A 47,612-nucleotide genomic window follows, 5' to 3' on the forward strand; every position below is an offset into this window, starting at 1 on the left:
CCCCGGTGGCTCGCCACGGCGGGCCGCGCCCGGTCATAGGGTAAGTCCAGTTGGTCGGGCAACCCCGATAGCCGGTCCTTCCAATAGCCCACTTGGCTGGCGATCACGCTCTGCGGATCGTCTTCGTCGCCCAAGATCTGGTGCTGCCACAACGGATCATTCGCCATAGACGCATCCTCGCTGAGACCCCTGAGATCCTTGCCGAAGCGCCGGCCAGCATCCATCGGAGGAACTGCCATGTAACAGAAAATGGATTCTTTCCGTTTACGGAAGCATGAGCGTACATCACTTCGGGTGTATCTCCCAGCAATCGAAGCCGCCGCATCCTCTAGATGGGCCTCACGAGAGATAGCGACGCCTGGGCTTGCTTTCTTTTTTTGTCTTACCCTGGTGTCCGAGCAGGCTGGGATATTGAACTGGTCTCGAGTTCCTGGATGCGCTTGGTGTTCGCCGATTGGGTGGTGTTGAGCCGCTCGGCCGCATTGGCAAAGCCTCCCAGTTGCACCACCCAATCGAGGGCTGCGATTTGCTTGACAGTCAGCACCATGACCGGGGCCTTGCGTTGCGTATCTGCCGCGTGGTCAACGCTTAGTCGACCGAGGCGCCAGACCGTTTCACGGCCTTGCCCCATTTTTCGATTTCGTTGTCGACAAAAACACTGCCGTCTTGCGGTGCGTAGACAAGCGGCTGGGCTCCGCGGTCGGCTAAAGCCTTGGCCATGGCCGGTGACCGCAAAATCGCGTTGATCTTCTGATTGAGATAGGCAACCACGTCATCGGGTGTTTTTGCCGGCGCGAAAATCATCGCCCAGCCTACCGCCTCGAAACCGGGCAGGCCTGATTCGGCCACGGTGGGCACGTCCGGCAATTGCGGCACGCGCTCACGCGTGGTCACCGCCAGCGGCACGGCCGCCTTCGATGCCACATGGGGCAGGGCGGCCGTGACCGAGTCCACCATCAGGGGCACATGGTTTCCCAGGAAGTCTGCCTGTGCCGGGCCGCTGCCCTTGTAGGGGATGTGGCGCAGCTCCACCTGCGCATCGGCCTTGAACATCTCGGCTGACAGGTGCTGCGTGCCGCCGATGCCGGCGCTGGCGTAGGCCAGTTCATTGGGCTTGGCCTTGGCCTGCTTGATCAACTGGGGCAGTGAGCTGATACCGCTTTGCGGCGTGGCCAGGAAGATCAGCGGCACGGTAAAGATGCCGCCCACAGGTTTGAAATCGTTCTTCAGTGAATAGCCCGGGTTGCTGTAGAGCGTCTGGTTGACCGCCGCGGCGCTGCCGCCCACTACCAGGGTGTAGCCGTCGGGGGTGGCGCGGCTGACGAACTGCATGCCAATATTGCTGCCGGCGCCGGCCTTGTTCTCGACCACGACGGGTTGGCCTATTTCCTTGGCCAACTGTTCGGCCACCATGCGCGCAAAAATATCGGTCGCCTGGCCAGGCGGGAAGGGCACGACCAGATTGACGGGCCGTTCGGGATAAGCGGCGTGGGCAACCCCCGCGGCACTGAGAAAGAGACTGGCTACCAGGCCGGTCAGGCCCTTGAGTCGCTGCGACATAAAACACCTTTCTTCGAAACTTTTGATGAAATGCTCTGGTATGCATCAGAACGATGCCGCAACGCTGGGTATGGCCGGGCCTGGTCCAGGGTCTGCCGCCCGCTCGTGGGCAAGTTCGGCAGACCAGCAGATATAGGTAATGCGGCAGCGGGGTCACCTTGCCAGCATTGAGGGATTGTAGCCAGTGCGGAGGGGCAGATGCTCTGCCAGGCAGGATATTGGACAGGCCCTTGCTGAGTTGATGAAATGCAGAGAGGGTCCTACGAGAGAGATCGGTACATAAGTCCGTGCAAACCGACGTCGCCTCTTTGCCGCCGGGTCATGGGTTCCGTCTGGCGAGGCGGCTTACAACAATAAGATGACGCCGCGCGCCAGAAGTGCTCCGCCAGTACCTAGCAAAACGAGATAGAGAGCGCGCAGAAAACGCGGCCGATCCAGTTTGTGCGCGATCTTGTTGCCGATGAAGACACCCAGCACCATTGCGGGCAGCAGGACCAGCGAAAGCCCGACCACCTGCCAGTCGGAATACTTTCCCGCCACGGCAAAGAGCGCGACCCGGATGACCGCACTGATGGCGATGAGGCAGGTCTGGCTTGCCCGTATCACAGTCGGATCGTCGATCCTGCGCGTTAGATAGATGGCATACAGCCATGCGCCCGCGCCAAACATTGCGCTTAACGCGCCGCCCGAAAAACCGTACCACCACGCCCATCCGGCACGTAGCGGTCGCCGCCGGGGCCGCGTCAGCATGCCGCGCAAGGCATAGAGGACGACAAATGCGCCAAGCAGCACCATCAGCGCCGTCAAGGGCACGACGATGAGCAGGTAGGCCCCCGCAATCAGGCCTAGCATCAGTGCCGGCAGCAGGCGCAAGACTTCCGATTTCTCCACCTTTGAGCCTAGTTTCAAACCGTTGCCGGTCGAGGCGGCGAGATCGAGGAGGGCTTGGGCGGGAATCAACGTGGGCAGCGGCACCACTTGCGCCACGATGGGAGCCGAGATGAGCGTCGTCCCGAATCCGACCATGGCGAAGACCGTGTACGCGGCGATGAATGTTGGCGCTGCGACGAGGATCGTTTCGAGATCAGGCATCCGGTGGCTAAGGTAATCGGGGCAAGCGCGAAGTGTACTGCTTCGTCTTGAGCTGCCGTGGCGATGAAATCAGTGGCAACCGGATCAGCAGATCGTCACAACGATGCGGCATGCGCGGCGATAAATTCCCTGAACCATAGTTGGGCAGGATGAGCGTCGCCGCGTCTATGCCAGATCAGGTCGAATATGACTTCGGGTAATGCGATAGGCGGCGGGAATAGCACCAGCTTGCGACCGACTGGCGAGTGCAATGCAACCCGCTTCATCACCGTGGCCGTCATGCTTGTTCGAGCTACGACGGCCGGCACGGCGAACATATGCGGCAGCGTCAGCGCGAGCTTGCGCTTCTTGCCTTGTTGCGCGAGGGCCTGATCCACGAGCCCGTACATCTCTCCTTCCGGAGACACGAGAACGTGGGGCAACGCCAGGAAGGTCTTCATGCTCATCCCGCGCCTGGCCGCTTGGTGGTCGCTGGCGATGATCGTGACGAACTCGTCCCGAAGCACGGGGCGTGTCAGTATCCGGCCATCGGCATGCGTGGGTGGCACGCCGATGGCCGCATCGATCGTGCCAGCATCTAGCAGATCGACCGCATGATCCCGGTTGTTGAATGCATGCACGTTCACCGACACGCCCGGCGCCTTCTTTCCAAGCGCCTGCAGCAGCGAAGGCAGCAGCACGAAGGCCGGGTAGTCAGAAAGCCCCAGCTTGAATGTCAACGACGCCTTACCCGGCACGAATTCGGGTTTCTTTACCAGCGTGGTTTCGATCTGCCGCAACGCTTGCGAAATCGGCTCGGCCAGGTCCCGTGCGCGCGGCGTGGGCAGCAGGCCGTCGGCGCTGCGCAGAAACAGCGGGTCGCCGAAGAGTTTGCGCAACCGCGACAGGGCCGCGCTCATGGCCGGCTGGCTGACCCCGACCTGAGTGGCGGCGCGGGTCACGTTGCGCTCGTTCATCAGGGCGTCGAAGGCCACGAGCAGATTCAAGTCGATACCGTGAAAATCCATAGAACGAATAAATCTATATATGGGTTATTTGTTGGACGGATTGTAATGCCGCGAGCAGAATCTGTGCCATCACCAATCACCCATCCACGGTCAAGACTATGAGTACATCCGACACAGGCCTCTCCGATCGGCTTCGCGCAGAGCGCTTGGCGGTGGAAACGTTCTATCGCGCCTTCAGTGACCGGAACCCCGATTTAGTAGACGAAGTCCTCGCGCCTACGTGGGATGACATTCCGCTGGCGCCTGGGCAAGGCCCTGGGCCGGAAGGCGTCAAGTCCATCATCCGCAGCGTCGTGCAGGCATTCCCGGACGTTCGCGTCACCGTCCACGACATGGTCCAGGAGCCCGGCAAGATTGGCGTTCGCGCCGAGATCAGTGGCACCCATCGGGGAGAACTCTTCGGCATCGCTCCCACGGGCAAGAAGGTGAGCTTCCGCCTGCACGAGTTCCACATGCTCGACGGCAAGCGTGTGACCACGACGTGGCACATGGAGGATTGGTTTGGTCTGTTCCTCCAACTCGGGCAGTTCCCGCCGCCAGCCAAAAAAGAATGAGGTCCTTGTGTTGAAACCGATTTTTCCAGTGCTGCTTGCTGTGGCGCTTGTGGCCGATCCTGTCGGCGCCTTGGCGCAGGAGAATGCAGCAGCGACTGCACTGTTTTAGCGGATTTTGTTGGCAGCCATAGTTTTTCGCCATCGTCAACAACCCATTCGCGTTCACAAACACCCAGGAATCGCATCCATGAAAACTGTTCTTATCAATGCTTTCGGCAGCCCCGATGTTGTCACGATCGGCGAAGCCAGCCTGCGTAATCCACAACCCCACGATGCCGTCGTTCGCGTCGAAGTGGCCGGTATCAACCCGCTGGACCTGAAGATCATCGCTGGCTATATGCAGCACGTCTTCCCGGTCGAGTTTCCCTATGCACCGGGCACGGACTTCAGCGGCGTGGTCGAGGCGACCGGCGCGCAGGTGACAGGCCTGAAGCCGGGCGATCGCGTGGTGGGACGTGCCGCGCCCAACACGGGTGGTGCGTTCGGAACGAGTCTGGTGATAACCGCCGCGGATTTGTGCCTGATTCCGGCGGAGATGAGCTTCGAGCAGGCGGCAGCCATGCCGACCGCGTTCGGTACTGCCCGGCAAGGCCTCTTCGATGTTGGCCATCTGCAACGCGGAGAACGGGCTCTGATTCATGCGGCGGCGGGTGGTGTCGGCAGCATGGCCGTCCAGCAGGCCCATCATGCGGGCGCCTATGTCGTCGCCACGGCGTCTGCCGGGAACATCGAACTGGTGAAGAGCCTGGGTGCGGACGAGGTCATCGACTACCGTACCCAGGACTTCGCCCAGATGCGCGACATTGATCTGGTGCTCGACACCATTGGCGGCGAGACGCTGGAAAAGTCGTGGTCGGTGCTTCGCGCTGGTGGGCGCATTGCTAGTTTGGTGGAGTTCGGCATTCAGCCCAAGGACGGGCACAAGGGCGAGTTCGTGTTCTTCGCGAGCGCGACCCCCTTCCTGCCGGAAGCGATCCGACAGTTCCAGGACGGCCAACTCCAGATCATCACCGACTCGATCTTCCCGCTGGACGAAGCGCGTTCGGCGTTGGAGAAACTAGCCACCGGACATGCACGCGGCAAAGTCCTTATCCGCTTGAGCAACTGATGCTCGGAGCCTCGGCGTGACACAAGACAAGCATCAACGTCAGTCCTCGGCATGGAAGGTCCTGGTGGCTTCGCGGGTCTCGCAAACATCATTGAGGTTTGTCATCGTTGATCTTTTTCCGGAAGGGGCACGATAAAATACATTAAACCAATTGGTTGATAATAGCGTCATGGCACTTTATACTAAACCACATGGTTGAAAAACGGCTCGATATGACGTTCACGGCGCTTGCCGATCCGACCCGGCGCGCAATGCTGGCGGATCTGATGCTGGGCGAAAAGTCGATTGGTGAACTTGCCGCGCCTCACAGAATGAGCTTCGCGGGCGCCGCCAAACACGTTGCCGTGCTCGCACGTGCGGGCCTGATTGAACGGCGCAAGGTAGGGCGGCAGCAATTGTGCAGATTCAACGCCAGCCAGCTGAAGGACGCCAGCGATTGGCTCAGGCAATGGGAACGATTCTGGACCGCTCGCCTCGACGCGCTGGAGGCCGTATTGAAGGAAGACCCCGAATAATCGCCACACGACATCTGATGTCAGGCGCCAACCCATATCGAGGTATCTGATGACGATAGGTCAGCGGTTCGGCTGGTTGAATGATCGGTTCGGCGTATCTTGGCAATTGAATCTTGTCGATGAAGGGAGAGCCTAAATGGCAGACATCATTACCCCTGACACTTTGCGTTTCGAGCGCTTGCTCGATGCTTCGGTGGAAAAAGTCTGGCGATATCTGATCGATCCCGAGCTACGTGCGCGGTGGTTCATGGCCGGGCCGTCCGAGCTGAAAGTGGGCGGCAGTTTCGGCCTGACGATGGATCACGACAATCTGTCTGACGAGGATGTGGCCACACCGGAAAAATACCGACCCTACCTCGGCAAGAGCTGGGCAGAACACATCACACGGTATGAACCGCCGCATCTCCTTGCCATTACCTGGGAGGGCGGCGATGGCGGTGAGGTCACTTTTGCATTGACCGCCGAAGGCAGCAAAACCCTACTGGTGTTGACTCACACAGGTTTGCGGGGCCGCGACGATGCTGTCAATTTCGGCGGTGGATGGCATTCGCATCTTGCTGTACTCGAGAGGCGTATCAGGGGGGAGGCCGTCACCAACTTTTGGGCACTCCATGCACAGGCCGAGGAGGTGGTCGAGAAAACGCTGAGGCAGACCCACACGTGATGAATGGTCTGTCGCTATCGCACTCGACCGGCTGCACGTGAGTGAGGGAGCCATTTCCGTAGGGTCACCTCTGCGGGATGACCGGAGCCCGCGAAATGACGAAACACCTTAACGCCAATGCAGGTTGGACAATACTCAGTCGATCCGCAACGATCCAGCCAGCAGATTCAGCATGGTATCGACCTTCGGCAGCAACTGCTTGGCTAGCGGCCACACCAGATTTAGCGGCAGGCCATCGGTGGTTAATTTCGGCAGGATTTCCACTAGCTCGCCGCGTTGCAGTTCATCCCGCACGAGCCACGTTGCCAGCTGCGCGACGCCGCAGCCAGCCGTGACTGCGCTGACCTGAGCTTCGCCGCTGCCGACGATGATGCGGCCTGCTTCCACCGTCCGGCGTTCGGCTGGCCCCGCATCCTGGGCGATGAGCCACGGGCTGGTGCTGCCATCAGCTTTGCCGTACAGAATGGCATCGTGGCGGAGCAGATCGGTGACGGACGCGGGCGTGCCGTAACGTACCAGGTAGCTGGGCGCGGCGCAGAAAATCAGCCGTTCGCTGCCCAGGTAACGATGTCCTAACGTGGCCGGCCAATGATCGGGGCCGCCGATGCGCACGGCCACGTCGATGCCTTCGTCGATCAGATCGACGAAGCGGTCCGTGAACGATACATGGGGACGTAAGTGGGGATGCTGCCCGACGTATTGCAGCAGTAGCGGCCAGACTTGCAGGCGTCCGAATGCGGCAGGCGCGTCCAGCCGCAGCCGACCCACCGGCTCGGACCGATGGGTGGCCAGCACGGCTTCGGCTTCCTCCAGCTCAGCCAATACTCTCACGCAGGTGCGATAGAACGCCGCTCCGGCGTCGGTAATCGACAGGGTGCGCGTCGTGCGCTCGAACAGCCGAGTGCCCAGGCGGGCTTCCAGGCGAGCCACGCTCTTGCTGACGGCGGAGTTCGTCAGGTGCAGCCGTTCGGCGGCGGCGGTGAAGCTGCCTGCATCTGCCGTGGCCACGAAGGCTTCGATACCTTTAAGACGTTCAGAAGGAATCATGGGTTCTCGCAATTATAGAATTTAATTCAATAGTAATAGGAATAAATGCCAAAAATAAGATTATTAATCTCTAATAAGCTGGAGGCCTTCCGTTGAATTGCGCTGGAGCTTCCTCTCATGACTTCTGTCGATGCGACGTTATCCGTCGTACCCCCTGTTGCTGCCCGTGGGCGCGGGTCAATAGCTATCCTGGCCGTGGCGGCGTTCGTCATCGTCACCACCGAGTACCTGATCGTCGGCTTGCTGCCAGGCCTGGCGCGAGACATGAACCTCTCGATTTCCGCCGCCGGGCAGCTGGTCACGCTGTTCGCTTTCACCGTGATGCTGTTTGGGCCGGTGCTGACCGTGCTGCTCTCGCATTTCGAGCGCAAGCGCTTGTTCGTCATCATTTTGCTGATCTTCACGGCGGCCAATGCCCTGGCGGCCGTGGCGCCGAACATTTGGGTGCTGGCCATTGCCCGGTTCATTCCGGCGCTGGTGCTGCCGGTATTCTGGGGTACCGCCAGCGAAACGGCCGGGCAACTGGTGGGGCCGCAGCGCGCCGGGCGTGCTGTGTCCCAGGTCTATCTGGGGATATCGGCCGCGCTGTTGTTCGGCATTCCGCTGGGGACGCTGGCCGCGGATGCTATTGGCTGGCGCGGCACATTCTGGATCTTGTCGGGCTTGTCGTTTTTGATGGCGGTGCTGACACTGGCGTTCATGCCCACCGTGGCCCGCCCACAGCGGCTGCGCATCGCCGAGCAGACCCGCATCCTCAAGGACCCGCGCTTTGTGGCCAATGTGGCGCTGTCGGTAGTCGTGTTCACGGCGATGTTCACGGCCTACACCTATCTGGCCGACATGCTGGAGCGTATCGCCGGTGTGGCGCCTGCGCAGGTGGGTTGGTGGCTGATGGGGTTTGGTGCCATCGGTCTGGTGGGCAATTGGCTAGGCGGGCGTTTGGTGGATCGCAGTCCGCTGGGAGCGACGGTAGCCTTCACCGTGTTGCTCGGCGTCGGTATGGCGGCCAGCGTACCGTTGGCAGGTTCCTACGGCTGGCTTGGTCTGTCACTGGCGTTGTGGGGCATCGCCTATACGGCCTTGTTTCCGATTTGCCAGGTACGGGTAATGAAGGCGGCGACTCACGCGCAGGCGCTGGCTGGCACCTTGAACGTGTCGGCTGCCAATGCAGGCACCGGCTTGGGGGCGATCATCGGCGGCCTGGCGATCTCGCAATGGGGCCTGGGAAGCATTGGCTATGTGGCTACTGGCATTGCGGTGGCGGCTGTGCTCATGGTGGCGTGGATCGCGCGGCTCAAGTCGCACTGAAGTCGGCGAACATTAGACTCACGATGCCGCTCAGACTGCGATTGGCGTTGAGCAACTCGTTCGGCATGGGGGCAATAACGCGGTGCTGGTCTTGCGGTGGGTGGCGTAAACGGGTAGTAGCTTGCCGAGGGGGGCTTGCGCTAGTATGAGCGTCGTCTACACCTAGTTTTTTAGCCTAAGGAGCCCCCATGGCCAGTTTGACGATCAACGGCAAGCCCCAAGACGTAGATGCCCCCGATGACATGCCCCTGCTGTGGGTCATTCGGGACCGCCTGGGGATGACAGGAACCAAATTCGGCTGCGGCATGGCCATGTGCGGTGCCTGTACGGTGCACCTGGATGGCCAGCCCATCCGTTCCTGTATTACGCCCATTTCGGCGGCGACTGGCAAGCAGATCATCACGATCGAGGCCGTGGGCGAAGATGAAGTGGGCCGCGCCGTACAGCAGGCATGGACCGAGATCGGTGTGCCGCAATGCGGATACTGCCAATCGGGCCAGATCATGTCCGCAACGGCCCTTATCAAAAGCAATCCCGCACCGACCGACGCGGATATCGACGCGGCCATGAGCGGCAATATCTGCCGCTGCGGCACCTATCCGCGCATACGCGCCGCCATCAAACAGGTTGCCGTCTCCCAGGGAGCCACCAAATGAGCGGATTTTCCCGGATGTTCCCACAAGTTCCCGCCGCCCAAGCGTCCGGGTTTGTTGGCGAGTTGCCTGTTTCGCCGGCCCGCCGCGATTGGCTGAAGGCCGCTGGCGCGCTGACCGGACTGGTCCTTTCCGTAGGTGCCGCCGGTATCGTGCGCGCGGCCGACACGGCCGGCAAGGCCGAGAAGAAATACGGTGCCGACGGCATGCCGCATGGCACGGTGGACGATCCGCACGTATTCGTGTCGATTGGCACCGATGGCATCGTGACCATCATCGCGCATCGCGCCGAAATGGGCACGGGCGTCCGCACTGGTCTGCCCATGGTGGTCGCCGATGAACTCGAGGCCGACTGGAGCAAGGTGCGCGTCATCCAGGCGCCGGGTGATGAGCCCCGCTATGGCAACCAGGACACTGACGGTTCGCGCAGCACCCGTCATTTTTTCCTGCCTATGCGCCGCGTGGGTGCCGCCGCGCGCAGCATGCTTGAGGCGGCCGCTGCCAAGCAATGGGGCGTGCCGGCCGACGAAGTCGTGACGCGTAATCATGAAGTCATGCACGAGAAAACCGGGCGCAAGCTGGGTTTTGGCGAACTGGCCGAGGCCGCCGCGGCGCTGCCGGTGCCGGCTGTCGACACGTTGCGGCTGAAGACGCCCGAGCAGTTCCGCTATATAGGCAAGCAGAGCACGCGCAACGTCGATATCCAGGATATCGTCACGGGCAAGACGCATTTCGGTATCGATACGCGCCTGGACGATATGCTGTATGCCTCGGTGGCACGGCCAGCGGTGCTGGGCGGCAAGGTCAAGCACTACAACGCCGATGCCGCCATGAAAGTACCGGGCGTCGTCAAGGTGGTTGAGATCCCGGCCGGGCCCACGCCGCCGGTGTTCGCGCCGCTGGGCGGTGTGGCCGTGATTGCCAAGGATACCTGGGCCGCGTTGAAGGGCCGTCAGGCGCTCGAGATCGAATGGGACGACGGCCCCAACGCCAGCTACGATTCCGACGTCTTCCACAAGACCATGAGTGAGGCCGCAAGCAAGCCTGCCAAGGCGGTGCGCAACGACGGCGATGCCATGAAGGCGCTGGCTGACGCGGCCCAGCGTATTCAGGCCGAATACTACTTGCCGCACCTGGCGCATGCTTCTATGGAGCCGCCGGCGGCTTGCGCCCGCGTGGCCGATGGCAAGTGCGAAGTCTGGGCCTGTGTGCAGTCGCCCTACGGCACGCGCGAGAACGTGGCCACGCAGCTGGGCATGGACATCGCGGCCGTTACCGTGCACCAGACCTTGCTGGGCGGTGCCTTCGGCCGCAAGTCGAAGTCGGACTTCGTCGTCGAGGCCGCCTTGCTGTCGCGCGCCATGGACGGCAAACCGGTAAAAGTGACCTGGTCACGAGAAGACGACATTACCAACGATTATTTCCATACCGTGTCGGTCGAGCGGCTGGAGGCCGGCGTCGATGCACAGGGCAAGGCCGTGGCGTGGCTGCATCGCACCGCGGCGCCTACCATCGGTTCTACCTTTGTTGCCAATGCGCAGGGCCAGCAGCCTTTCGAACTGGGCATGTCGGCGGTGAACATTCCGTTCGCCATTGCCAATTTCCGCGTCGAGTCGGTGCCGGTGCCGGCGCATACGCGCATAGGTTGGTTTCGTTCCGTGTCGAACATTCCGCATGTCTTCGCGGTGCAAAGCTTCGTGGCCGAAATGGCCCACACGCTCAAGCGGGATCCGCGTGATTATCTGCTGGAACTGATCGGGCCGCCACGCAAGATCTCGCCCGCGGATATGTCCGATGACTGGAATTACGGCGAATCACCCGTGGTCTATCCGCTGGATACAGGGCGCATGCGGCATGTTATCGAGGTGGCGACCCGCGAGGCAGGCTGGGGACGCAAGCTCGAACCGGGCCGTGGGCTGGGGCTGGCGGTGAGCTATAGCTTCGTGACCTACATCGCCACGGTGGTGGAAGTCGAAGTCGGCAAGGACGGCGGCCTGGTGGTGCACCAAGTGCATGTGGCTGTGGATTGCGGACCGCAGGTGCATCCCGACCGCGTGCGGGCACAGACCGAGGGCGCCTGCATCATGGGCCTGAGTCTGGCCACGCGCAGCGAGATCTCGTTCTCCAAGGGGCGTACCAACCAGACCAACTTCCACCAGTATGAAGTCACGCGGATGTCCGAATCGCCGCGCGACATCAAGGTGCATGTGGTCGAGCACGGTTTCGATGTGCCGCTGGGCGGGGTGGGCGAACCTGCGGTTCCGCCTTTTGCGCCGGCATTGTGCAATGCAATTTTTGCCGCCACCGGCAAGCGCATCCGCAGTCTGCCTATCCGCGACCAGCTCAAGGCCTGATGGCCGCCACCAACTGGTGGAAAACTTTCCTGACGTTCGCTCTTTGGCGAACGTCAGGAAAGCGGCTTACTGCATGAACCAGCCGTGACTGACGACCAGCGACTGACCCGTCAGGGCGTTGTTCTTGGCGCCGGCAAAGAACAGCACGGCGTCGGCCACATCATCGATAGTCGTGAATTGACCGTCGACGGTGTCCTTGAGCATGACGTTTTTAATGACTTCATCTTCGGTGATGCCGAGCGCTTCTGCCTGCTCGGGAATCTGCTTGTCCACCAGCGGCGTACGCACGAAGCCCGGGCATACGACATTGGCGGTGACGTTATGCTCCGCGCCTTCTTTGGCCAATACTTTAGCCAGGCCAATTAGGCCATGCTTGGCCGTAACGTAGGGCGCCTTGAGCTTGGAGGCCTCTTTGGAATGCACTGATCCCATGTAGACCACGCGGCCATAGTTGGCCGCGTACATGTGCTTGAGGCAAGCGCGGGTGGTGAGAAAAGCGCCGTCAAGGTGGATGGAGAGGAGTTTCTTCCAATCGGCAAAGGGAAAGTCGACTAATGGTTTGACGATCTGGATGCCCGCATTACTGACGAGTATGTCGATCTTGCCATATTTGGCGATGACGTCATCAGTACCTTTCTCTACCTGTGCCTCGTCGGTCACGTTCATTGCCACTGCAAAGGCATCGGCACCCGTTGCCCGGATTTCCTCGGCGGTTGCGGTGGCGGTCTCCAGGTTGAGATCGGCAATGATCGGGATACCGCCTTCGGCGGCAAAGCGGATTGCGATTTCTTTGCCGATACCACTAGCGGCGCCGGTGATGAGGCCAACTTTTCCGTCAAAACGACTCATGATGCAGTTTCCTTTCAAGTATGGGAAATTTCGTCGGCCAGGTAGTCGTGCACCACCTCGCCGAGGCCGAGCGTCAAGTCGGCAATGTAATGGGTGGCGGAGACGATCTCGCGCACCGGCAGACGAGCGACGTCGCACATGGCGTGCTCGAACAACTGCAAGGCACCCGGTCCTTCCCAGGCCCCCTTGAGCGTGACGTCTTCCGTGTAATAGCGTACCAGTTCACAAATGCGCGGTGTGCAGTCGACATGCGGGATGATCTTGATCATGAAGGCAGGCTTGCCCATCGCCTTGGCAATGGGTGCCAAATCAAGCTCGCGATGCTTATAGCCCATGGTGGCGGTGACACAAAGCACCGAGCCGTAATGCAGAGTGCCCACCAGGGTTTCTTGCTCGTGCCGCAGCTTGGGGGTGGCCAGCTTCTTGGGAAAACCCCAGATCTCGCGGCCACCGGCGATCGGCGAGTTATCGTCCAGATACATGGCGTGCACGTAGCCGCCTTCCTGCACCTCGCCGGACGGTGTCGTGAAACGTACCGGAATCACCTGTCCTGTTTCCGTATAGTCGCCAAACCCAGTGGAATCCGGCATGCGGATGAACTCGTAAGACACGGTATCGCCCGCGACCTCTAAGGGTTCGGGGACCACCTCCCGAAGGCGTTCAGGGTCAGTTCGGTAATTGACGACAAAGAACTCGCGGTTATAAAACTTATAAGGCGGTTTCGGATATGCGGGATCGTTCAACGGCATGGCAAAAGCTTTGGCGCGCACGTCAGCAAGTTTCACGATAATTTTTCCTGTCGATGGACGAGTGGTCAGTTTTAAACAAGCATGAGCGGCATCAACGCGTCTTCGTAACCCGAGGCCCGGTGTTCTTCCAGGGCGGCCCGCGAGAACTCGTTGTCTTTGTTGTCGCCTCCGTCGCCCTTGGCGCGATACATCAGGTGGGCGATGTTGTAGACCTTATCGCCGGCTGCGATGCTACGCACTCAAAGGGGTGTTTGTCGTCACAGGGTGCTCCAAGCTAAGGGAACCCAAATGTAACTTTTTTATAGCAAACTAGTATCTCTTTTTTGTGACGGTGCTTTTAATAGGTGGATTTTGCAGTCTCGGCTTTGCCGTGACGATAACCCCTATCTCGTTTAATTTGGGATTTGGCGTTAGACGATAGCACTGACCGATCGGTATGTCGCTATTTTCTTGACAGTCGCTGTCAGCCTTGCATAATCGTTGCTGTCATTAGCTCTTGTTGATCCACCTATCATGACTTTTGCTCTGCGCTCGCTCGGTCGTTCGTCGCTTGAGGTATCGCCGCTGTGCTTTGGCGGCAATGTTTTCGGCTGGACAGTGGACGAACCCACTAGCTTTTCTCTACTGGATGCCTGGATCGACGCAGGTATGAATTTTGTCGACACCGCGGACGTGTACTCGCGCTGGGCCCCTGGCCACCAGGGCGGCGAATCTGAAACTGTGATCGGCAAATGGCTGCGTCAGTCCGGCAAGCGTGACCAACTCGTGCTCGCCACCAAGGTGGGCAAAGAGATGGGCGAAGGCAAGGTCGGCCTGCGTCCCGAATACATCCGCGAGGCCGTCGATGCATCGTTGCGTCGCCTGCAGACGGACTATATCGATCTCTACCAGTCGCACGATGACGATACGGACGTGCCACTCGAAGACGTGCTGGGTACCTTTGGCGATTTGATCCAGCAAGGCAAGGTACGCGCCATCGGTGCCAGTAACTACAGCGCACCGCGCTTGGCCGAGGCATTGCAGACCAGCCAGAAACATGGTCTGGTACGTTACGAAAGCCTGCAGCCGCTCTACAACCTGTACGACCGTGCGGTGTTCGAAAAGGAACTGCAGCCGCTGTGTGTCGAGCAACAGGTCGGCGTCATCAACTTCTATGCCCTGGCCGCGGGTTTCCTGACCGGAAAATATCGTACGCTGGCCGATGCCGACAAGAGCGCACGCGGCGCCAAGACCACCAGTGTGTACCTGAATGAGCGTGGCCTGCGCATTCTCGACGCGCTGGACACGGTGGCGCAGCATGTGGGTGCGCAGCCTAGCGAAGTGGCTATCGCCTGGGTGATGCGCCAGTCCGCTATCGCCGCGCCGATTGCCAGCGCCACCAGCCTAGCCCAACTGCAATCGCTTATCCGTGCGGCACAGCTGCAACTGGACGATACAGCCATGGCCACGCTCAACCAGGCCAGCGCTGAAAGCTGATCGGTAATAGCGGGCAATTCAGTTCAGTTCGCAAAGTCCGCTCTACGGGTATGCAGGCCGGGGACACCTCAGCAGCGAGTAGACTAGCCGCTTCTCTTTACGTTTCGAGTCCATATCCATGCTTGTCAAAGCCCTACGTGTCGGTCTAGGTCAATTGATTGTATTTGGCGACGCACTGACGCGTCCGCGCCCACAGCAGCGTTCAGCACAAGGCCAGGCTGCGGTAAACAAGGAAGCGGCTGCGCTCTCGCTCTATCAATTTCAGGCTTGCCCGTTTTGCGTCAAAACGCGACGCGCCATCCATCGCCTGAACGTGCCAGTGTCACTGCACGATGCCAAGCACGATCAGCAGGCACGCGAACAACTGCTGGCAGGAGGAGGCAAAATAAAGGTGCCTTGTCTGCGTATCGAGGAAGCGGGCGGTACGCGCTGGCTATACGAGTCCAACGATATCATTGCCTACCTTGAACAGCGCTTCGCTAGCGTGGCCTGACCGGGGATCGTCGACTTGACGCGGCTGATTCGGCGACTGGCAATGACGCTATGCACGGTGAGCGTACTGTCGGGATGTGACACCTCGCTTCCTCCGCCACCTGCTGGATCGAGGTTCACCGCCGAGACAATCGCGACGCGCGGAACACCCTCGGAACAACAGTTTAAAGGTACGCTGGCGGGTAAACCTATTCACTTACTCGTCAATGATTGCAAAGTCTATAAAGTGGACGCTGCCGAGGGCGAAAATGTGAGATGGACATTGGTATTAGAGGGGGGGTTTTATCCGCTACCAACCTCCTGCATTCGCCAATCGCTCGCTGCCGGGAAAGGCTTTGTGACGGCTGTTATTGGGCGCCAGGCGTTCGGCGCAGGTGGTTGTTGCACCGGCCGCCCTGAGTATCGTTCGACCGACGGGCTGACGTGGGAGCCGCACTGACCGCCAATCGCGCTATCCCACCAGACGAGGGTCCGATTCAGGATTCAGGGAGCGCAACAGACAGTGCGCCATGGCCCGGGATCTGATCAACAATCGTTGCTTTGCCGGTGGCGATGTGACGCATCGAAATGAGGCGATCGATGCATGGAACGGCGTGGCTAGATGCGAAGCCAGGATGACACCATGAACGACGAACAGGCAGAATGCTGGTATAGAGCAAGAAGACTTGGACCTGCCGCATTCGATCCAGAGTCTGGGCGAAGACCAACACCGGGCCATTGCCGCAACCCTGAGGTATATCAGTGATAATTTCGAGAGCGGCTTCGGCCCGCTCGATAAAGCCAAATATGCCTTGGACCTGTATGGGTCCCGTTATCTGGACTGACTTAAAAAGGCGGGGCAGATGCCATCCATGACAACACCGATAGCGACACTGGTGGTCAAGGTGGGTGGACCCACGGCCTAGGTGTAATGACGATTGCACGCCTTTTCGGTGTTCGTCGTGGCACATTTCCATGCTACGGTCGGTATGTGCACATCGTGCGAACGACATCACGGACATTGATGGGAAAAATCGTGGCAAAAGGACGAATGCGCGGATTGAGGGTTTTTCTCTGCATGTGTTTGCTGGGACTGGCAAGCCTGCCGGCCATGGCGCAGCAGACCCCATGCAACGCCGGGCATCCTGTCAAGCTGGCCGACCAAACCTGGGAAAGCGCGACATTTACGATGCATGTCGTCAAGGCCCTGCTCGAGACCGCCTACGGCTGCAAAACGGAAGTCGTACCCGGCACGCCGGCGGCCACCGAGTCCGCGCTCGCACAAAACGACCTGCAAATCATCGCCGAGATATGGTCTGGACGCTCGCCCATCATCGAAAAGGCAGCCAAGGCGGGTGATGTCAGGGTCGTGGGCGACACACTGCAGGGCGGGGCGCAGCAGGGTTGGTACGTGCCGGACTATGTGGTGCATGGCGACAGTACGCGTGGCATCGAGGCGGTTGCCCCGGAGCTGAAGTCCTGGCGCGACCTGCCGCGCTACAAACAGCTTTTTCGTGATCCGGAAGACCCATCCAAAGGTCGTTTTCTGAATTGCCCGTCGGGCTGGGTTTGTGAGCAAACCAACAGCCGCCTGCTAGAAATTCATGAGCTGAACGACGATTACACCAATTTTCGCGCCGGTACCGGCGCTGCGCTGGACTCGGCTATCAGCGCGGCTTATGACCGTGGGGTACCGATTCTCTTCTATTACTGGCAGCCAGCGGGCCTGATGGCGAAATACAAATTTGCCAAGGTGGAGCAGGATGCGTTCAACCAGGAGTGCTGGGACACGATCGTGAGCGGTCAGGGCACGCTGTGCTCGTCCGATTTTTTGACGGCCAAATTGGGGATAGGGGTATCAACGCCATTTGCGCAGGCAAATCCTGAGATCGTCGCCTTTCTGGAGCGGTTGAGTTTCCAGGCGCCTCTGCTCAACAAAATGGTGCTGGACATGACTGAGTCGCGTGCTGAAGGGCGAGATATCGCGACCCGCTTTCTGCGAGACAACCCCGATATCTGGCACGCCTGGCTACCCGCCGATGCAGCGGCCCGAGCCGACGCCGCGCTGGATCTGACGCAACCGACGGCCGCTGGGCGGGGCATTTTCCCTGACTGGTCCGTGGCGGAGTTCGTGAACCAGCGCTTGGTCGCGATCGTCAAGCACTACGGCGAGAGTTTGCGTAAAGTGAGTGAAGTCATCCTCACGAAGGTACTGTTGCCTGTGGAACGCCTGATGCAGGCCATTCCCGCTTGGCTCTTTCTTGCCTTTGTGGCCGTGCTTTCGTGGCATGGCACGCGTAAGACGTTGCCCACGATCCTATATGTCATCTGCTTGTATGCCATAGGCGCGGTGGGCCTGTGGGACAAACTGATGCAGACGTTCTCGCTGGTGCTCGTGTCGACCGTGTTTTCCATCATTGTCGGGATTCCGATAGGTATCCTGGCCGCAGGCAGCAAGGTGCTGCGCCGGGTGCTGACACCCGTACTCGATGTGATGCAGACGCTTCCCAGTTTTGTGTACCTGATACCCGTGCTGATGCTGTTCGGGCTGGGCAAGGTGCCGGCCTTGTTTGCGACCATTATCTATGCCATTCCACCCCTGATACGCCTGACAATACTGGGGCTGCATCAGGTTGACCGCAATGTGATGGAAGCGGCACAGTCGTTTGGCGTGACGCGCTGGCAGATGCTGCTCAGAGTGACATTGCCGCTAGCCCGTCCGAGCATTATGGCTGGCATTAACCAGACCACCATGATGGCACTGGCCATGGTCGTGGTCGCGTCCATGATCGGGGCGCGCGGGCTCGGCGAGGACGTGCTGGCGGGCATACAGACACTCGATGTCGGGCGTGGCCTGCAGGCCGGCGTGGCCATCGTGATATTGGCTATTATCATTGATCGCATTACCCAGGCATATGGGCGCCCGCGCCGGCGGCGCCAAGCCATGCGGCAACAGGAGGGCAAGTGACCAGCGACACATCCACCACCTCGTATGCCACGCAAGCCCGGCCGCCGGAGTTTGCCTCTGATGCGGTCAAGATCCAGATCAATAGCGTCTACAAGGTCTTCGGGCGCAACGAGGCGCGGGCGCTGGAGATGCTCAGGCAGGGGGCCGACAAAACCACCGTGCAGTCTGAAACCGGTGCCAATGTTGGTTTGGCCGGTGTGGATGCACAGATCCCTACTGGCCAGATCACCTGCATCATGGGCCTGTCGGGATCGGGAAAATCCACGCTGGTGCGGCATCTGAACCGGCTCATTGATCCTTCGGCCGGTGAGATATTGGTGGACGGTGAGAACATCCTTTCCCTGAGCATGCCCGCACTGCGTGAGTTGAGGCGCCACAAGATCAGCATGGTCTTTCAGAGCTTTGGGTTGCTGCCTCATATCAATGTGCTGGATAACGTCGCCTTTGGCCTCAGCGTCCGTGGCGAGTCTCGGACGCGGGCCCGTGATACGGCGCGGCAATGGTTGGCGCGCGTGGGCCTGGAGGAATACGAGAAAAATTACCCCGATGAACTTTCAGGCGGCATGCGCCAGCGGGTGGGCTTGGCGCGAGCGCTGGCAATCGATGCTGAGGTGCTGTTAATGGATGAGGCCTTCTCGGCGCTCGATCCCCTCATTCGCTATGACATGCAGGACCAATTGCTGGCGCTGCAGCAACGCCTGCGCAAGACGATTGTATTCATCACGCACGACATTGAAGAGGCCCTGCGCCTGGGCCAACACATCATCATTCTGCGGGACGGGAAAGTGGAGCAGATAGGCTCGCCTGAAGACATCCGCAACTGCCCCATCAACGAATACGTCGAACGCTTCGTGATCAGGCGAGCGGACTCAGCGGCAGACTGAGCCGCACCGACCATCAGTCCGGCAGGGCATAGGCCACCAGATAGTCTCCCATCTTCGTACCGAACGAGCCATGACCGCCGGCCATGACAACCACAAATTGCTTGCCGTCGACGGCGTAGGTCATCGGCGTGGCTTGGCCGCCCGCGGGCAGACGTCCTTCCCAAAGAAGCGTGCCATTGCTGACGTCGAAAGCGCGCAGGTAGTTATCCTGTGTGGCAGCGACGAACATCAGATTGCCGGCAGTGGAGATGGGACCGCCCAGGCCTGGCACGCCGATCTTTAACGGCGGCAACTGGAACAAGTGCGGCAGGCTGTCGCGAATGGTGCCGATACGTTTTTTCCACACGATCTGGTGGCTCTGCAGATCCACGCCAGCGACGTAACCCCAAGCGGGCGCCTTGCACGGTAGACCCAGCGGCGACAGGAACGGATTCAGCTCTACACCGTACGGCGTACCGTACATCGGCTGCACACCGCTTTCCGTGCCTGCTCCTTTTTCCTTATGAGGCCGGTTCGCGTCTTCAGGTATGAGTTTGGAGACGAAGGGCAGGCCGATCGGGTTCATCAGCGCCACCTGGCGATCCCGGTTTACCGACATGCCGCCCCACTCGAACACGCCCAGGTTGCCTGGAAACACCAACGTGCCGTTCTCGGAGGGCGGCGTGTAGATCCCGTCGTAGTTCAGGCGCTTGAATATCACACGGCACATGAGCTGGTCGAGCATGGTGGCGCCCCACATGTCCTTGTCGGTGAGCTTTTCTTGCGGCGCGAGGTTCAGGTCCGAGAACGGTTGCTTGGGTGCGTAATGCTCATCCCGGGTTTGCGGGCCGCGTGCCACGCTTTGCGGCACGGCTTTTTCCGTCACCGGTACGACGGGCTGGCCAGTGCGGCGATCAAGCACGAACACGTTGCCGGTTTTGGTGAGGACATAGATCGCCGGCACGGTCTGGCCGTTTGCCAGCGTGACGTCCATGAGCGAGGGTTGTGCCGGCACGTCCATGTCCCACAGGTCGTGGTGTGTCGTCTGAAAGTGCCAGATGAGGCGGCCGGTGGTGGCGTCGAGCGCCAGCATGGCGTTGGCATAACGCTCCTTCAGTGGGTCGCGGTCACCCCCCCAGATGTCAGGGGTGCCCACGCCGGTCGGAACGTAGACGACGTCGGACTGCGCATCGTAGGCCAGCGGTGCCCAGGCGTTGGGTGAATTGTGCACGAAGGTCGTCGATTCGCCCGGCATGGCGTTCGGGTCTTGCGCACCGGTGTCGAACACCCATTTCAGCGCCCCAGTGCGTACGTCGTAGCCACGAATCACGCCAGACGGTTCTTTGTCGGAGAGGTTGTCCGTCACCGAGCCGCCTATGATGATCGTCGTCGAGGTCACCACCGGCGGCGAGGTCGGGTTGTAGCCCCCGGGATAGGCGTGGGGCATGCTCTTTTGCAGATCGATTTCTCCGTCGTCGCCAAAGTCACTGCATTTCTGGCCGTCGTCGGCGTTCACCGCGATCAGGCGGCCGTCGTTGACGGGCAACAGCAACTTGCGGGGGCAGACGGTGGACGCGTTGCTATCGGCCTTGGCCAGGCTGCCCGGGAAACGGTCGGTGTTGCCCGCATCGTGGTAGGACACGCCGCGGCAGGTCAGATGCTGGAAGGTCTTGTCTGATTTCAGCTTCGGGTCGTAGCGCCATAGGCGCTTGCCGGTGGCAGCGTCGAGCGCGTCGAGAAACTGATGAGGTGTGCACAGGAATAGCTTGTCGCCGATCTTGATGGGCGTGACTTCGTTGGTGGTTTCGCCAGAGTCGTTCTCGGTGCGAAAGTCGCCCGTGCGATAGGTCCATGCCACTTGTAGAGCTTTGGCGTTCTTGTCGTTGATCTGCGCGAGCGGGGAATAGCGTACGCCGCCTTCAGTGCGCCCGTAGGACGGCCAGTCCTCATCGGCCACACCGGGCACGGGCTGTGCTTGGGCCGGCTGCGCGCGGCTCAGCGTGCCATTGATTTCCTGCGGGTCGTTGAATATGCCGTAGCCCAGCACCGCCAGCATGCCCGCCATGATCGCACCGATGGCGGCTTTGGCGGGTCGCGGCGCGGCGAAGCCGCGCGTAGCCGGGGGCAGCAACAGCCACAGGCCAAGCAGAAAAAGAAGGCCATAGCGCGGCGCCAGTGCCCAGAAATCGGCGCCGGCCTCCCACACCCCCCAGACCAGCGTGGCCGCCAGGATTAGCGCGTAAAGCCACAGTCCTGTCTCACGGTTGCGCCACAGAAATCCCGCGCTCGTCAGCAGCACGATGCCCAGCACGGCGTAATACCACGAGCCGCCCAGCGTTGCCAACCAGACGCCGCCCAGCAGCGAATAGAGCGCAATAAGCAGCAAGATCGCCCCGCCGATGGTTTGGAGCACGCTTCTGTGTTGACCGTTGGTGTTCATGGCAGTGATCCTTTTGAGGAGAGAGATCATCAACAAGCCCCAATGGGGATGACGGACAATTTGGCGTCTTAGCACGCACTGACTGGATGGAGCTACCTATTGCACGATTGCCCGCAGAGCAATCGATAGTATCGATCATGGTAATGGGAATTCATCATTTGTTGTGACAAAGTCCCGCATCTACTCTATCTCTCATCAAAATGAGGAGACTAGATATGAATCGACGCCAATCGCTGGCGGTCATCGCCGCACTCGCCGGTGCCTGGGCCGCTCCTTGCGCGTTCGCGCAGGGCTACCCCAGCAAGCCGATCCGTCTCATCTCGCCCTACGGACCGGGCGGCGGCAATGACACGATCGCACGGTTGCTTGCCACGGGGCTTGGGAAAACCTTAAAACAGACCGTTATCGTGGAGAACAAACCGGGTGCCAATACCATCATCGGCAACCAGTTTGTAGCGACGTCGCCGCCAGACGGCTACACGCTGATTCTCAACGGCAATGGCTTTGCCACCAATCCGAGTTTCTATGCCAAGATGCCCTATGACACGGTGAAGGACTTCGCGCCGATTGCCTTCGTGGCGTTCACCGAACTGGTGCTGGTAGCCAACCCGTCGGTGCAGGCGAAGAATGTGCCCGAACTGGTGGCGCTGGCCAAATCGAAGGATGGGCTGAAGTTCGGCAATACGGGGCAGGGCGGGCCGGAACACCTGGCCAGCGTGATGTTCGGTCAGATGGCTGGCGCTGAGGTAACCGCGATTCCCTACAAGGGTGCCGCGCCCGCCATTACTGATCTGATCGGTGGCCAGATACAAGTGATGATTACGGCACGGGCCGCGGTCCAGCCTTACATCCGCAGCGGGAAGCTCAAGCTCATCGCAATCGCCAACAACGCGCGCTCGTCTCAGTATCCCGACGTCCCGACGATCGCGGAGTCCGGCATGCCGGGCTTCGACACGTCGCTGTGGTACGGCATGATGGCGCCGGCCGGCACGCCACAGTCGATCGTTCTCCAGTTGAACCAGGCGATCAACAAGGTCCTGCGAGAGAAGCAGGTGCTGGATACCTTCGCGTCGCGCGGGCTGTTCTTGGGAGACGAGGCGAAGGTCGGTACACCGGAGTTGTTCGGCGCTTTCATCAAATCCGAGATCGCCAATACCGCGCGTATCGCGCGCGAGGCTGGCATCGAACCGGCGTAATCATGCAGATGTCGACTTCGCGGGACCTGCTCGAACAACTGAGGCAACAGGCGGGATTGCCCGCCGAGGCGGCGTCGGACGTGCACATCGATGGTGGGGACCCCGTGCTGAGCACGCCCATCAAGACTGCGGAAACCGGCGCAGCGGCCATCGCCGCAGCGGGTATGGCTGCCGCATGGCTGTGGTGGCAAAAGAGCGGGTCGATACAGGAAGTGCGCGTGGACGGCGCCGCGGCCGTGGCTGCTATGCAGAGCTACAAGTTCATGAAGGTGGATGGCCGGCCGCCCGGTGCGGTGATGGACGTGCTGACCAATGCCTACCAGCTCAGGGACGGCCGCTGGATCTATCTGCATTGCAACTTTCCGAATCTGGCCGAGAAGAACTGCCTTGCGCTCGGCGCGCGGATGGTGCCCGAGTCCATTCGCGAGCATGTGGCGCAGTGGGATGGGGAACGGCTCGAGGAGGCGTTATTCGCGACCGGCGGTTGCGGCGCGCTGGTCCGCAGCGAGAAGGAATGGCAAGCGCTGCCGCAAGGTATCGCAGCGGCTGCGGAGCCGGTGCTGGAGATCGTGCGGATCGCAGACGCGCCTGCACAGCCGCTGCCGAAAGGCGACAGACCCTTGTCCGGCGTGCGCGTTCTGGATCTTACCCGCGTCCTGGCTGGGCCGACTTGCGCGAAAAATCTGGCCGAACACGGGGCCGACGTGTTGCGCATTTCGCGTCCTGGCCTGGCCGATTCGGGTGTGCTGGATTTCGATACCGGGGTTGGCAAGCTGTCGGCCTATGTGGACATGCGCGATACCGCGCAGATGGCGCAGATGCGAGAACTGGTGCGTGGGTGTGACGTGTTTTCGCAAGCCTATCGTCCTGGCACGCTCGATGCACGAGGGTTGTCGCCGTTGGAACTGGCTAAACTGCGGCCCGGGATTGTTTGCGTCACGCTCAATGCTTGGGGGTTTCGTGGGCCGTGGAAGGATAGGCGCGGATACGACACCGTGGTGCAGGCGGCGAATGGGCTGGCCTGGAATGGGATGAATGCGCCGCCTGTGTTTACGCCGGTTGCACAGCAGGATTATGTGGCTGGGTATCTGATGGCATATGGCGCCATGGTTGCGCTCGCCCGGCGGGTGAGTGAAGGTGGGTCGTGGTTGGTACGGGTGTCGTTGGCCGGGTGCGGCGAGTGGATCCGCAGGCCAGGGCTGGTCGCACCAGAAGATTATGGACGGTGTCCGACGCAGGTGAGGGATGACGTGGTAGCGCCGTTGTTGCAGGCGTCCGCCTCGCCGGCTGGCGTTGTCTCGCATTTGGGGCCGGTCACGCGCATGTCGTTGACGCCGCCGCGTTGGGACAGGGGAATCGCCGCGACGGGATCTTCGCCGCGGGAGTGGCCGAGCCGGTAACGCCATGACGGCGTTGCGGGGCGGGCTCGGCCACCCGCCGCACCGGTGTTAAAGGCCTTGCACGGACACGCCGCGCTCGTGCAGCTCGGCCGGCAGGCACTATTCGCCGAACTTGATGCCCTGGGCGAGCGGAAGCTCACGCGTATAGTTGATCGTGTTGGTGGCGCGGCGCATGTAATTGCGCCATGCATCCGAACCTGATTCTCGACCGCCGCCGGTTTCCTTTTCACCGCCGAAAGCGCCACCGATTTCGGCGCCCGAGGTGCCGATGTTCACATTGGCGATACCGCAGTCGGAGCCCGACGCTGACAAGAAGGTTTCGGCTTCGCGCAGGTCATTGGTGAAGATGGCCGACGACAGACCCTGCGGCACGCCGTTGTGCAGCGCCAGCGCCGCGTTGAAATCGGTGTAGCGCATCACGTAGAGGATGGGCGCGAAAGTTTCGTGGCACACCACGTCGGTCTGGCCGGGCATTTCGGCGATGGCTGGGCGCACGTACCAGGCATCGGGGTATTCGTCGGCCAGCACGCGTTCGCCGCCGGTCACCTTGCCACCCTGTTCGCGCGCTGCTGTCAGCGCCGCCTGCATGGCGTCGAACGACGCGCGGTCGATCAGCGGGCCGACCAGCTTGGTAGCGTCCAGCGGATTGCCGATGGGCGCGCTGGCGTAGGCTTTGTGCAGGCGCTGTAGCAGGTCGTCGGCCACGCTTTCGTGCACGATCAGGCGGCGCGTGCTGGTGCAGCGCTGGCCTGCCGTGCCGATGGCGCCGAACACGATGCCGCGCGCGGCCATGTCCAGATCGGCCGTTGGGCCGACGATAATGGCATTGTTGCCGCCCAACTCCAGCAGCACGCGGCCGAAACGCTGGGCCACACGCGGGCCCACCTGACGGCCCATGCGGGTCGATCCGGTGGCCGACACCAGCGCCACTTTAGGCGAATCCACCAGCGCTTCGCCGATGTCGCGGCCGCCGATCAGCACTTCCACCAAGCCGGCGGGCACATCGCCGAAGCGTTGCGCGGCCTGGGCGAAGAGTGCCTTGCAGGCCAGCGCGGTCAGCGGCGTTTTCTCTGACGGTTTCCACACCACGGCATTGCCGCAGACCAGTGCCAGCGCCGTGTTCCAGGACCAGACGGCGACCGGAAAATTAAAGGCGCTGATCACGCCGACCACGCCCAACGGATGCCAGGTTTCCATCATGCGATGGCCGGGGCGTTCGGATGCGATGGTCAGGCCGTACAACTGGCGTGACAGGCCTACGGCGAAATCGCAGATGTCGATCATTTCCTGCACTTCGCCTTCGCCTTCCGCGATGATTTTGCCGGCTTCCAGGCTGACCAGGCGGCCCAGTTCGCGTTTGTGCTGGCGCAGGATCTCGCCGAACAGGCGCACCAGTTCGCCTCGGCGCGGCGCCGGGACGTCGCGCCACGCCAGGCTGGCCTGATGCGCACGCGTGATGGCGGCATGGGCCTGCGCGACGCTGTGTTCGTGGACCTGGGCGAGTTCGACGCCGTCGATCGGGCTGCGCGCGCTCAGCGTTCCACCACTCAGCGAATCCGCATTCAGGCCGAGCGCTCGCAAGATTTCTTGGGGGGTATCCATGCCAATTCCTTCGCTTTTAAGGGTTATGCCTAAGTGGCGATTCTGGAAATAAATTTACTATACGAAACTCTAGCGTGAAATGCGAAACTTTTTCTGCAGGGGAGTTCGTGACGGATCCGTTGTTAGTTGTTCAGGCAGTCACCAAGACCTATCAGCGCGATGGGCAGACCCCGCATCGCGCGCTGGACGCCGTCGATTGCCACCTTGGCCGGGGTGAGGTCATGGCCGTGGTCGGACCGTCGGGCTCTGGCAAGAGCACTTTGCTGCGCACCTTGAACGGATTGGAGAGCATTGACAGCGGCACGATCCGCGTGGATGGTGTGTCGCTCACGGATCCGGCCACCGACGTCAATCTGTGGCGCACGGAGGTGGGCATGGTGTTCCAACATTTCAACCTGTTCCAGCACCGTACTGCGTTGGACAATGTCGCGCTTCCCCAGCGCGTGGTGCGAGGGCGCAGCCGCGCCGAAGCCGAGCGCTACGCCCGCGAACTGCTGGGCCGCGTCGGTATGGCCGATTTTGGTGAGCGCTACCCGAGCCAGTTGTCCGGCGGCCAGCAACAGCGCGTCGCTATCGCCCGCGCGCTGGCCATGGATCCCAAGCTGATGCTGTTCGACGAGGCGACCTCGGCGCTCGATCCGGAAACGGTGGGCGGCATCCTGGAACTGATGCGCACTTTGGCGCGCGAGGGCATGACCATGGCGGTTGTCACCCATGAAATGGGCTTTGCTCGCGACGTGGCAGACCGCGCCCTCTTTATGGACGCCGGCCGCATCGTCGAAATGGGCACACCCGAGGAAGTTTTCTGCCATCCCCAGGAGGCGCGCACTCGCGCTTTCCTGGAGAAGATTCTGTAGTCGCAGTAGGAAAGAAGCAAGCGGGCCGCGTGGCGCGGTACGCGGAGTAATCAGGCCGATTTGGCCGGCCCGGGCACTACTGGTGCGATGTGCTTTGCCCGGAATGATATGGATCCATTCACCACAAGGGGTTAGACATGCTGAAAATCAAACAATGGCTAGGCGTGGCGGGTTTCGCCCTAGCCGCCGTAACGGTCGCTGCGCCGACCCAGGCCGACGTGCTGGCGGACATCCTCAAGCGCGGCGAGTTCCGAGTGGCGGTGCAGACCTCGGGGCCGCTGATGAGCTTCATGGACAAGACCGGCAAGCGCACCGGGCTGGCAGTGGAAGTGGCCAAGCGCATGGCCGACGACTTGGGCGTAGAGCTGGTGCTGCAGGACTATGAGTGGAAGGGCCTGATTCCCGCGCTGCTGTCAGGCAAGGCCGACATGGTTGCCGCCGACATGACGCCTACGCCGCAGCGCGCGGCGCAGGTGCTGTTCTCGATGCCCATGTTCTACGCCGACACCGTGGCGATCGTGCCCAAGGACTCACCCTATAAGTCTTATGGCGAACTCGACAAGGAGGGCGTGACTGTCGGCGTGTTGGGGGCCAGCACCTATGCAGAGGCGGGCAAGAAGATGTTGCCCAAGGCCACCATGAAAGAGTTTTCGGGTGGCAGTGCGCCGGTGGGGCAGGCCTTGTCCAGCGGACGGCTGGACGCCGGCATCATGTCGTTATCTACCGCCAACCAGTTTCTGGCCGACTTCGGCAACCTGCGGGTGCTGGACGGTGTCATGGTGCGTGAGCCCCTGGCTTTTGCTGTCGGTCCCGACGCCGTGCGCCTGAAGTTCTGGCTGGACAACTGGCAGACCCTGAAGACTGCCGATAATTCGCTGCCCGAACTGGTGAAGTATTGGTATTCCACCGACTGGAAGAAAAACCACTGATCTCATGGACTGGCTGATCGATTTCTATAACTGGCGCATCGTCAGCCAGTACGCGGGCGAGTTCGCCACCGGCCTGGGCAACACGCTCATCGCGGCCGGCGCGAGCCTCGTGTTGTCGGTGTTGGCGGGCATTCCGATCGCGCTTGCCCATATGTCGCCGCGGGGCGCTGTCTGGCGTCCCGTGGCGGCCTATGTGCAATTCATCCGCTCTACGCCGCTCCTAGTGCAAATCTACCTGGTCTACTATGCCGTGCCCTACCTGGTGCCAGGGGCCAAGGGCTGGAGCGAGATGCTGCTGGGCATCATCGCAATGACCCTGCACCACGCCGCCTACATGAGTGAGATCATCCGCGTGGGAATCGAATCCGTGCCGCAGGGTCAGGTCGAAGGTGCGAAGGCCTGCGGCATGAACTATCGCCAGCGCCTGCGCTATGTCGTGCTGCCGCAGGCCTTCGTTAATACGCTGCCGCCCCTGCTGGGCCAGACTGCCGTGCTGATCAAGGATACGTCGTTGTTGTCGTTGATCACAGTATTCGAACTGGTTGCCGCTGGCGTGCAGATGAACAGCGACCGTATCGTGCCCAGCGAGAGTTTCCTGACCATCGCGGCGGGCTATCTGTTGATCTACGGCTGCATGCTGCTGTTGTCCAGGGGCGTGAGCCTCTGGCTGGCGGGTCCTGCCTGGAACGCGAGGTGAGCATGCTGGACTCCTATCTTTCCACCGCGGGCGTCGTGCTGCCCTTCCTGCTGAAGGGCTTCTGGGAAACCCTGAAAGTTTCTTTCGTGGCGATCATCGCCGGCTCGCTGCTGGGTTTCGTCATCGGCGTGATCCGCAGCTACCGCATCCGCGGCGTGCACCAACTGCTGGGGTTGTACATCCACCTTCTGCGCGGTACGCCGTTCCTGGTGCAGCTTTATATTTTCTATTTCGTGCTGCCCAGTACCGGCATCGAGATGCTGCATTGGGATTCCGCCACGGCGGCGTTCGTGTCGCTCTCGGTCTACACGTCCTGCTACGTAGCGGAGATCGTCAGGGGGGCCATTGAAGCGGTGCCGCGCGGCCAAACCGAGGGTGCGATGACACTCGGCTTGAAACCCTTTCAGATTTTGCGGCTGGTCATCCTGCCGCAGGCCATGCGCTTGATCGTACAGCCCATGAGCGGCGTCTACGTCATGTTGATCAAGAGCACAGCCATCTTGTCGGTGGTAGGCATCACCGAGCTGACGCGGCAGGGCGAGGTGTTCATCATCACCTTCCCGTCTAAATCGCTCTTTATCTACGGCATGATCGCTGCCATTTATTTCATCTACTGCTATCCGCTGCTGCGCCTGGCCAACTGGCTCGAAAAGCGGTTGACCGGCGGCCTGCAGGGCGCAAGCCTGCACTGATACGGGGCATCATGGCATCCGAGTACGTTGATACCTATTACCGGCGTACGCTCGCCGACACCAGTACCTACTATCCACCGCTGACGGGTGCGAGCAGCACCGATGTCTGCGTGGTAGGGGGAGGGTTGGCTGGCCTGTCCACCGCGCTGGAACTGGCGCGGCGCGGGCGCGACGTTACCTTGCTGGAAGGGCGGCGCATCGCCTGGGGCGCGTCGGGTCGCAACGGCGGCTCGGTGTCACCGGCCTTTGCCGCGGGCGCGGACACCATTCGGCGGCACGTGGACGAAGACCACTACCGCCAGCTTTACCGGCTTTCCATGGAGGGCGTGGAAATCATCCGCGCCAATATCCGCGATCTGGCGATCGAGGACGCGCACCAGGTGGATGGCCGCTTACGCGTCGTGCGCTATGAAGCGACCGATGCGCTAAGGCAATGGTGCGACGGCCAGCAGCGCGACTTCGGTCGCGACGTCCGCTTCCTGACCCGCGGCGAGGTCCGCGAGCGGCTGCTGTCCGACGCCTATCACCAAGGGATCGAGGATCCCTCGTCGTTTCATTTTCATCCGTTGAACTACGCTCGCGCGCTGGCTCGAGAATGCATGCGACTAGGCGTGCGGATCCACGAGGATACCGCCGTCACGCATGTGGATCTGGACGACGCGGTCAAGCGCCTGAGGACCGGACAGGGCCAGGTCGACGCCCGCTCCGTGGTACTGGCCACCGGCGGCTATACGGACAGCATCGTACCCACGTTGCGCCGGGCCATGCAGCCGATCGTTACCTACATCATGCTGACGGAGCCGCTAGGTGATCGGGTCCTGGACGCTATCCGCAGCAACGCCGCCATTGGCGATGACCGTCGCGCTGGCAACTACTATCGGGTGCTTGATGGCGGCCGTATCGGCTGGGGCAGTAGAATCACCACCCGTGTGGATGACCCTCCGGATCTGGCGGAGTCGCTGCGTCGCGAATTGCTCTCCGTTTATCCCCAACTGGCGGGGGTGAAGGTGGAGACGGCGTGGTCGGGACGCATGGCTTACGCGCGGCACCTGATGCCCCAGATCGGCCAGTTGGCGCCGGACGTCTGGTACTGCACGGCGTTCGGCGGGCACGGCATGAATACCACCTCGATCGGTGGCCGGGTCGTCGCCGAAGGGATCACGGGCGAAACCCAGCGCTATAAGCTGTTCGCCCCCTTTGGACTTGCATGGGCCGGTGGCGGTTTTGGCAGGACGGCGGTTCAACTGACTTATTGGTCGTACCAGGCCCGCGACTGGTGGCGGGAGATACGGTCGCGGGCATGACAGGATGTATAGATGGAAGACGACAAACAGAGCGTGTTGGCACAACGGCTGAGAGCCTTGCGTCGAGCGCGGACTTGGACCCTGAAGCAGGCGGCGGCGGCCACCGGTGTGTCCACGTCCACATTGTCCAAGATCGAGAACGGTCTGCTATCGCCCACCTATGACAACCTGATCAAGATCGCTACGGGCTTGGATCTGGATGTGGCCGAATTGTTCACGGCGTCCGACGCCCATATGGGCACCGGACGCTGCAGCCTCAGCCTGGCGGGAGAGGGGCGTCCGTACGAAACGCCGTACTACGACCACCGTCTACTTTGCACCGCGCTGTCCCACAAGCGCATGATGCCGTTCCATACCCGAGTCAAGGCCCGCGCATTCGAAGAGTTCCACGATTGGAGCCGCCATCAGGGGGAGGAGTTCGTCTACGTCCTCGAAGGCGAAGTCCGGCTCTACACTGAGTTCTACGAGCCTGCCCGCCTGCGAGCCGGCGAGAGCTTCTACATCGACAGTCGCATGGGCCATCGGGTGATCAGCCTGAGCAAGAAAGACGCGCTCGTACTGTGGATATCCACGCACGCGGACATCGGCGAAGAGTAGTCTTTTAGATCATGCCGCTTGGTCGTGACGTCTGGACTTGAGCCGCTCGACCTATGACTGAAAACTTCAGGGACAAAGAGATCATCGAAATGGACATTAGTGAAATCATCGAAACGCTTGGCATGCGGCGTCACCCGGAAGGCGGCTGGTATGTTGAAACTTTTCGCGATGTTCGGGGCGAGACACGCGCTCATTCAACGGCAATCTATTATTTGCTTGAAGCCGGTGACAGCTCTCATTGGCACCGCGTTCGTGATGCGGCGGAAGTCTGGCACTTCTATGCCGGCGATCCATTGCTTCTCAGGCTTTTCGATGGCAATAAGCTCGAGGAGACTACGCTCGGTACCGATTTCGCGAATGGCGAGCGGCCGCAAGCCGTGGTGCCGGTTGATGTCTGGCAGGCTGCACGACCGCTTGGGCGTTTCACGTTGGTGGGTTGTACTGTCGCGCCCGGGTTCGAGTTTGGCAGCTTCGAGTTAGCGCCCGTCGATTGGGAGCCTCGGGTCCGTTAGTTTCGTGCCGGGCAGACGTTGGCGTGCGTCGAATTGCGTGAGGTGATAAGTGCCCGGCTCGCCATGAACTTCAACAGCACACCACACGAGTAGCGTCCCGCCCATTGCTCCAGAAAGTCCGTGAAATGATCCTTTGCGTTCTGATTGGCGTGATCTGAAATCACTCGCATAACAGCATAGGGAACACCAAACTCGTAGCACACCTGGGCCATGGCGGCGCCTTCCATCTCGACACAAAGCACCTCGGGTAAGCGCTCTTGTATCTCGCCACCGACAGCCGAGTCACTCACGAAAAGATCGCCTGTCGCAATGAGACCATGGTGCGCTCGAGGGCGTCGGATACCAACGGTTCGCGCCGACGGCGCTTGACCATTCTCAGTGGACAGCTCGTTCAAATACGCTTCCGAATGGTTGATGAGCGCCAGGCTGAGTGTCGGGTTGGGGTCGAATTGTGCACGACCCAGCATCGGCACCTGGTATCGATCAAACAAAGGGCGGGCGTCCAGATCATGCTGCATCAAGCTGCTTGCCACAACGATGTCTCCGATCTGAACCGAACGGTGAAGGCCACCAGCCAAGCCGACGAAAACAATCTCCGTCACATTAAATGTTTCTATCAGGATCGTCGTTGTCGCCGCCGCTGCAACTTTTCCGATACGACTCAATACAACCACACAGGGCTGGCCCGCAATCTCTCCGAGGTAGAAGTCGCGCATGGCTACTCTCTGTACCGATATCGACGAGCCCATGGCCAAAACGAGGCCGTCCAACTCTTTGGGCATGGCGGCCATGATTGCCAGTCTTTTCATGGATGCTTTTTGTTCCAGGCGATTATCCAAGGACGTCAAGTATTCACCATACGTTAAGGGACTATCGAGAAAATCGATGCCGATACCGCCACGCCATGTAACTGAAGCCGATTGCGTGCGATACCTTCAAAATGCGCACCATAGTTGCGTGCAATCGCCTCGCTTGCTGTGTTGCCTGTGGCAATCACTATCTCAACACGTTGCATACCCAGCACGTGGAATGCATGTGGGACCAGAGCCCGTACTGCGCGCAGTGCTACACCCTTCCGTTGGGCCGACTGTTTTACCCAATATCCTAAATTGCAGAAGAGATTCTGATGATGTATCGCGTTGAGCGCGACCCCCCCGAGGAATTCTCCTGTTTGCTGTGAAAACACGCCTAATTCGTATCCTGTCTCGGAGCGCGCACTTGCACGACATTGCTTGAACCACGCTAGCGCATCTTGCTTGGAGAAGGAGGGGGTACACCACGGCATCCACCGCCCCACGGTGTCAACGGATTCACGAGCCGCGTTTGCAAAGGCTGTTGCGTCGTTGTTCTGAAAACGACGGAGTATTAATCCTTCAAAGGTAATGGGCGACATGGCGGGCTGAGTAGTGTCGGGGTCAGCGCAGTTCGTCAACATTCAATGCTCTTGCGCCACACGCCTGCACCAGTTCGTAATCATGGCTGGCAAACAGCACGACACGATCCTGGGACCAGATCCGGAATTGTTCGGCCAGCACGGCGCGTGCTTGGGTATCCAGCCCATTGCTGGGACCATCCGCGATGATGACGGCCGGTTCGCCCAAGGCGGCCGCCGTCAGAAAGACCTTACGGCGCGTACCGGTCGACATTTGTTCAAAGCGCTTGTCCAGGTGAGGTTCCAGCCCTAGCCGATATGCCAGATCGAGCACGGTATCGTCTATGGCTGAATTTTTTTCCGAAGCGACCTGTTCGAGCAACCCTCGCCCCGTCTGCGCCGGAAATGCCAGGCAATTGTCGGGTACATAGGCCAGGCGGGATTTGGCTTGTACTGGCGAATGGATCATCGAATGCCCGTCTATCCAGACGTCTCCTTCATCCGGAGCGATGACACCCGCAATAATGCGCAGCATGCTGGATTTGCCAGTGCTATCTTCTTCGCATAGCGCCACACATCCAGGAGGAAACGCCTGGGTCAGCCCCTGAAATACGAGATGGTTGCCGTAGCGTTTGCTGAGGTTGTCAATGCGTAGCATGTCGGATGTGTGCGCAGGCGCCCTAGTTGGAGGACTCGTCACCCTCTCGGCGACCCTTTCGTGCTGCCAAGCCTACCGCGAGAGTACTCCTCGCGGTGGTTCTCTTTTTACGCCAGGCGCATCATCCACCCGTGATGGTCAGGCGAGCGTCCATACTGAATATTAGTCAGTTCTTCACGCAACGCCATGGTCAGTTTGCCTGCGGGTGCGTTATCGTCACCCACGGTAAAACCTGCTCCCTTGAGCACCGAGATTGGCGTAACCACCGCTGCGGTTCCGCAAGCGAAAGCCTCTACCACCTGCCCCGACGCAAAGCCGTCTCGCCATTCCTGTACCGAGACCTTGCGCTCCTGAACGTCATGTCCGCGATCGCGAGCCAATTGAATAATGCTGGCGCGAGTCACGCCCTCAAGAATGCTGCCGGACAATTCAGGCGTGACCACCGTTCCGTCCTTGAGCACCAGGAACACATTCATGCCACCCAGTTCTTCGAGGTACTTACCTTCAAGCGGATCCAGGAACAGGACCTGCGCGCAGCCGTTTTCGTGGGCTTCCTGTTGGGGCAGCAGCGAGGCCGCGTAGTTGCCGCCGCACTTGGCAGCACCCGTCCCACCCTTGGCCGCACGCGCGTAGTCCGTAGACAACCAGATCGACACCGGCTTGACCCCACCGGCAAAATACGAGCCCGCCGGGCTGGCGATAACATAGTAGGCCGCGCGGTGCGCCGCGCGAACGCCCAGGAAACTCTCATTGGCGATCATGAACGGGCGCAGGTAGAGGCTGGTTTCCGGCGCGGAGGGCACCCAGGGGGCGTCGACCGCCAACAATTGCTTGAGCGATTCGATGAAGAGCTCGGCGGGCAGCTCTGGCAGCGCCAGTCGGCGCGCCGAGCGCTGCATGCGTTCGGCATTGGCTTGCGGGCGGAACGTCCAGACCGAGCCGTCTGCATGACGGTAGACCTTCAGGCCTTCGAAGATTTCCTGCGCGTAATGCAACACCGAGGCTGCCGGATCCAATTGCAACGGACCATAAGGCCGTACTTCGGCATCGTGCCAACCCTTTTCTTTGGTCCAATCGATCGAGACCATGTGATCCGTGAAATATTTCCCGAACCCGGGATCGGCCAGGATGGCATCGCGTTCGGCGACCGCCCGTGCGGTCGAAGAACGCATCGTATTGAAAGAAAGAGGCGAAGAGACGGTGTTGGACATGGGGGTATCCGCTAGTTCACTGGAATAATGGCTTGAATGTAAAAGGCAACGTCGCGAGTCGGCGCCTCGTGCCCGTTGCGGATAGTGTAATCCTTCAAGCCATTGGCTACGAACGGCTGGATTGCCTGTGCCGTCAATGCCAGACCGTGCAGGCTTAGCGGCTATGAATCGAGAATGCGTCGAGCGCCGCCCTGGTCAGCCGGTCGAGCAAAGACATGAGCTCGTCCGAGGCCTTGACGGCGTCGTCCGGGGCGTTTTCGACGATACCGTCAAGCACGCTGGCATGCAGTTTTGCCGCATCCAGAAAGGCATTGGCTTCCTCTATTGTCTGATACCAGAAACGGCGAGATTGCGCGTGGATCGGCAGCATCGTACTGGTCAGCATTGAGTTGTGCGCCGCGAGAACCTGCGCCTGGTGAATCGTGCGGTTGACATCGAAATAGTCTTCCACATTTTTCTTCCTGGCTGCGTCGACGAGTCGCCTTGCCAGTCTTTTGAGCTCCGTGCGCTCGTCCGTACTGGCGCGGGCACAAGCGCACCGGACGACCAGTGCTTCAAGCGGACGACGCACTTCGAGAAGCTCGAGTTGCTGGCGTACATCCACGCTGCAGATCGAGGTTCCGCGGCGCGGACGCATTTCGACAAATCCCAATTGGCGCAGACGTTGAAGCGCCTCGCGAACGGGCGTGCGACCCATGTGGAGTTGATCGGCCAATTGCACTTCGGAGACGACTTCGCCGGGAGGCAGTTGGCGAGTGACGATCATCTGCTCGATACGCGAGAACGCAATATCAGTTTGGAACTGCTCTTTGGCAGCATCATCTTCCTGAACGGAAGGCGTATTTCGTTTCAACGTCGAATCTCCTGGGCACACCGCAGCGCCTAGTATATTAAGGAAATCTCAAGTGGATTTCAGATTGGTCTGCCGCGAAGTCTGCGTCCGTTGCTGCGAGCACCAGCGAGTGGGGAGGTTTTTCAAAGCGACTCCAACTCGGCGTGCAGGTCTGTCTTTCCGGCGGGGGCGGGCAGGCGATTTACCAAGAGTAGGACGGTTCCGATAGCCAGCACGCCAACCATCGCGAGCAGACCGGATTGCATGGTTCCGGTGAGCGTCTTGACGTAGCCAATAAGGGTAGGGCTCACGAATCCTCCGAATGCCCCGATCGTGTTGACGAGGGCGATGCCACCGGCTGCAGAGTCTCCTTTCATGTAATCCGACGGCATTGCCCAAAATACGGTATAGGCCGCCCATAGGGCCGCAGTGGCGATGGTGATGCTGACGAGTGTAATAACGAGACTGGACCCGTTCAATGCGGCGACCAAGAGAGTAACGGCGGCTAACGCCAGCATCGAAGCGCTGTGCCAACGTCGTTCTCCCAGTCGGTCGGAGCGGCGTCCCCACCAAATCATGGTGAATATCGCCGCAACATAGGGAATTGCCGCGTAGAAACCAATGTGCATGGTGCTCGTCACCCCCGTACTTTTCAGAATCGTTGGCAACCAGAAGCTGACGGCATAGTGCCCGCAGATAATGCAGAAGTACGCTATGCTCAGCAAAAGAACGCGCGGATCGCTGATAACCTGCTTGAAGGAATGGTGCTTGCGAGATTCGGGATTGCCGCTGCGTTGCAGTTGCGCTGCAAGATAGGTTTTTTCGTCCTGACTCAGCCATTTGGCATCCGAGGGGCGATCTACGATCAAGCGCAGGGAGATGAGGCCGAGAATGACGCAAGGAAGTCCTTCGACAAGAAACATCCATTGCCATCCTGAGAGACCACCGACGTTATCGAGCATGGTCATCAAGCCCGTGGACAGCGGTGCACCAACAATGCCGCCAATCGGGCCGCACAACATGATGACCGTGAGTGCCCGAGCCATCCGGTTTTCCGGGTACCAATAGGTTAGGTAGAAAATAAGTCCCGGTGCGAAGCCGGCTTCGAATACACCCAGCAGGAAGCGCAACGCATAAAACTGGTTCGCGTTGGTGACGAAGAGCATCGCTGCCGAAGTCAGCCCCCAGAGGATCATGATCCGGCTGAAGGTACGGCGCGCGCCCAGCCGAGGGAAAAGCAGGTTGCTGGGAACTTCGAAAAGCATGTAGCTGAGAAAGAATATCCCCGCACCCAGACCGTAGGCGGCATCGCTCAGGCCAATGTCCGCCTGCATCTGGATCTTGGCGAATCCGATATTTATTCTGTCCAGGTAGGCAAAGACATAGCACAGTGTAAGGAATGGGAGCAGCCGCCAACTGATCTTCTTGAAGAGGGCCTGCTGGCCGGATTGCGAAAGCAATACATTGTTCATGAGGGGGCACCGTAGGGAGTTTTCAGCCTCGCCAAGTGGCGCGGCCTGTTCGTTAAAAAGGCTTGCATCGACAGCAACTCGGCGTGTCTGCTCGAGCGGCAACTACCGGGATGATTTTTATCGTTCGCGGTGTGTATTCAAATCGACAATCGGGCGGCGGTCATGGCGCCAACAGTGCCCAATTTTTATTGACATTCGTCTGATATGTCAGATGGATGGTAAATATCCGAGATTGCTGATTTTTGGTCAATACGGGTTTCCCCTTGTTTTATTCTTTCCTTGTCGGCGTTGACTTTTCCTACGCACGAATCTAGTATGTCGACAACTGATATATCAGTGGCATGTCCTGGTTGAAATCTCACTGACAGGCATCGTGCCTGGCCACTCTAGTACCGCCTCGACAATCCCAATATGAAAATCCTGCTTGCTGGTTTCCAACATGAAACGAACACGTTTGTCGCGCTCCATGCGGCCTATGAGAATTTCGTCAATGGGGAGACCTTTCCCGCCCTGAAGCGTGGAAGCGAAATGTTCGCCTTGCGGGATGTGAATATCCCCGTCGGCGGTTTCATCAAGGAGATCGAACGCGATGGCCACCAACTGGTGCCGGTCGTCTGGGCGGGTGCCGGGCCTTCGGCGGAGGTACAGCACGATGCGTTCGAGCGCATCGTCGGCGAGATCGTCGACGCAGCCCGCGCGGAACGGGCTGACGCTATCTATCTCGATTTGCACGGAGCGATGGTTGCCGAGCAGGCCGAGGATGGCGAGGGTGAGCTACTAGAGAGATTGAGACGAGCCGTAGGAGAAGACGTGGCTATCGTCGCGTCGGTGGACCTTCACGCGAATGTCACTGAGCGGATGTTGCGACTTGCCGACGCGATCGTGGGCTATCGTACCTACCCGCATGTAGACATGGCGATTGCCGGACAGCGTGCCGCAAAGCTTATGCGCGAGCGACTCAACGGCCCTCGTTGGCATTGCGCGTGGCGCAAACTGCCTTTTTTGATTCCGCTAAATTCCATGTGTACGCTGGTAGAGCCGGCGCTTGGAACCTATCGTCGACTTGAAGAGATTGAGCGTGCCGGGCTGGCGTCACTTTCCTTGGCATTGGGGTTTCCCGCTGCGGACTTTCCCGAGTGTGGGCCGGCAGTTTGGGGCTACGGTCTTGACGCGCGAAAGGTCGAAGATGCCGTAGCAACCCTGGCTGATGAAATCGTGGCCTCCGAGGCCGCCTGGCAGGTGCATTTCTTGTTGCCAGAAGCCGCGGTCGAGGAGGCCATGCACTTATCGACGGGCGCTTCGAAACCTGTTGTTATCGCCGACACGCAAGATAATCCCGGGGCGGGCGGAGAGTCGAATACGACCGGTATGCTGCGCGCACTGATATCCAAGAATGCCCAGGACGCCGCTTTGGGTGTCGTGTACGACCCCGAGGCTGCACGACGCGCGCATCAGAGCGGCGTGGGTGCTTTGATTGACATCCCTCTTGGAGGCGAAGCCGGCCTTCCTAATGGAGAGCGCTTTCGAGGCATATTCGAGGTCGTTACCCTGTCTGATGGGGTGTGTCGCTTCGATGGACCGATGCTCAACGGTATGGAAGTGAAGTTAGGACCGGCTGCGCTGTTGAAGATTGGCGGGGTGTCGGTGGTGGTGAGCTCGGAGCACCCTCCTCAGATGATGGATCGGAATCTATACCGAGTCGTGGGTCTCGATCCCGAAAAAATGAAGATACTGGTGAATAAAAGTTCTGTTCATTTTCGGGCAGACTTTGATCCCATCGCACAGGCGACTCTCGTCGCGAAGGCACCGGGCGCTGTCGTGGCTGACCCGGCTGACCTTCCGTGGCGGCGTCTCAGGAGCGGGTTGCGCGTTGGCCCGCTCGGGCCATTTTTCGAGAGGGAGTGATCAGGAAGATACCCGGCCCGGGCGCGCGCTCAATTCTTTTCGTAATAGTCGTTGATGTATGTCATGGGTATCCAGCGGTAGCCGTCTCCGTCGACTTGCACATGCCCCACGCCCGGAAATGAGACGTGATCTCCGGCTATCCAATAGCGTCCCTTCACAGCGTCAGCGATCACCTGCTTGCGGGTAGCCGCGGCAGCTTCAGGATCCACGTCAAAGATAATCGTGACATCCGGTCGCGGTAGCTGTACCTCTGCAATGTGAAGGAGATCTCCCCAGAACACGAGCTTCTCTCCCTTGCTCTCAAGGGCATAGAGGGTATGGCCCGGTGTGTGGCCAGGTGCCGGGATTGATCGGATTCCTGGGAACAACACCGTTTCTCCACTGAATGTTTTCACTTTCCCTGCATTCAGGTAGGGCTGGACCTTGGCGGATGCTTCGTCGAAGTACTTCCTCGTCGATTCAGGCGCCTGCATGCGGCGTTCCGGATTCAACCAGTAGTCGACTTCCTTTCGCTCGATGTGCACGGTGGCGTTCGGGAAGACCATGCGTTGGCCGTCCATTAGGCCTCCGGTGTGGTCTGTGTGAATGTGGGTGATCAAGATGTCGGTGATTTGCTCTGGCAGGTAGCCCGCAGCCTTGAGGCTTGCGCTCAATTTGTTCAAGGTGGGGCCGTAGAGTTCGCCGGTGCCCGCGTCCACCATGATCAGCCGGTCGCCGGCTTTGATCAGGTACGCATTGATAGACGCCTCGACATCCGTGCTCTGGTATGTCTGTGCGAGGCGCGATGCCACCTCGCCAGCTCGAACATTGGTCAGCAGCTTGTTCGCGGGAATCGGCAGCGTGCCATCCGACAGTGCGACGACTTCGACGTCGCCGATTTTGAAATGGTAGTAGCCTGCCTGGAATTGACTGATCTTGGTCGAAGGCGTATTTACGCCTTCGGCCAAAGCGGGACCGGCGACCGGCGCGAGGGCCGCGGCAATGGCTAGGGAAATGGTGAGAATGGATCGATGCATGATGAGTTTCTTTTCAAGTAGAGGCAATGCGATATCGCACTGGATGCAATCAGTCAAAGCGTAAAGGGGATATCGAAGTGGCTGTTAATCGCTAGATTCGATGGGAGGTATCGGAATGTTCGATATGAAAAGATCGGAGTTGTACTTGCTGATCTCGTTGGACACATTGCTGGACGAACTGAACGTGACGCGCGCGGCGCGGCGCTTGCACATCGGTCAGCCGACCCTGTCGGGCCACCTGTCTCGTCTGCGCGAGCTGTTCCAGGACCCGCTGCTTGTGCCTTCCGAAACGGGCCGCGGCATGGTGCCGACCGAACGAGCGCTTGCGTTGCGTTCGAGTTTGTCGGATGCACTTGTCAGGCTCCGCGACGCTGTGGCGCAACCGCACGAATTTGATCCTGGAACTTCGGCGAGAACTTTTGTCGTCGCAACAAATGACAGCGTGTTCACGATCGTGGCACTGGACGTGATGGCGAAGGTGATGAGTTACGGCAACCCCGCATTGCGGATGGCCGTCGTGCCTGCCGACGATGCCGGGTTGGTCGAGCGCATGGCGCGCCGCGAGGTCGACCTGTTTCTCGGGGATATCGATCGCGTGCCGGATACTCTGAAGGCCCGATTTCTGCTCAGCGACGATTTTGTATTGGCGCAACGTTGTGGTCATCCCCGAGGGACCGGCACCCCCGATCTGGCAGAGTATTGCGCTCTTCACCATATCGTTGTGTCATCCCGTGCAGGCTTTTCCACTCCCGTAGATACGGTTTTGGAAAAATTGGGCGTCGAGAGACACGTCGTCGCTACCGTGCCCAGCTATAACCAAGTGGCGCTCGTTCTATCCCAGACCGATGGCGTGGCCAGTCTTCCACGAAAATTGCTCCAGCGCTATGCGACGTTTGTGGATTTGATTTCTCTTCCATTTCAGATTCCGTCATTTCGCTTGGCGATGGCATGGCATCCGCGGGCACAGAGTGATCCCGCCGGCATATGGCTCAGAGATCGTTTTCTGGAAATCGGCGAACGAGCGAAATCTACGAAGACGGACTTGGACTAGCTTTGGATTCACTTCGTGGCAAGGCGGTGTCGATAACTTACAACATTAGACGCATTGATTTTACAAATTGACACCGCTCAAATCAAAAAGTGTCAATACAGTAATCGCTCATTCGCGCCCAGGCTAGCCCCGCGCTGATGTTGATTCTGCATGCTTGGCAGTGAAGCGCCTCACTCGATCGAGGCAGTTACATCAGCGCTAAAGGGCTTTGACAATGGACGAACGGAATTCCGGTTCGGGGGACGCGTTGGGCTCGCTGAATCGAGCTCAGGAAGGTCTTGGCGCCAGCGGGCCAGTGACGGGCACTTTTTGTGCCGACTGGGCATCCCGTCTCGCCTGGCGATTCGGAACCCCTGTTGTGCTGCGTGCTCCGGCGTCCACCGCTGCGCAACGTGGCGCCATGCAGGGCAAGGCAGCCCGCATCGACGCCGGCAGTTTCACCCTCTTCGCTCTGTATCACGACAAGTCTGACATCTTATCGATGGCGCCAGATGAGGCCGGCATGCGTACGGTCACCTCTCGTGGCCAAGCTATCGATCGCAGCCGCAATGATGTGCAAGGCGATGCTCTCCAGTCGTTGAACGGCGGCGCCGTGCCATGGCAGTGCAGGCTCGCGGCGCACCGATTTCAGCGGACCGCTTCTGAACCAGTCGGCGACTGCCCGGCTGGAAACTCCTTCCCAAGCCATTTCTAAGAACTGCGGAACGACAGACACCATGAATAACAAGCGATTCGTTGATCGGTCTAGTAAACGCGGGCAAATTCTCCTGAAGAAAAAAGCGCGCGCCGAAGCAGGGGGCAGCGCAACCCGATCGGGATTACGCGAGATCGCCCTACGTCCGGGTGATCCGGCAATGGCGCGCGCCGCGACTTCCAAAGTGGGGCTCGCCGCGGGGTTGTTGGGCGCCGCGGCGTGGATGTTATTGCCCGCGCATTTGGTGGCGCAGTCATGCGGCGCACAAAACGGTATCTACACCTGCAACTATTCGGGTACGTCCACCGCCCACAACCTTTACACCGGGTCGCCGGATGCGTTGCCGATGGTGGTGAACACCTCTGGCAACGTGGTGATGTCCGTGCAACCCGGGCAAGGTACGGGCCTGAATTTTGGCGCGTTCGGAGAGAACGGTTCGGGCGGCAATGTTTATGGCTTGCAGTTCAACAATACCGGTTCGATCACGCTGAATTATGGATCGGGATGGAACTTAAGCCCGTACGGCATACAGGCTTCGCTTGGCGGGGGGAGCGGTAATCCCGGAGGCCTGAGTGAAAGCGGTTCCTCGCCCTCTGGTATCCATCTGGTTAATTCCGGAGCGATTGCGTTGAACATGGGTGGCACTCTGTCAGGCCAGGGCGCAGGGATATGGGCCAATGAGTTTGGCGGTGCTGGTGAGAACGGCGGAACTGGTGGCTGGACATCCGGCGTGTGGGTCACTAATTTTGCGCCGATCACGGTTGATATCAGCTCCGAGGGCCGCATAGGCGGCATTCTGGCCATGACTACCGGCGGGGACGGCAGCTCCGACGCTAGCACCAATACAAATGGCCAGGGCGGGCCGGTCGGGCCGGCTTCGGTAGAAAGTTATGCACCGGTACTGGTTAATTTCACGTGGCCCTCCGATGCAACGACGAATGGAGGTCAGTTCGGCATACTCGCCGCGATCCAGGGGGGCGCCGGCGGGGGCGGTAATGCGCAGGCGAATGGGAATTGGGGCGGATATGCAGGAGCAACGCCATCGATCACGCTGGCCGCAGGTGCCGATGTCACGCTCAACGCATCCGGCACCGGGCCATCATTGCCTACCCCCCCCGTCAGCGGCGGTGTAGTCGCCCTGGCCACGGGCGGGGCGGGCGGCCTGGGAGGCAACAATGTATATGGTTACAACGGCGGATCAGGGGGTGGCGCTTTCGGTGGTGTCATTAACGTGACGGATGCCAAGGTCACTACTACCGGAGGCTATTTACCGGGCTTGCTGGTGGTGGCCCAGGGTGGCGTAGGCGGCGATGGCGGCGCTTATAACAGCAACCATGAAGAGGCCAAAGCCGGATTTGGCGGCGCCGGAGGAAACATCAACGCGGGAGCCACCGTCAACCTGAACGCGTCATCCGCGGGGTCCGCGGCAGTGTCGACGTCGGGCGATGATTCCCCGGCGATTTATGTGACGCTGATCGGTGGCGACGGTGGCCAGGGCGGCTATCTCAGCGATGGACTGGATGAGGGTACCGCTGGCTATGGTGGCGATGGGGGTTCTGCATCGCCGAACGATCTTAACGGCAACTCCATCGACATCACCGTGAGCGGGGGCGCGCTTTCGACGCAAGGAGATAGTGCGCCCGGCATCCTGGCGATAACTCAGGGCGGCAACGGCCAGGACGGCCAGACTGGCACAGACTTCACGGCGGTTTACGGTGGCAACGGGGGTAATGGCGGCGGCGCCGGCAACGTGCAGGTTAGCGTCTATGGCGGCTCGTCGATCACGACTCAGGGCGACGATGCGCATGGCATTGTCGTGCAGAGCGTGGGCGGCAACGCCGGTGCCGGTGGGGCAGGGGGTGGCGCTGCCGGTCATGGCGGAGTGGGGGGGACAGGAGGCGACACCGGGTCCGCCCAGGTGAACAATGGGGGCTCGATCAGCACGTCGGGTCAGACGGCGCGGGGCATTATTGCCCAGTCGCTGGCGGGCAGCGGCGGCGGCGGCGGCAGCAACTGGAGCTTGTTCCCGGGGTATGGGGGCAAGGGTCTGGCGGGCGGTGCCGCAGGTAGCGCCAACGTGTCGCATGATGGCTGGATCAGCACCCAGGGGTCGAACGCACAGGGCGTGTTGCTGCAGTCTATTGCCGGCGGCGGCGGCGCCGGCGGTGACGCCAGTGGCTTTATGTCCAGCGTGGGTGGCTCGGGCGCGCTGGGCGGTAATGGCAATTCCATTTATTTTCAGTCTACCGGCGGTATCAGCACCACCGGTGTATCGGCGCATGGGGTGCTGGGCCAATCAGTTGGTGGAGGCGGTGGCGACGGCGGGGGTGGATCAAATTCGAAGGTGACCATCGGCGGCACGGGCGGGGGCGGTGGCGCAGGTGGGGCTGTCGTGGCGGATCTGAATGCAGGCACGCAGATTACGACGGCGGGAATGGGTGCGACGGGCGTTCTCATGCAAGCGATAGGTGGCGGTGGAGGTAACGCCGGCAATGCCACATCGGTGGGCCTGTTCGAATCGATTTCCATCGGTGGCCAGGGAGGTAATGGCGGCAATGGCGGACAAGTGCAGGTCACCGCAACGGGCGCCAACATCTTGACCCAGGGTGGCACTTCGCCAGGTATCGTGGCGCAGTCTATCGGCGGCGGCGGTGGGTCGGGTGGTCAGGCGATTTCCGGATCTTTTAGCGTCGGTTTTTCGGCCGGCTTTGCGATGGGGGGTAGCGGTGCCACCGGCGGCACTGGCGGGCCGGCCACCGTCAACGTCATTGGCGGCTCTATCACTACCGGGCTGGACCCATTGTTGCAGGCAAATCCCAGTGGCCCGGGTGCGTGCCCGTCGCTACCTTGCAATCTGCTGCCCGCCGACAGTTATGGCGTACTGGTTCAAAGCGTCGGTGGCGGCGGTGGGTTGGGCGGTTCGGCGTTGGCAGAGTCGGCAGCCGTGGGTGTACCTGTGGACGGCGGCTCTGTCTCGGGCACGCTCGACATTTCATTAGGCGGCACAGGCGGTTCTGGCCAGGATGCCGGCCCGGTGTTTTTCGGGTTGTCGAACGGAGGGCAGATTTTCACCAGCGGCAGCGGATCGCATGGCGTGCTGGCGCAGGCCATTGGTGGTGGCGGCGGAGCGGGTGGCGATTCGACCTCGATGGGCGCCGCAGTGGGATATGGTGGCGGAACGGCCGATGACGACAGCGTCAACTACGGCGTGACGCTGACGTTCAGTATGGGCGGTGACGGGGGGACCGGCGGCCACGGCGGCAATGTACTGGTGGCTATGGGTGGCACGGTGCCGGGGTTCAATAACAATCCGGATTACAACAGCCAATCCAGTACGCCTGATGCCCCAGGAAGCGCGCCGACTTCCATCGTGACGTATGGCGATTATTCCACTGCCATCGTGGCCCAATCGGTGGGCGGCGGAGGCGGCAATTCCGGTATGGGCGGCGGTAATACGCAAGGCTTTGGCGAGGCGACCAGCACCAACATCGGATTGAACCTGGGATCCCAGGGCGGCGCGGCCGGTGGCGGAGGATACGTCGCCGCCAATCTCTATTCAGGGTCGATCTTGACGTGGGGCGCGGGTTCGATGGGGCTGATTGCCCAATCCATCGCTGGCGGCGGTGGTACGTCGCAAGGGCTCTCGGTGAACGTGGCGCAAAGCGGCAAGTCAGGCAACACGACGATAAAGCCGGGTATCAACTTCGCTCTCGGCGGCAAAGGCGTGCCGGGCCAAAGCGGTGGTGCTGTAGATGTCTACGTCGGGGCAAACATCATGACCAAGGGCGGCGATGCCCCAGGCGTCTTGGCCCAGTCTATCGCCGGTGGTGGGGGCGTAGGCGGGTCGGCTGCGGCGGACGGGTCCAACGACAATCCCATCCTGCCTCAGAAAGCAACCGATGCCACGATCTCGGCACTGAAGGCCCGCGAAGCGTCCAGCAATCTGCATAGCCTGCTCAATGACGGTACGCCACCGACCATTGACCTGACTTTTGGTGTCACAACGGGGGGGACGGGCGGGACGGGCGGGGATGGTGGTGCAGTCAGCATCGCGCTGACCAGCTCTATCAATACGGCGGGCGACTGGTCCAAGGGCCTGGTCGCTCAGTCAATTGGCGGCGGTGGCGGCAAAGGTGGCTCATCGGCTGCATCCGGCACCGGCGGCTTGCCCGAAATAACCCTTAATTTGAATCACGCGATCGGCGGCAGCGGCGGCGCATCGGGTAACGGCGCTAACGTATCGATCAGCCTGGAGGGCACGCCAAGTATTGTGACCGCCGGCTTTGGCGCCGCGGGTGCGGTGGGCCAGAGTATTGGTGGCGGTGGTGGTATTGGCGTGGACGGTTCCGACCAAGCGACCGGCTTGATTTCTGTGGGTGCCGGGACGCAGACGGGCAAGAGCGGTGCCGGGGGCTATGGCGCTTCGGTAATGTTCACCACGTCAGGTAGTTATCCGTCCACCATCGCGACAACGGGCGGTGGCGCAGATGGTGTCTTGCTGCAGTCCATCGGGGGTGGGGGCGGCATAGGCGGGGCGGGCTCTTCTCTGTTCCAAAGTGCGTGGGCCACCTCGCAAAGCTTGAAGCTGACGCTTGGTGGCGGCGACAACGCTAACGGTACGGGCGGTTACGCCAGTTTTGATTCCAGCAACGGCCCTATCCAGATATCAACGACCGGCTATAACTCTTTCGGCGTTCTGGCGCAGAGCATCGGCGGCGGCGGTGGCGTGATTACGTCTACGCAGGCTTCCAGCGACCTGCAGACGCTGCTGGGCGGGACGGCGACCGTTGGCGGCAGCAATGGGGGAGATGTCTACGTCAACCTGGCCAACAACAGTTCCATTACCACTACCGGCGTGGGCGCCTTTGGGATTGCCGCGCAATCGATTGGCGGAGGCGGTGGCGTCATTCGCGTTGTGGGTGACCCGGCCAACTTGCCGGTGCTTTATACCGGTGCCAGCAACAGCACTAGCCAGACGACGCCTGCGCCCGGCGCAGGCGGAAATGTCAACGTGGTGGTAGACGGCACCAGCAGTGTTGCGGTCAGCGGCGCGGGGGCTATCGGCGTCTTCGCGCAAAGCGTCACGGGCGGCGGCGGGCTGATCGCCAATGAGGGAGGTATGTTCGCCGGTGCGCCTACGCAAGGGCAGTCGTGCTCGCACTGCGGCCAGGGTGGCGATGTGACAGTCACGATTGACGGTACCGTCAGCGCCATCGGCAAAAATGGTATCGGGGTGTTTGCCCAAACCGCGGGCGCCAATCCGGGCACCGCCAGCATTTCCGTAACTGGGACCGTTGTCGGGCAGACCATCAACAATGAACCGGGCCCGCAATCGGCTGCGGCCAATACTGCCCCCGATATGACGGCACTGATCCAGATGGATGCCCCCGGATCGACGAGCACGCTCAACATCAAGTCCGGCGGCCAGGTTATCGCCCACAGCCGCAATGGCATCTACGGCAATGCGGTTCAATCGCTTAGCGGCGAGACCACCGTGCAGTTGCAAGGCATGCTCACCGGTCAGACGCTACTACGCGACGGCTTGCTGAATATTCAGTCGACTGGCGTGCATAACACCGGTGCGCAGACCCAGGCGGGCAAAGTGGTCAACGCCGGCACGATGAACATCGGCGTGCCGGGATGGGGTGCGGCCATGGTCACCACGCTGACCGGCGACTATGAACAGACGTCACAAGGTGTGCTGGGCGTGACGGTGGATTCGCTGAACAACACGGCTAGCCACGTGAAAATCAACGGGTCGGCGCAGTTGGATGGCGTGATTGTGCCGACGTCAGTAACGTTGCTGCCGGGCGAGGTGCCGGTGCTGACTGCGGCCAGCCTGGACGGCATGCCCGATGCGCAGGATTCGTTGGTGTATCGCTGGGATACCAAGCGCAGCGGCAATACGCTGTCGATCACACCGACGGCGGATTTCAC

At 60.5% G+C, this 47,612-nt stretch carries 41 protein-coding genes and 2 pseudogenes; 26 read left to right on the forward strand and 17 right to left on the reverse strand.

Annotated elements, in window-relative coordinates; all coding sequences use genetic code 11:
- Positions 1–421 precede the first annotated feature (421 nt).
- From ACYVDM_RS25875 to ACYVDM_RS25890, 4 genes and pseudogenes are all read right to left on the reverse strand, one after another.
- Positions 422–544: pseudogene (locus tag ACYVDM_RS25875) on the reverse strand (LysR family transcriptional regulator); the annotation flags it as partial.
- Between the two features lie 44 nt (positions 545–588).
- Positions 589–1,560: a Bug family tripartite tricarboxylate transporter substrate binding protein gene (locus ACYVDM_RS25880; RefSeq protein WP_415793564.1), complete on the reverse strand. Its 972-nt coding sequence runs from the start codon at positions 1,558–1,560 to the stop codon at positions 589–591.
- A gap of 345 nt (positions 1,561–1,905) precedes the next feature.
- Positions 1,906–2,652, reverse strand: coding sequence for a sulfite exporter TauE/SafE family protein (locus ACYVDM_RS25885; protein WP_415793563.1), 747 nt, complete (start codon positions 2,650–2,652; stop codon positions 1,906–1,908).
- Positions 2,653–2,747: 95 nt separating this feature from the next.
- Positions 2,748–3,659 carry a LysR family transcriptional regulator gene (locus ACYVDM_RS25890; RefSeq protein ID WP_415793562.1) on the reverse strand — a complete coding sequence of 304 codons (912 nt, stop codon included), beginning with the start codon at positions 3,657–3,659 and terminating at the stop codon, positions 2,748–2,750.
- Positions 3,660–3,757: 98 nt separating this feature from the next.
- Here ACYVDM_RS25890 and ACYVDM_RS25895 point away from each other — a divergent pair, with 98 nt between their 5' ends.
- From ACYVDM_RS25895 to ACYVDM_RS25915, 5 genes are all read left to right on the forward strand, one after another.
- Complete coding sequence (locus ACYVDM_RS25895) at positions 3,758–4,213, forward strand: ester cyclase (RefSeq protein ID WP_415793561.1); 456 nt, start codon at positions 3,758–3,760, stop codon at positions 4,211–4,213.
- A 187-nt stretch (positions 4,214–4,400) separates the two neighbouring features.
- Positions 4,401–5,321 carry an NADP-dependent oxidoreductase gene (locus ACYVDM_RS25900; RefSeq protein WP_415793559.1) on the forward strand — a complete coding sequence of 307 codons (921 nt, stop codon included), beginning with the start codon at positions 4,401–4,403 and terminating at the stop codon, positions 5,319–5,321.
- 191 nt (positions 5,322–5,512) lie between these two features.
- Entirely contained in the window at positions 5,513–5,836 is a 324-nt protein-coding gene (locus ACYVDM_RS25905) for an ArsR/SmtB family transcription factor (RefSeq protein ID WP_415793557.1), read from the forward strand.
- 49 nt (positions 5,837–5,885) lie between these two features.
- Entirely contained in the window at positions 5,886–5,972 is an 87-nt protein-coding gene (locus ACYVDM_RS25910) for a VOC family protein (protein WP_415793570.1), read from the forward strand.
- Positions 5,973–6,500: an SRPBCC family protein gene (locus ACYVDM_RS25915; protein WP_415793555.1), complete on the forward strand. Its 528-nt coding sequence runs from the start codon at positions 5,973–5,975 to the stop codon at positions 6,498–6,500.
- A gap of 135 nt (positions 6,501–6,635) precedes the next feature.
- On the opposite strand, the gene ACYVDM_RS25920 is transcribed toward ACYVDM_RS25915, so the two are convergent.
- Positions 6,636–7,547, reverse strand: coding sequence for a LysR family transcriptional regulator (locus ACYVDM_RS25920; protein WP_415793554.1), 912 nt, complete (start codon positions 7,545–7,547; stop codon positions 6,636–6,638).
- Positions 7,548–7,664: 117 nt separating this feature from the next.
- Between ACYVDM_RS25920 and ACYVDM_RS25925 the strand changes: the two genes are divergently transcribed.
- The 3 genes from ACYVDM_RS25925 (at position 7,665) to ACYVDM_RS25935 (ending at position 11,862) form a co-directional block, all read left to right on the forward strand.
- Complete coding sequence (locus ACYVDM_RS25925; RefSeq protein WP_415793553.1) at positions 7,665–8,855, forward strand: MFS transporter; 1,191 nt, start codon at positions 7,665–7,667, stop codon at positions 8,853–8,855.
- Positions 8,856–9,043: 188 nt separating this feature from the next.
- Positions 9,044–9,511, forward strand: a complete 468-nt coding sequence (locus ACYVDM_RS25930) for a (2Fe-2S)-binding protein (RefSeq protein ID WP_415793552.1) — start codon at positions 9,044–9,046, stop codon at positions 9,509–9,511.
- Positions 9,508–11,862, forward strand: a complete 2,355-nt coding sequence (locus ACYVDM_RS25935) for a xanthine dehydrogenase family protein molybdopterin-binding subunit (protein WP_415793551.1) — start codon at positions 9,508–9,510, stop codon at positions 11,860–11,862. Before ACYVDM_RS25930 ends, ACYVDM_RS25935 begins: the two co-directional genes overlap by 4 nt.
- Before the next feature lie 66 nt (positions 11,863–11,928).
- On the opposite strand, the gene ACYVDM_RS25940 is transcribed toward ACYVDM_RS25935, so the two are convergent.
- The 3 genes from ACYVDM_RS25940 to ACYVDM_RS25950 are packed head-to-tail and all read right to left on the reverse strand — an operon-like array spanning position 11,929 to position 13,699.
- Complete coding sequence (locus ACYVDM_RS25940; RefSeq protein WP_415793549.1) at positions 11,929–12,711, reverse strand: 3-hydroxybutyrate dehydrogenase; 783 nt, start codon at positions 12,709–12,711, stop codon at positions 11,929–11,931.
- A 14-nt stretch (positions 12,712–12,725) separates the two neighbouring features.
- Positions 12,726–13,496 carry an acetoacetate decarboxylase gene (locus ACYVDM_RS25945; RefSeq protein WP_415793548.1) on the reverse strand — a complete coding sequence of 257 codons (771 nt, stop codon included), beginning with the start codon at positions 13,494–13,496 and terminating at the stop codon, positions 12,726–12,728.
- Between the two features lie 35 nt (positions 13,497–13,531).
- Complete coding sequence (locus ACYVDM_RS25950; RefSeq protein WP_415793546.1) at positions 13,532–13,699, reverse strand: DUF3734 domain-containing protein; 168 nt, start codon at positions 13,697–13,699, stop codon at positions 13,532–13,534.
- Positions 13,700–13,973: 274 nt separating this feature from the next.
- On the opposite strand from ACYVDM_RS25950, the gene ACYVDM_RS25955 reads away from it, so the two are divergent.
- The 5 genes and pseudogenes from ACYVDM_RS25955 to ACYVDM_RS25975 all read left to right on the forward strand — a co-directional run bounded on the left by ACYVDM_RS25955 (position 13,974) and on the right by ACYVDM_RS25975 (position 19,259).
- Positions 13,974–14,936: an aldo/keto reductase gene (locus ACYVDM_RS25955; RefSeq protein ID WP_415793545.1), complete on the forward strand. Its 963-nt coding sequence runs from the start codon at positions 13,974–13,976 to the stop codon at positions 14,934–14,936.
- A 118-nt stretch (positions 14,937–15,054) separates the two neighbouring features.
- A complete protein-coding gene (locus tag ACYVDM_RS25960; protein ID WP_415793544.1) occupies positions 15,055–15,429 on the forward strand; it encodes a glutaredoxin family protein in 375 nt (124 codons plus the stop codon).
- A gap of 499 nt (positions 15,430–15,928) precedes the next feature.
- Positions 15,929–16,054 (forward strand): annotated as a pseudogene (locus ACYVDM_RS25965) (hypothetical protein); the annotation flags it as partial.
- Positions 16,055–16,443: 389 nt separating this feature from the next.
- On the forward strand, positions 16,444–18,375 hold the full coding sequence (locus tag ACYVDM_RS25970; RefSeq protein WP_460475496.1) for a glycine betaine ABC transporter substrate-binding protein: 1,932 nt from the start codon (positions 16,444–16,446) through the stop codon (positions 18,373–18,375).
- A 71-nt stretch (positions 18,376–18,446) separates the two neighbouring features.
- Positions 18,447–19,259 carry a betaine/proline/choline family ABC transporter ATP-binding protein gene (locus ACYVDM_RS25975; protein ID WP_415793567.1) on the forward strand — a complete coding sequence of 271 codons (813 nt, stop codon included), beginning with the start codon at positions 18,447–18,449 and terminating at the stop codon, positions 19,257–19,259.
- Positions 19,260–19,272: 13 nt separating this feature from the next.
- On the opposite strand, the gene ACYVDM_RS25980 is transcribed toward ACYVDM_RS25975, so the two are convergent.
- Positions 19,273–21,678 (reverse strand): glucose/quinate/shikimate family membrane-bound PQQ-dependent dehydrogenase, encoded by a 2,406-nt coding sequence (locus ACYVDM_RS25980; RefSeq protein ID WP_460475497.1) that lies wholly within the window; start codon positions 21,676–21,678, stop codon positions 19,273–19,275.
- Positions 21,679–21,893: 215 nt separating this feature from the next.
- Here ACYVDM_RS25980 and ACYVDM_RS25985 point away from each other — a divergent pair, with 215 nt between their 5' ends.
- Both ACYVDM_RS25985 and ACYVDM_RS25990 read left to right on the forward strand, forming a co-directional pair.
- A complete protein-coding gene (locus ACYVDM_RS25985; protein ID WP_415793542.1) occupies positions 21,894–22,874 on the forward strand; it encodes a tripartite tricarboxylate transporter substrate binding protein in 981 nt (326 codons plus the stop codon).
- A 2-nt stretch (positions 22,875–22,876) separates the two neighbouring features.
- Positions 22,877–24,274: a CoA transferase gene (locus tag ACYVDM_RS25990; protein WP_415793541.1), complete on the forward strand. Its 1,398-nt coding sequence runs from the start codon at positions 22,877–22,879 to the stop codon at positions 24,272–24,274.
- 99 nt (positions 24,275–24,373) lie between these two features.
- On the opposite strand, the gene amaB is transcribed toward ACYVDM_RS25990, so the two are convergent.
- On the reverse strand, positions 24,374–25,876 hold the full coding sequence (gene amaB, locus ACYVDM_RS25995; protein ID WP_460475499.1) for an aldehyde dehydrogenase family protein: 1,503 nt from the start codon (positions 25,874–25,876) through the stop codon (positions 24,374–24,376).
- Positions 25,877–25,983: 107 nt separating this feature from the next.
- Here amaB and ACYVDM_RS26000 point away from each other — a divergent pair, with 107 nt between their 5' ends.
- The 7 genes from ACYVDM_RS26000 to ACYVDM_RS26030 all read left to right on the forward strand — a co-directional run bounded on the left by ACYVDM_RS26000 (position 25,984) and on the right by ACYVDM_RS26030 (position 31,464).
- Complete coding sequence (locus ACYVDM_RS26000) at positions 25,984–26,733, forward strand: amino acid ABC transporter ATP-binding protein (RefSeq protein ID WP_415793540.1); 750 nt, start codon at positions 25,984–25,986, stop codon at positions 26,731–26,733.
- 137 nt (positions 26,734–26,870) lie between these two features.
- Entirely contained in the window at positions 26,871–27,662 is a 792-nt protein-coding gene (locus ACYVDM_RS26005) for an ABC transporter substrate-binding protein (RefSeq protein WP_415793538.1), read from the forward strand.
- 4 nt (positions 27,663–27,666) lie between these two features.
- Complete coding sequence (locus ACYVDM_RS26010) at positions 27,667–28,359, forward strand: amino acid ABC transporter permease (protein WP_415793537.1); 693 nt, start codon at positions 27,667–27,669, stop codon at positions 28,357–28,359.
- A 2-nt stretch (positions 28,360–28,361) separates the two neighbouring features.
- Complete coding sequence (locus ACYVDM_RS26015; protein WP_415793535.1) at positions 28,362–29,051, forward strand: amino acid ABC transporter permease; 690 nt, start codon at positions 28,362–28,364, stop codon at positions 29,049–29,051.
- An 11-nt stretch (positions 29,052–29,062) separates the two neighbouring features.
- Positions 29,063–30,355 carry an NAD(P)/FAD-dependent oxidoreductase gene (locus ACYVDM_RS26020; RefSeq protein ID WP_415793534.1) on the forward strand — a complete coding sequence of 431 codons (1,293 nt, stop codon included), beginning with the start codon at positions 29,063–29,065 and terminating at the stop codon, positions 30,353–30,355.
- A 12-nt stretch (positions 30,356–30,367) separates the two neighbouring features.
- Complete coding sequence (locus ACYVDM_RS26025; RefSeq protein WP_415793533.1) at positions 30,368–30,952, forward strand: helix-turn-helix domain-containing protein; 585 nt, start codon at positions 30,368–30,370, stop codon at positions 30,950–30,952.
- Positions 30,953–31,005: 53 nt separating this feature from the next.
- Positions 31,006–31,464: a cupin domain-containing protein gene (locus tag ACYVDM_RS26030; protein WP_415793532.1), complete on the forward strand. Its 459-nt coding sequence runs from the start codon at positions 31,006–31,008 to the stop codon at positions 31,462–31,464.
- On the opposite strand, the gene ACYVDM_RS26035 is transcribed toward ACYVDM_RS26030, so the two are convergent.
- The 6 genes from ACYVDM_RS26035 to ACYVDM_RS26060 all read right to left on the reverse strand — a co-directional run bounded on the left by ACYVDM_RS26035 (position 31,461) and on the right by ACYVDM_RS26060 (position 37,009).
- On the reverse strand, positions 31,461–32,303 hold the full coding sequence (locus ACYVDM_RS26035; protein ID WP_415793531.1) for a 5'-methylthioadenosine/adenosylhomocysteine nucleosidase: 843 nt from the start codon (positions 32,301–32,303) through the stop codon (positions 31,461–31,463). The two genes, ACYVDM_RS26030 and ACYVDM_RS26035, sit on opposite strands and share 4 nt — an antisense overlap.
- Before the next feature lie 23 nt (positions 32,304–32,326).
- Positions 32,327–32,857 carry a GNAT family N-acetyltransferase gene (locus ACYVDM_RS26040; RefSeq protein ID WP_415793529.1) on the reverse strand — a complete coding sequence of 177 codons (531 nt, stop codon included), beginning with the start codon at positions 32,855–32,857 and terminating at the stop codon, positions 32,327–32,329.
- 22 nt (positions 32,858–32,879) lie between these two features.
- Positions 32,880–33,494: an ABC transporter ATP-binding protein gene (locus tag ACYVDM_RS26045; protein WP_415793528.1), complete on the reverse strand. Its 615-nt coding sequence runs from the start codon at positions 33,492–33,494 to the stop codon at positions 32,880–32,882.
- A 107-nt stretch (positions 33,495–33,601) separates the two neighbouring features.
- Positions 33,602–34,705, reverse strand: a complete 1,104-nt coding sequence (locus tag ACYVDM_RS26050) for a branched-chain amino acid aminotransferase (protein ID WP_415793527.1) — start codon at positions 34,703–34,705, stop codon at positions 33,602–33,604.
- A gap of 154 nt (positions 34,706–34,859) precedes the next feature.
- On the reverse strand, positions 34,860–35,558 hold the full coding sequence (locus tag ACYVDM_RS26055; protein ID WP_415793526.1) for a GntR family transcriptional regulator: 699 nt from the start codon (positions 35,556–35,558) through the stop codon (positions 34,860–34,862).
- A 122-nt stretch (positions 35,559–35,680) separates the two neighbouring features.
- The gene (locus ACYVDM_RS26060) at positions 35,681–37,009 is read right to left on the reverse strand and encodes an MFS transporter (protein ID WP_415793525.1); all 1,329 of its coding nucleotides are present in this window, start codon (positions 37,007–37,009) and stop codon (positions 35,681–35,683) included.
- 411 nt (positions 37,010–37,420) lie between these two features.
- Between ACYVDM_RS26060 and ACYVDM_RS26065 the strand changes: the two genes are divergently transcribed.
- The gene (locus ACYVDM_RS26065; RefSeq protein WP_415793524.1) at positions 37,421–38,914 is read left to right on the forward strand and encodes a M81 family metallopeptidase; all 1,494 of its coding nucleotides are present in this window, start codon (positions 37,421–37,423) and stop codon (positions 38,912–38,914) included.
- A gap of 29 nt (positions 38,915–38,943) precedes the next feature.
- Here ACYVDM_RS26065 and ACYVDM_RS26070 read toward each other — a convergent pair whose 3' ends face one another.
- The gene (locus ACYVDM_RS26070; RefSeq protein ID WP_415793522.1) at positions 38,944–39,930 is read right to left on the reverse strand and encodes an MBL fold metallo-hydrolase; all 987 of its coding nucleotides are present in this window, start codon (positions 39,928–39,930) and stop codon (positions 38,944–38,946) included.
- Positions 39,931–40,054: 124 nt separating this feature from the next.
- Here ACYVDM_RS26070 and ACYVDM_RS26075 point away from each other — a divergent pair, with 124 nt between their 5' ends.
- From ACYVDM_RS26075 to ACYVDM_RS26085, 3 genes are all read left to right on the forward strand, one after another.
- The gene (locus ACYVDM_RS26075) at positions 40,055–40,981 is read left to right on the forward strand and encodes a LysR family transcriptional regulator (protein WP_415793520.1); all 927 of its coding nucleotides are present in this window, start codon (positions 40,055–40,057) and stop codon (positions 40,979–40,981) included.
- Between the two features lie 214 nt (positions 40,982–41,195).
- On the forward strand, positions 41,196–41,675 hold the full coding sequence (locus tag ACYVDM_RS26080) for a hypothetical protein (protein WP_415793519.1): 480 nt from the start codon (positions 41,196–41,198) through the stop codon (positions 41,673–41,675).
- A gap of 22 nt (positions 41,676–41,697) precedes the next feature.
- Positions 41,698–47,612 (forward strand): beta strand repeat-containing protein (locus ACYVDM_RS26085; protein WP_460475500.1); only part of this gene is annotated, 5,915 nt, incomplete at its 3' end.

The sequence above is a fragment of the Bordetella tumulicola genome, from assembly GCF_054779135.1.

What these genes read in the sequence shown, in the direction of transcription:
- ACYVDM_RS25980 (WP_460475497.1), bottom strand. Translation starts at nt 21,678, where the DNA reads ATGAACACCAACGGTCAACACAGAAGCGTGCTCCAAACCATCGGCGGG.
- ACYVDM_RS25880 (WP_415793564.1), bottom strand. Translation starts at nt 1,560, where the DNA reads ATGTCGCAGCGACTCAAGGGCCTGACCGGCCTGGTAGCCAGTCTCTTT.
- ACYVDM_RS26005 (WP_415793538.1), top strand. Translation starts at nt 26,871, where the DNA reads ATGCTGAAAATCAAACAATGGCTAGGCGTGGCGGGTTTCGCCCTAGCC.
- ACYVDM_RS25940 (WP_415793549.1), bottom strand. Translation starts at nt 12,711, where the DNA reads ATGAGTCGTTTTGACGGAAAAGTTGGCCTCATCACCGGCGCCGCTAGT.
- ACYVDM_RS26040 (WP_415793529.1), bottom strand. Translation starts at nt 32,857, where the DNA reads ATGTCGCCCATTACCTTTGAAGGATTAATACTCCGTCGTTTTCAGAAC.
- ACYVDM_RS25935 (WP_415793551.1), top strand. Translation starts at nt 9,508, where the DNA reads ATGAGCGGATTTTCCCGGATGTTCCCACAAGTTCCCGCCGCCCAAGCG.
- ACYVDM_RS26070 (WP_415793522.1), bottom strand. Translation starts at nt 39,930, where the DNA reads ATGCATCGATCCATTCTCACCATTTCCCTAGCCATTGCCGCGGCCCTC.
- ACYVDM_RS25885 (WP_415793563.1), bottom strand. Translation starts at nt 2,652, where the DNA reads ATGCCTGATCTCGAAACGATCCTCGTCGCAGCGCCAACATTCATCGCC.
- ACYVDM_RS26080 (WP_415793519.1), top strand. Translation starts at nt 41,196, where the DNA reads ATGGACGAACGGAATTCCGGTTCGGGGGACGCGTTGGGCTCGCTGAAT.
- ACYVDM_RS25930 (WP_415793552.1), top strand. Translation starts at nt 9,044, where the DNA reads ATGGCCAGTTTGACGATCAACGGCAAGCCCCAAGACGTAGATGCCCCC.
- ACYVDM_RS26030 (WP_415793532.1), top strand. Translation starts at nt 31,006, where the DNA reads ATGACTGAAAACTTCAGGGACAAAGAGATCATCGAAATGGACATTAGT.
- ACYVDM_RS25985 (WP_415793542.1), top strand. Translation starts at nt 21,894, where the DNA reads ATGAATCGACGCCAATCGCTGGCGGTCATCGCCGCACTCGCCGGTGCC.
- ACYVDM_RS25925 (WP_415793553.1), top strand. Translation starts at nt 7,665, where the DNA reads ATGACTTCTGTCGATGCGACGTTATCCGTCGTACCCCCTGTTGCTGCC.
- ACYVDM_RS26025 (WP_415793533.1), top strand. Translation starts at nt 30,368, where the DNA reads ATGGAAGACGACAAACAGAGCGTGTTGGCACAACGGCTGAGAGCCTTG.
- ACYVDM_RS26065 (WP_415793524.1), top strand. Translation starts at nt 37,421, where the DNA reads ATGAAAATCCTGCTTGCTGGTTTCCAACATGAAACGAACACGTTTGTC.
- ACYVDM_RS25910 (WP_415793570.1), top strand. Translation starts at nt 5,886, where the DNA reads ATGACGATAGGTCAGCGGTTCGGCTGGTTGAATGATCGGTTCGGCGTA.
- ACYVDM_RS26060 (WP_415793525.1), bottom strand. Translation starts at nt 37,009, where the DNA reads ATGAACAATGTATTGCTTTCGCAATCCGGCCAGCAGGCCCTCTTCAAG.
- amaB (WP_460475499.1), bottom strand. Translation starts at nt 25,876, where the DNA reads ATGGATACCCCCCAAGAAATCTTGCGAGCGCTCGGCCTGAATGCGGAT.
- ACYVDM_RS25915 (WP_415793555.1), top strand. Translation starts at nt 5,973, where the DNA reads ATGGCAGACATCATTACCCCTGACACTTTGCGTTTCGAGCGCTTGCTC.
- ACYVDM_RS26050 (WP_415793527.1), bottom strand. Translation starts at nt 34,705, where the DNA reads ATGTCCAACACCGTCTCTTCGCCTCTTTCTTTCAATACGATGCGTTCT.
- ACYVDM_RS25900 (WP_415793559.1), top strand. Translation starts at nt 4,401, where the DNA reads ATGAAAACTGTTCTTATCAATGCTTTCGGCAGCCCCGATGTTGTCACG.
- ACYVDM_RS25990 (WP_415793541.1), top strand. Translation starts at nt 22,877, where the DNA reads ATGCAGATGTCGACTTCGCGGGACCTGCTCGAACAACTGAGGCAACAG.
- ACYVDM_RS25960 (WP_415793544.1), top strand. Translation starts at nt 15,055, where the DNA reads ATGCTTGTCAAAGCCCTACGTGTCGGTCTAGGTCAATTGATTGTATTT.
- ACYVDM_RS26010 (WP_415793537.1), top strand. Translation starts at nt 27,667, where the DNA reads ATGGACTGGCTGATCGATTTCTATAACTGGCGCATCGTCAGCCAGTAC.
- ACYVDM_RS25905 (WP_415793557.1), top strand. Translation starts at nt 5,513, where the DNA reads ATGGTTGAAAAACGGCTCGATATGACGTTCACGGCGCTTGCCGATCCG.
- ACYVDM_RS26015 (WP_415793535.1), top strand. Translation starts at nt 28,362, where the DNA reads ATGCTGGACTCCTATCTTTCCACCGCGGGCGTCGTGCTGCCCTTCCTG.
- ACYVDM_RS25920 (WP_415793554.1), bottom strand. Translation starts at nt 7,547, where the DNA reads ATGATTCCTTCTGAACGTCTTAAAGGTATCGAAGCCTTCGTGGCCACG.
- ACYVDM_RS26020 (WP_415793534.1), top strand. Translation starts at nt 29,063, where the DNA reads ATGGCATCCGAGTACGTTGATACCTATTACCGGCGTACGCTCGCCGAC.
- ACYVDM_RS25895 (WP_415793561.1), top strand. Translation starts at nt 3,758, where the DNA reads ATGAGTACATCCGACACAGGCCTCTCCGATCGGCTTCGCGCAGAGCGC.
- ACYVDM_RS26045 (WP_415793528.1), bottom strand. Translation starts at nt 33,494, where the DNA reads ATGCTACGCATTGACAACCTCAGCAAACGCTACGGCAACCATCTCGTA.
- ACYVDM_RS25955 (WP_415793545.1), top strand. Translation starts at nt 13,974, where the DNA reads ATGACTTTTGCTCTGCGCTCGCTCGGTCGTTCGTCGCTTGAGGTATCG.
- ACYVDM_RS25890 (WP_415793562.1), bottom strand. Translation starts at nt 3,659, where the DNA reads ATGGATTTTCACGGTATCGACTTGAATCTGCTCGTGGCCTTCGACGCC.
- ACYVDM_RS26075 (WP_415793520.1), top strand. Translation starts at nt 40,055, where the DNA reads ATGAAAAGATCGGAGTTGTACTTGCTGATCTCGTTGGACACATTGCTG.